The following is a 42,097-nucleotide window of genomic DNA, read 5'->3' on the forward strand; positions in this document are numbered from 1 at the left end:
GCCTGAACGCGCGCAACACCCTGGGCGGCACCGCGCCGGCCCAGGTGCTGGCGCAGATCGCGCGCCACCGCCGCCGCCTCGGCTGAAGCGTTGCGCTGCCGGCATCTGCTGGCAGCTGCGTGACGGAAAGTGGGGGGTGCTTTCCGCTACGCTTAGCGTGTCCCTTGGAGCACGCCTTGACGAAAAACATCCCGACCCGCCCTCTCGCCCGCCTCTCCGCCACCGCCGCCCTGCTGCTGGCCGTGGCCTTCCCCGCCGCCGCGCTGCAGATCGTGAGCACCTCGCCCAAGGGCGAGGTCTCGCGGGTGCGGCAGCTGGTGGTCAAGTTCGATGAGGCCGCGGTCGCGTTCGGCGACCCCAAGGCGCCCGCGCCAGTCTCGCTGTCGTGCAGCGACGCCCAGGCCACCCAGGGCAACGGCCGCTGGATCAACGAGCGCGAATGGGCCTTTGATTTCGAGAACGACCTGCCGCCCGGCGTGAGCTGCACGGTGCAGGCCAGGAGCGGCTTCAAGTCGCCCAAGGGCACCGAGCTGGCGGTGAGCCGCTCCAGCTTCAACACCGGCGGCCCCTTCGTGCAGCAGGTGCGCCCCGGCACCTCGTCGCGCATCGACGAAGAGCAGTATTTCGTGCTGCGCCTGAACGGCGCGGCCACCACGGCCAGCGTGCAGTCGCGTGTCTGGTGCGCGGTTGAAGGGCTGGGTGAGCGTGTGCCGGTGCGGCTGATCGAGGGCCGCGAGCGCACCGAACTGCTCAAGGCCAATGGCTGGGAGCAGCCGGCGGCCAAGGAGCCGCTGCGGTATGTCACCCTGGCCTGCAACCGCCGCTTCACGCCCGACAGCAAGGTCGCCATCGTGTTCGGCCAGGGCGTGGCCACGCCCTCGGGCGTGCCGAATGCGGTCGAACGGCGCCTGGAGTTCCAGGTGCGCGAGGCCTTCACCGTCGGCTTCAGCTGCGAGCGCGAGAACGCCCAGGCCGCCTGCCTGCCGATCCGCCCCATGACGCTGAACTTCAGCGCCCCCGTGACGCGCAAGCTGGCCGAGGGCATCCGCCTGAAAGCAGAGCGGCAGACCTACAAGCCGGTGTTCGACGAGGAGAACAGCGACGGCGACAGCCTGGTCTCGGACCTCACGTTCAAGCCGCCTTTTGCCGAACAGGCCTCGCTGAGCATCGAACTGCCGAAGAACTTCCAGGACGCGGCCGGCCGCACGCCGGTCAACGCCGACAGTTTCCCGCTGCCGGTGGCCACCGGTGCCATGCCGCCGCTGGCCAAGTTCGCGGCCTCGCCTTTCGGCATCGTCGAACGATTCGCCGAACCCGGCGGCACGCCGCTGCTGCCGGTGACGCTGCGCAACGTGGAAGCCGCGCTGCAGGTGAAGGGCCTCACGCCCGGCCAGGTGAGTGAACTGCAGCCGAAGACCGACGCCGAGATCATTGCCTGGTTCCGCAAGCTGCAGCGTTATGACCAGTTCAACGTCTCGCGCAAGCAGGCGCAGGCCGACGGGCTCGGCCCGCTGCCACGGGTGCTGGAAAACCGCGACAAGCACTGGGTCGAATCGCGCGCCGTGTCGCTGCTCAAGGGGCAGCCGGGCGTGAAGCAGATGGAGCTGCCCAAGCCGGCCAACAACGACCCGCGCCCGTTCGAGGTGGTCGGCATTCCGCTCACGCCGGGTTTCCACGTGGTCGAGATCGCCTCGCCCGCGCTCGGCGGCGCCCTGCTGGACCCGCGCTACGGCGACGCGCGCACGATGTACGTGCGCAGCTCGGCGCTGGTGACCAACCTGGGCGTGCATTTCAAGCTCGGGCGCGAGAACGCCCTGGCCTGGGTGACCACGCTGGACAAGGGCAAGCCGGCGGCGGGTGCGGCAGTGCGCGTGTCCGACTGTGCCGGCAAGGAGATCGCCACCGGCACCACCAACGCGCAAGGGGTGGTGGAGCTCAAGGGCGTGCCGCCCGAAGCGCCACGCTGCCACGATGACGGCGGTGACAGCTCGCAGGCCTACTTCGTCAGCGCGCGCCTGCAGGACGGCGCGGTGCAGGACATGGCCTTCACCTGGAGCGACTGGTACCGCGGCATTGAACCCTGGCGCTTCAACGTGCCGACCAGCCGCGACACGCGCCCGGACGAGCGCGCCCACACGGTGTTCGACCGCACCCTGCTGCGCGCCGGCGAAACGGTGTCGATGAAGCACCTGATCCGCACCGAAACGAGCAAAGGCTTCGGCCTGCCGGCCATCCTGCCCGACACCCTGGTGGTGACGCACACCGGCAGCGGCCAGCAGTTCACCCAGCCGGTGGCGTGGCGCAAAACCGCCACCGGCGGCCAGAGCGCGAGCAACACCTTCGCCGTGCCGGCCAGCGCCCGCCTGGGCAGCTACGAGGTCACGCTCAAGAACTCGGACCCGAACGAACGCGAATACAGCACCGGCGAGTTCCGGGTGGAAGAGTTCCGCCTGCCGGTGTTCGAGGGCCGCATCGCACCGCAGGACAACAAGGCTCTGGTGGCGGTGAAGAGCGTGCCGACGCAACTGCAGGTGAACTACGTCTCAGGCGGCGGCGCGGCCAACCTGCCGGTGCGCGTTTCGGCGCTGGTGCGCAACAAGAGCCTGAACTACCGCGATTTCGAGGCCTTCAGTTTCTACCCGCCGCGCGCGGCCAGCGGCGACAGCGCAGCCAGCAGCGACGAAGGCGAGGAAGAAGCCAGTGCCTCGATGGACCAGCGCGTCATCGCCGACAAGCTGCCGGTCACGCTGGACCGCAACGGCGCCGGCGCGCTCAACATCGAACAGGTACCGGCCGCAACCCAGCCGCAGGAGCTGCTGCTGGAGGCCACCTACTCCGACCCGAACGGCGAGGTGCAGACCTTGCGCAGCGTCTCCACCGTGTGGCCGGCGAGCGTGGTGGCCGGCATCAAGACCGAGGGCTGGGTCTCGGCCAGCCAGAAGATCAAGTTCCAGGCGCTGGCGCTCGATCTGGCGGGCAAGCCCGCGGCCGACGTCTCGCTCAGCGTGGACGCCATCGCCCACATCACCACCACCAGCCGCAAGCGCCTGGTGGGCGGTTTCTACACCTACGACAACAAGACCGAGACCAAGGAACTGGGCCGGGTCTGCAGCGGCAAGAGCGACGCACGCGGCCTGCTGCTGTGCGAGGCCAGCCTGGGTGAGCCGGGCGAGGTGGAGCTGGTGGTGACCGCGCGCGACGCCTCGGGCCGCAGCATCCAGGCCGCGAGTTCGGTCTACGTCACGCGCCAGGGAGAACTCTGGTTCGGCGGCGAGAACCACGACCGCATCGACCTGCTGCCCGAGAAGAAGAGCTACCAGCCCGGCGAGACCGCCAAGTTCCAGGTGCGCATGCCGTTCCGCTTCGCCACCGCGCTGCTGACGGTGGAACGCGAAGGCATCATCGAGACCCAGGTGGTGCAGCTCAACGGCCAGGACCCGACGGTGCAGCTGAAGATCCAGGAAGGCTGGGGCCCCAACGTCTACGTGAGCGTGCTGGCCTTGCGCGGCCGCCTGCGCGAGGTGCCGTGGTATTCCTTCTTCACCTGGGGCTACAAGGCGCCGCGCGAGTGGTGGACCTCGTTCTGGTACGAAGGCCGCGAATACGTGGCGCCCACCGCGCTGGTTGACCTGAGCAAACCGGCGTTCCGCCTCGGTCTGGCCGAGATCCGCGTCGGCACGCAGGCGCACCAGCTCGACGTGAGCGTGAAGCCCGACCAGGAAACCTACCCGGTGCGTGGCCAGGCCCGCGTCACCATCAGCGCCAAGCTGCCCAACGGCCAGCCGGCGGCCCATGCCGAGGTGGCATTGGCCGCGGTGGACCAGGCCCTGCTGGAGCTCATGCCCAACCGCAGCTGGAACCTGCTCGACGCCATGCTGCAGCAGCGCGCCTGGGGCGTGGAGACGTCCACCGCGCAGATGGAAATCATCGGCCGCCGGCACTACGGCCGCAAGGCGGTGCCCGCCGGCGGTGGTGGCGGCAAGAGCGGCACGCGCGAACTGCTCGACACCCTGCTGCTGTGGAACCCGAAAGTGACGCTGGACGCCAAGGGCCAGGCGGTGGTGACGGTGCCGCTCAACGACGCGCTGACCACCTTCCAGATCGTCGCCGTGGCCGACATGGGCACCGGCCTGTTCGGCACCGGCCAGGCCAGCGTGCGCGCCACGCAGGATCTGCAGATCATCAGCGGCCTGCCGCCGCTGGTGCGCGAGGACGATCAGTTCCGCGCCCAGCTCACGCTGCGCAACACCACGCAGAAAGCCATGAAAGTGGAAGTGGCACCACGCGCCACCCTGCTCGAACTGGCGCCGCAGACGGTGAACATTCCCGCCGGCGAAGCGCGTGAGGTGGCGTGGAACGTGACGGCGCCCGCGCAGCTCGCGCTGACGCGCGCCGAAGCCATCCTGTGGGAGATCGAGGCTAAGGACACGCTGGGCGGCGCGAAGGACGCGCTCAAGGCCAGCCAGCGCATCGTGCCGGCCGTGCCGCTCACGGTGCAGCAGGCCACGCTGGTGCAGGTGGACGGCGCCTTCAACCTCGAGGTGGGCGCACCCGCCGGTGCGCTGCCGGGACGCGGTGGCCTCAAGATCGCGCTGCAGCCCAAGCTGGCCGAAGGCCTGCCCGGCGTGCGCGACTGGTTCGCCAACTACCCCTTCGTCTGCCTGGAGCAGAAATCCAGCAAGGCCATGGGCCTGCGCGATGCGAAGCTGTGGCAGACGGTGCTGGCACAACTGCCCACCTACCTCGATGCCGACGGCCTGGCGAGTTACTTCCCGCCGCGCGAAGGCGATGGCAACCGCGGCAGCGACATCCTCACCGCCTACCTGCTGGCCGCCACACACGAGGCCTCCACGCTGGACCCGGCGTTTGCGCTGCCCGACGACGTGCGCGCACCGATGGAGCGGGGGTTGATCCAGTTCGTTGAAGGCCGCATCTCGCGCGAGTTCTGGAGCCCGCGCAAAGACCTGGATGTGCGCAAGCTCGCCGCCATCGAAGCGCTGTCGCGCTACGGCAAGGCGCGTGGCCGCATGGTCGGCAGCATCACGCTGGCGCCCAACCAGTGGCCCACCAGCGCGGTGATCGACTGGGTGAACATCCTGCAGCGCGTGAGCGACGTGCCGCAGCACGAACAGCGCCTGGCCGAAGCCATGCAGGTGCTGCGCGCGCGGCTGAGCTTCCAGGGCACCAAGGCCATGTTCAGCACCGAGCAGGACGACTACTGGTGGTGGCTGATGGTCAACGGCGACGTCAACACCGCGCGCCTGATCCTCACCGTGCTGGACGACCCGGCCTGGCAGGACGACATGGGCCGGCTGGCCAACGGCTTCATGGGCCGGCAGCAGAACGGCGCCTGGCACACCACCAACGCCAACCTCTGGGGCGGCCTGGCGCTGGAGAAGTTCTCCGCCAGGTTCGAGTCGGCACCGGTCGCGGGCACCACACGCGCCAGCCTGGGCAGCAGCAGCGCCGCGGTCGACTGGGCCAAGGTGGATCGCGTGAAGGCCAGCGACGCGGCCGGCGCGGCGCACCAGACCACCTGGTTCGGCGCCCCCGCCAGCCCCGGCAACCTGAAGAACAACACCGGCTTCCTGCCGTGGCCGGCCGAAGGCGGCAAGGCTGGCCTGAGCGTGTTGCACCAGGGCACGGGCAAGCCCTGGCTCACGCTGCAGTCGGTCGCCGCGATCCCGCTCAAGGCACCGTTCAGCGCGGGCTACAGCATCAAGAAGACCATCACGCCGGTGGAGCAGGCCGTGGCCGGCACGCACACGCGTGGCGACATCTGGCGCGTGGCGCTGGAGGTGAACGCCTCGGCCGACATGACCTGGGTGGTGGTGACCGACCCGATCCCGGGCGGCGCCACCATCCTCGGTGGTGGGCTCGGCCGCGATTCGCAGATCGCCACCGCGGGCCAGAGCGGTCCGAGCGGCAACGCCTGGCCGGCTTTCGAGGAGCGCAGCTTCGAGGCCTACCGCAGTTACTACGAGTACGTGCCCAAGGGCGTGTTCAAGATGGAATACACCGTGCGGCTGAACAACGTCGGCCAGTTCGCGCTGCCGCCCAGCCGGGTCGAGGCGCTGTACGCGCCCGAGATGTTCGGCGAAAGCCCCAACGCCCGCGTGACCGTGGAGGCCGCGCGGTGAAATCCATCCTCGCGCCGGCGCTGCTGGCGCTGGGCCTGGGCCTGTCGCAGCCGGCGTGGGCCCTGCCCGGTTTCGCCGAGGTGCGCGCCGACTGGCGCTCCTCCGAGGTGCGCGTGCTCGACCGGAATGGCGAACCGCTGCAACGCCTGCGGGTGGACCTGCAGGCGCGGCGCGGCGACTGGATTGCGCTGGCCGACGTGTCGCCCGCGCTGCGCACGGCCCTGCTGCTGAGCGAAGACAAACGTTTTTACGAACACAGCGGCGTCGACTGGCGCGCCGTCTCGGCCGCCGCCTGGGGCAACCTCTGGAACAGCCGCACGCGCGGCGCCTCCACCATCACCATGCAGCTCGCCGCCCTGCTCGACGAGCCCGACGGCGGCCTGCAGCGTGGCGCGGGCGGGCGCCGCATGACGCAGAAGCTCGGCCAGGCGGTGGCGGCGCAAAGCCTGGAGCGGCGCTGGCGCAAGGACCAGATCCTGGAGGCCTACCTCAACCTCGTGCCCTTCAAGGGCGAGCTGGTCGGCATCGACGCGCTGGCGCGCACCCTGTTCGGCAAGGCCCCGCACGGCCTGGACGAGTCCGAGGCGGCCATCGCCGCCGCCCTGGTGCGCGCACCCAATGCCTCGGCACGCCAGGTGTCGCAGCGCGCCTGCGGCGTGCTGAAGCTGATGCAGCCCGGCACGCGGGTGGACTGCTCCGAGCTGCACATCAGCACCACCATCGCGTTCGACAACCGCGCCTTCCCGGCCAGCGAAGGCATCGCGCCGCACCATGCGCGGCGCCTGCTGGCCAGCCAGACACCGGGGCCGACGCAGGCGCTGCGCTCCACCGTGTCGGCACCGCTGCAGCGTTTTGCCCAGCAGACCCTGCAGCGCCACCTGCGCGAACTGCGCGGGCGCAACGTGCAGGACGGCGCCCTGGTGGTGCTGGACAACGCCAGCGGCGAAGTGCTGGCCTGGGTCGGCTCCTCCGGCGTGTTGAGCGCCGCCTCAGAGGTGGACGGCGTGCTGGCCTTGCGCCAGCCCGGCTCCACGCTCAAGCCCTTCCTGTATGCCCAGGCCATCGCGCAGCGGCGCATGACCGCCGCGTCGCTGCTGGAAGACTCACCCGCCGCCATCCCCACCACCAGCGGCCTCTACATTCCGCAGAACTACGACCGCCGCTTCAAGGGCTGGGTGTCGGCGCGCACCGCGCTGGCGGCCTCGCTCAACGTGCCGGCGGTGCGCACGCTGGTGATGGTCTCGCCCGACGCCTTCCACCACCAGCTCGGCGCACTCGGCCTGCCACTGCCCGAGCCCGCGGGCTACTACGGCTACAGCCTGGCGCTGGGCAGCGCCGAGGTGCCGTTGCTCTCGCTCACCAACGCCTTCCGCACCCTGGCCAATGGCGGGCGCTACGGCCCGGTTGGCGCGCCCCCAGCGGCCACACCGGTCATCGACCCCCGCGCGGCCTTCATCGTCGGCGACATCCTGAGCGACAGCAACGCGCGCGCGCGCACCTTCGGCACAGACAGCCTGCTGGCCACGCGCTTCTGGACCGCCGTGAAGACCGGCACCAGCAAGGACATGCGCGACAACTGGGCGGTTGGCTGGTCCGAGCGCTACAGCGTCGGCGTGTGGGTGGGCAACGCCAGCGGCGCGCCGATGTGGGACGTGAGCGGCACCAGCGGCGCCGCGCCGGTGTGGGCTGAGGTGATGCAGCAGCTGCACGCCCACACCCCCAGCCGCGCGCCGCGCGCCCCGGAGGGCCTGGTGCAGGTGCAGGCGCGTTTCGACGACACGGACACCTCACGCCCGCTGGAGGCGGCGCGCAGCGAATGGTTCATCGCCGGCACCGAGCAGGCGCGCTTCAGCATGCACAACGACCGCGACGCCAAGGGCTCGCGCGGCGCCACCGCAGCGGCGTTGCGCATCCGCTCGCCGGCCAGCGGCACCATCGTCGCGCTCGACCCCGACATCCCCCCCAACCGGCAACGCCTCACCTTCACCGCCAGCGGCCCGGGCGGGCGCTGGCGCCTGGACGGCAAGCCGCTGGCGCAGGGCAGCCAGGTGCAGTGGCTGCCCTGGCCGGGCCGGCACGTGATGCAGCTCACCGACGCGCGCGGCAAGGTGCTGGACGAAGTGCGCTTCGAGGTGCGCGGCGCTGGCGTGGTGGAACGCAAACCGGCCAGAGACCCGCGCTGACATGGATCAACCCATCGACCTGAGCACCCTTCGCGTGGTGGTGGCCGCGGCCGACCTCGGCTCCATCAGCGCCGCCAGCGAACGCCTGCAACTCGCCGTGGCCGCCGCCAGCTCGCGCATCACCGCACTGGAGGAGTCGCTCGGCTTTCGCATCTTCGAGCGCTCCTCGCGCGGCGTGCAGCTCACGCCGGCCGGGCAGATGCTGGTGCAGCGCAGCCGCACGCTGCTGACCGACGCCGACCGCCTGGCCCAGCACCTGCGCGGCTACAGCGAAGGCCTGCAAGGCCATGTGCGCGTGCTGGCCAACACCTCGGCCCTGCTGGAGGTGTTGCCGCAGCGGCTGGAGCAGTTCATGCAGGCGCACCCGCTGATCCGCATCGACCTCGAAGAGCGTGGCAGCCCGGAGATTCCCCTCGCGCTGATCGAAGGCCGCGCCGACTTCGGTGTGGTCGACCTGCCGGTGCCACCGGCCGGCCTGTCCTTCGCGCCGTTCTTCAGCGACACCCTGGTGCTGCTCACGCCGCGCGCGCACCGGCTGGCGAGCCGGCGCCGGCTGCGCCTGGTGGACGCGCTGGACGAGCCCTTCATCACGCTCACCGACGGCACCGCCCTGTCCAACCGCCTGCTGGCCTCGGCCGCCGACGCCGGGCGCCAGCTGCACGTGCGCATGCGCATGCGCGGCTTCGACGCGGTCTGCCGCATGGTCGCCGCCGGCCTCGGTGTGGGCGTGCTGCCGGTGGAGGCCATCGCACCGCAGCTGGCGCACCTGCCGCTGGCGGCGGTGCCGCTGTCCGACCCCTGGGCGCGGCGCACCCACCACATCGCCACCCGCACCCACACGCCGCCCTCGCCGGCCGCGCGCACGCTGATCCGCGCACTCAGCCGCTGAACCGGCACCCACGCCGCGCGCAGCCTCGCGGTTCCGGCTTTCGCCATCCGCGAAAGCCGCCTTTGCCGCACGCCATTGCCGGGCGCGCCGGGCCGTTCCACACTGGCCGCCAGACCTCAACACACACAAGCGCCGCCGCCCCGGCCGCGCAGGAGACCTCATGAAAATCGTTCGCGTCAGCGCCACGCCGCTGAACCTGCCCGTCAGCGTGCCCATGTCCAGTGGCAAGACCAAGACCACCAGCCTGTCGGTGTGCATCGTCAGCATCGAAACCGACACCGGCCTGGTCGGAACCGGCATGACCGCCATCACCGAAGAAGAGGTGATCGGCAGCATCGTCAACGAGATCGCGGCCCACCACCTGGTTGGCCTGGACCCGATGCGCCACGAGCAGATCTGGGACAAGCTCTACTGGCTGCTCACGCCACGCGGCCAGTCGGGTTACGCCAGCCACGCCATTGCCGCCATCGACCTGGCGCTGTGGGACATCAAGGGCCAGGCGCTGGGTGAGCCCTGCTGGCGCCTGCTCGGCGGCGCGCGCGCCGAGGTGCCGGTGTACGCCACCTTCGGCTTCAACTTCTTCGACCGCGACGAACTGGCCGCCGCCGCCACCGACTGGGTCGGCCGCGGCTTCACCCGCCTGAAGATGACGGTGGGCCACCACGGCCTGCAGCGGCGCGACGAGCCACGGCCGCTGGACGTGGTGATTGCCGAAGATGTGCAGCGCATCCGCGCGGTGCGCGAGGCGGTCGGACCCGAGGTGCAGATCTACATCGACGCCAACTGCAGCCTGGATTATTTCCACGCGCAGGCCCTGGCAAAAAAAGTGGAACCCTATGGCATCAGCTTCTTCGAAGAGCCGGTGACCCACAACGACATTCCCAACCTGGTGCGCCTGCGCGCCCAGACCTCGATCCCGCTGGCGGCCGGGCAGAACGAAGGCCAGGCCTTCCGTTTCCGCGACATGCTGGTGGCTGGCGCGGTAGACGTGGTGCAGCCCAACGCCTGCATCACCGGCGGCTTCACGCAGTGCGGCCGCATCGCCGGCATGGCGGCGGCCTTCAACACCCGTTTTGCCAACGGCGGCGCCTGGCCGCACCACAACATGCACCTGCACGCCGGTCTGGCCAACGGCTCGCTGGTGGAATACCACTCGGTTGCGGTGCAGTGCTGCGAGCTGGTGTTCGACGACCTGCCCAAACCCGAAGCCGGTGTGCTGCGCCTGCCCGAGGCGCCGGGCCTGGGCTTCAAGCCCAACCCCGAGCGCCTGGCTGATCTGGCCAAGCGCCCCGGCTCGCGCGGGGCCGGCAAGGCCTGACGCCAGCCCCAACGACAACCCAGGAGACAAGACATGCCCCACAACAAAAACAGCAACGTCAACAACAACAACGTCAAAGTCAACAACGGCAACCTCCCCTCCACCGGCCGCCGCGCCGCCCTGCTGCTGGCCCTGGCCGGCGCCTTCGGCATGGGCACGGCCACCAGCAGTGCCTGGGCGCAACAGGCCTACCCCAACAAACCGGTGCGGCTGGTGGTGGGGTACTCGGCCGGCGGCGGTGTGGACGCCATGGCGCGCCTGCTGGCGCCACGCCTGTCGCAGCTGCTGGGCCAGCAGGTGGTGGTGGAGAACCGCACCGGCGCCACCGGCCTGATTGCCGGCGACGCGGTGGCACGCGCCGCGCCCGATGGCTACACGCTCATGCTGGGCGACAGCTCGCTGCTGATCGCGCAGCACCTGCAGCCGAAGATGACCTTCGACCCCATCAAGGGTTTTGCGCCGGTGGCCAGCGTGTTCACGCTGCCGCTGGTGATCGTCACCAGCAACGACTTTCCCGCCAAGACCCCGGCCGAGTTCGTCAAGCTGCTGCAGGCCAACCCGGGCAAGTACTCCTTTGCCACCTCGGGCGTGGGCACGGTGCACCACCTGGGCTTCGAGATGCTCAAGGCACGCGCCAACGCGCGCGTGGTGCACATCCCCTACCGCGGTGCCTCGCAGATCGTTCCCGACGTGATGAGCGACCAGGTGTCCATCGGCGTCGTCAGCGTGACCGCCGCCGAAGCCCAGGCGCGTGCCGGCAAGCTGCGCGCGCTGGCCCTGATGAATCCGGTGAAGCTGGCCGGCGCGGAAGACATCCCGCCGCTGTCCGATGCCCTGCCCGGTTTCTCCGCCGTGCCGCGCCTGTTCGTGCTGGCACCCGCGGGCACGCCCGCGCCCATCGTCGAACAACTGAGCGAAGCCTTGCGCAAGGTGATGGCCCAGCCCGACATCGCCCACGTGGCAGCGCAGCAAGGCGCGGTGCCCGCCTACATGCCGGCCGGGCCGCTGGCCGCCGACATCGTGCGCGAGTCCGGCGAGTGGGGCAAGGTGATCCGCGAGCAGAAGATCACTGCCACGCAATGAGCGCCACCAGGCCACATGGCGCGGTGTGGCCTCAGCGGCAGGGCTCTGGCTGCGGCACCTCGGTGCAGTGCTGGAAGGCCTCGGGCTTGAGGCCGCCGCCAACCACGCGGTACTGGTCAAAACAGGCGGCGCTGGCCAGGTAACGGTGCCAGCGCACCTCGCAGGCGCTGGTGCCGGGTGGCAGCGGCGTGCTGGCCGGCACCGCAACCGCGCGGTAAGCCTCCGGCACCTCGGTGGCGTACACCAGTTGCCCCTGCGCATCGACCCAACGGTAGAGCTCGGCGGCCCCGGCCGCGAACGGCAGCAGCCACCACCAGGCCGCCAGCAGGCAGACGCGGTGTGGGGAAGACAAGCGCGCTTTCATGCCGGGTGGGATGCCCCGGCGGCCCGCCAGTTCCACCGTTCGGCGGCAGCGCCGCTCAAGCCGGCACCCGGCCTGCCGATACAGGACGGGGGACCGCACCGCCACCGGCGGTGGTGCCCGGTACGGAGCCTGTTCACACATGTCTGCCCTGTTCCTTGTTGGCCTGGCGGCCCTGGCCGCCGCTGCCCTGGCGGCGGTGTTCTGGTGGCAGCGCCGTGCGGCCCGCAGCGCCGTTGCCACCGCACCGGCGGGCGACGCTGCGCAGGCACCCGGCATGGCCCCGGCCGAACCCGCCCCTGCGCAGCCTCCCGCCGCACCCCTGCCCGGCGCGCTGGCAAGTTTCCAATGGCGCACCCAGGACCAGCTGGACGCCGACAAACGCGAGGCGCTGCTGGGCGCCATCCACAAGCTGCCGAACCCGCCACAAACGCTGCAGCAACTGCTGGAGCCCGACCTGATGGCACGCGCCAGCGCGACCGAGCTGCACGCCCTGATCGCCGGTGAGCCCTGGATCGCGGTCAAGGTGCTGGCCTCGGTGAACAGCCCGCTGTACGGCCTGCAGACGCCGGTGCGGGACCTCGCCCAGGCGGTGAACTTCCTGGGGCTGCAGAGCGTGCGCCAGATCTGCCTGCAGCACCTGCTGGCCACCTCCTTCCCGGCCCGGCTGCCGCGCGTGCAGCGCACGCTGGACGCGCTCTGGCGCGCCTGCACCATCGCCAGCGAACTGGCCGCGCGGCTGGACAAGGCCTTGCACCGGTCTGCACAAGGCCCGCTGAGCACGCAGGTGGTGCTGAGCTTTGTCGGCCAGCTGGCCACCGCCTCGGTGATTCCGCAGCCCGGCCTGGCAGGCTGGCTGGAACGCGACCGCCTGGGCCGCGCGCGGCTGGAGCAGGAGCTGCTGGGCCTGAACGCCAGCGAGATCGGCCACCTGCTGATGCAGCGCTGGGCGCTGCCCGCGCCGCTGCTGGCCGAGGTGCGCGAGGCCGGCCGCGTGCTGGTGGCATCCCCGCCACCGGCGCAGGCCGGCGGAGGTGGAGGCGACGGCCTGCCGCGCCAGACGCTGACCTACCTGTGCGCGCGCCTGGGCGAACGGCTGGCGCTGGGCCAGCTGGCCTCGCTGGAGGGTTACCGCCCGGCCGACGACGACTCGGTGGACATGCACCACCTGCGCGCCAGCCTGTCGCCGCTGGCGCTGGCCCGGCTCGGCGAGCTGCTGCAAACCCCGGCCCTGCGCCACACCGTGCAGCAGCTGACCGGGCGCATGGCCGCCGCCTGACTCGCAGGGCGCTGCCGCGCCGTCAAGAAAATTCAAAGCCCGGCGACCGGGTTTCACGGCACGGGCCGGGGGTGGCGGCTACCATGCAGGGCAGGCAATACCGACCCGGATACACAACACATGACCGTCATCACCAACGTGGAAGACCTGCGCCTGCTGGCGCAGCAACGCGTGCCGCGCATGTTCTACGACTACGCCGACAGCGGCTCGTGGACCGAGAGCACCTACCGAGCCAACAACGAAGACTTCCAGAAGATCAAGCTGCGCCAGCGCGTGGCCGTCAACATGGAGAACCGCAGCACGCGCACCACCATGATCGGCCAGGACGTGGCCATGCCGGTGGCGATTGCACCCACCGGCCTGACCGGCATGCAGCACGCCGACGGCGAGATCCTGGCGGCACGCGCGGCGCGCAAGTTCGGCATTCCGTTCACGCTCTCGACCATGAGCATCTGCTCGATCGAAGACGTGGCACAACACGCCGGCGAAGGCTTCTGGTTCCAGCTCTACGTGATGAAGGACCGCGGTTTCATCGAACGCCTGATCGACCGCGCCAAGGCCGCCCGATGCGGCGCCCTGGTGCTGACGCTGGACCTGCAGATCATCGGCCAGCGCCACAAGGACCTGAAGAACGGCCTGAGCGCACCGCCCAAGATGACGCTGGCCAACCTGCTCGACATCGCCTGCAAGCCCCGCTGGGCGCTGGGCATGCTGGGCACGCAACGCCGCAACTTCGGCAACATCTTCGGCCACGTCGAGGGCATCGAGAACATGGGCAGCCTGAGCGAGTGGACCGCCAAGCAGTTCGACCCGGCGCTCAACTGGGGCGACGTGGAATGGATCAAGCAGCGCTGGGGCGGCAAGCTGATCCTCAAGGGCATCCAGGACGTGGAAGACGCCAAGCTCGCCGTGGCCTCGGGCGCCGACGCGCTGATCGTGAGCAACCACGGCGGCCGCCAGCTCGACGGCGCGCAAAGCAGCATCGAAGCCCTGCCCTCCATCGTCGATGCGGTGGGCGGCCAGATCGAGGTGCACATGGACGGCGGCATCCGCAGCGGCCAGGACGTGCTGAAAGCGCGGGCCCTGGGCGCACGCGGCGTCTACATCGGCCGCCCCTTCCTCTACGGCCTGGGCGCCATGGGCGAAGCCGGCGTGAGCAAGTGCCTGCAGATCATCCACAACGAACTCGACCTGACCATGGCCTTCTGCGGCCACACGCAGATCCAGAACGTGGACAAGAGCATCCTGCTGCCAGGCACGTACCCGAAGTAACACCCCCCGCGCGGCTGCGCCGCTCCCCCCTCTGCTGCGCGAGGGGGGCGCACTCTGGGCCCGGCGGAGCCGGCGCCTCGAGTGCCCTGGTTCAATGCACGTCGCGCCGGGGATGGCGCACAGCTCGCGACGGCATTGCGTCCCCTCTCTGCTGTGCGGGAAATCAAACCACTCGCGACTGCGCCGTGTCTTGCTCCCTCTCCCCCTGGGAGAGGGCTGGGGTGAGGGCCCGCGCGCAAACCCGTCGCCCATCGCCCATCGCAGCCCCGCACAACGCCACACCCAACGGACAATCCGCAGCGCCCGGGCGGTGTGCAGGTGATCCCGCTATGCTCACCGCCGTGACCCCTCCCCCGCCCCGCCTGCGCCGCATCGCCCACCTCGACATGGACGCGTTCTTCGCCTCCGTCGAGTTGCTGCGTTACCCGCAGCTCAAGGGCCTGCCGGTGGTGATCGGTGGCGGACGGCGGCGCGAGGACGACATGTTCGCGCGCCTGCGCCAGACCTTCCCCGAACGCGAGTGGGACGACACCACGCTGGACCGCATCCCGGTGGATTTTTTCCCGCGGCTGGAGCACTACGCCGGCCGCGGCGTGGCCACCACCGCCACCTACGCCGCGCGCCAGTTCGGCGTCGGCTCGGCCATGGGCCTGATGAAGGCCGCCAAGCTGTGCCCGCAGGCCATCCTGCTGCCGGTGGACTTTGACGAGGTGCGGCGCATCTCGCGCCTCTTCAAAAGCACCATCCGCGAGATCGCGCCGGTGATGGAAGACCGCGGCGTGGACGAGGTCTACATCGACTTCACCGACGTGCCGGGCGGCCAGCGCGAAGGCGGCCGTGTGCTGGCGCGGCTGATCCAGAAGAGCATCTTCCAGGCCACCGGCCTGACCTGCTCCATCGGCGTGGCGCCCAACAAGCTCATCGCCAAGATGGCGAGCGAGTTCAAGAAACCCAACGGTATCAGCATCGTGCACACCGACGACCTGGAGCGCCTGATCTGGCCGCTGCCCTGCCGCAAGATCAACGGCGTCGGCCCCAAGGCCGATGCCAAGCTGCAGGGCCACGGCATCCACACCATCGGCGAGCTGGCGCAGCGCGAGCAGCCCTGGCTGGTGCAGCACTTCGGCAAGAGCTACGGCGCCTGGCTGCACGAGGTGTCATGGGGCCGCGACGAGCGTGCCGTGCAGACCGAGAGCGAACCGGTCAGCATGAGCCGCGAGACCACCTTCGACCGCGACCTGCACGCGGTGCGCGACCGCGCCGAACTCGGCGCCATCTTCACCCGCCTGTGCGAGCAGGTGGCCGACGACCTGCAGCGCAAGGGTTATGTCGGCAAGACCATCGGCGTGAAGCTGCGCTACGACAACTTCCAGATCGTCACGCGCGACAGCACCATCGGCCACTTCACCAGCGACGCGGCCAGCATCCGCCGCATCGCCGGCCTGTGCCTCAAGCGGGTGGACCTCACGCGGCGCATCCGCCTGCTCGGCGTGCGCATGGGCTCGCTGGCCAAGCCCGGCGAGGTGCCACCCGAGCCCGAGCGCGTGCCCGAGGCGGCGCAGCTGTTCTGAACCACCCGGCGTCCATTGACGCGGGCAGGTACCCCACCTACATTGGCATGGACGGGATGTCGGTCGCATTCCCAGGGGGGTGTGTCATGAACCTCTGTCTCAGTCTCGACGAACTGGAACGCATCAAACGCTGGCACGTGGCCCACCGCAGGGACCACCCGCTGGAGTACCAACTGTGGGACGGTGTGCTCACCGTGTGGCTGATGGGCTGGATGGGTGGTGCGCTGGTCTTCTGCCTCGACGCCCTGTGGTTGCTGCCCATCTGCCTGCTGGGCATCTGGGCGCCCGGCCTGTACGTGCGCTGGCGCCGCAAGGTGCACCGCGCGCACCGCCTGCGCTGCGACTGGCTCGACCCCAACGGCTGAAGCACCGCACGACTCAGCGTCCGGGCCGTGACAGCCCGGGGCGCGCGCGCGGGCTACAGTGGCCGCGATTGCCTGCGATTGCTCATGCCCTCCACCACCACCGAGACCCGCCCTGCCATGACCGCACCGACCTGCTTCGCCCTCAGCACCACCGACCACGTGGCCCACCTGGTGCTGAACCGGCCCGCCGAGCTCAACACCATGCACCCCACCTTCTGGCGCGAGCTCGACGCGGTGCTGACACAGATCCACCTCGAAGGCAGCGCGCGCGCCCTGGTCATCAGCAGCACCGGCAAACACTTCAGCGCCGGCATGTCGCTGGAGACCTTCGCTGGCGCGATCAGCATGGACGACCAGAGCCCCGAAGGCCGCGCCGCCATCTTCGACCTGCTCACCGACATGCAGGCCACCTTCACGAAGATCGAGAACCTGCGCATCCCGGTGATCTGCGCCATCCAGGGCGGCTGCATCGGCGGCGCGGTCGACATGGTCACCGCCGCCTGCATCCGCTACGCCAGCGCCGACGCCTTCTTCTGCATCCAGGAGATCAACATCGGCATGGTGGCCGACGTGGGCACGCTGCAACGCCTGCCCAAGCTGATGCCGCTCGCGGTGGTCAAGGAACTCGCCTACACCGGCCGCCGCCTGCCGGCCGCGAAGGCGCTGGCCTACGGCCTGGTCAACGAGGTGTTCGACAGCGCCGAGGCCACGCTGGCCGCCGCGCTGCAATGCGCCAAGGAGATCGCCAGCAAACCACCCGTGGCGGTGTGGGGCAGCAAGCAGGCCATCCACTACGCACGCGACCACTCGGTGGAAGACAGCCTGCGCCAGATGGGCTGGCTGCAGGGTACGGTGTGGAGCAACGCCCACGTGCGCGAGTCCATCGCCGCCATGAAGGACAAGCGCCCCGGCCACTTCACGCCGCTGGCGCCGCTCAAGCCCTTCTCGTCGCTGGGCTGAACCCGGGTGCTTACAGCTCGGCGCTGAGCACCAGGCGCGCACGCGGACCGAAACTGGAGATGTTGCTCAGCGTGGCGTTGTGGTGCGCGATCACCTGCGGCGCGCTCAGCACCGCATTGCCGGCCGAGCTGTGGCCATCGGCCACCAGCGCCACCGGATAGCCCAGCGCCAGCGCGCGCCGCGTGGTGGTGTCGACGCAGAACTCGGAGTGCAGCCCGCACACCACCAGCTCCTTCACACCCCGCGCCTTGAGCAGGGCCTCGAGGTCGGTGTTCAGAAACGCGTCGGGTGTTTTCTTGCGCACCCGCAGGTCACCGGGCTGCACCTGCAGGCCGTCGGCCAGTTGCCACTCGCGCGTGCCGTGCTCCAGATAACCTCCGGTGGATTCGTGCTGGATGAACACGATCGGCCAGGCAGCCGCACGCCAGCGCTCGACCACGTGGTTGACGCGGGCAATCAACGCGTCGGTCTCGTGAGCCCGGCCCGCGCCCTCGCACAGGCCTTGTTGCAGATCGATCACGAGCAGGGCAGAGATCATGGGGTGCTCCATGGGTGCGGCGGAAATGCGGCCGCCCAGTGTGCCGCGTTTCCGGGTGCACGGGTTTCGATACGATGGTCGCCCACGCCCGCTGCGGCGAAGCCCGTCGCCATCCACACGCCATGAAAACCTTCCACAACCCGCAGCACGCCGGCCACGCCGGTCAACAGGAAATGTTCCGCGGCCGCATGGTGCCTTGCCACGAGGTGCCGGCGCGGCTGGGTTTCGTGCTCGACGAGCTGCGCCGCCGCCCGCTGGGCACCGTGGAGGCCGCGGCCTTGCCGGAGGCTGCGCTGGACGCCGCCATCCACCGCGTGCACGACGCGCGCTACCTGGCTTTTCTGGCCAGCGCCTGGGACGACTGGGTCGCCATGGACCCGGCCAACGCACAACGAGATGCCCTGCCCTCGGTCTGGCCGATCGGCAACCGCCACGCCTTTCGCACCGACGTGCTGCCGGCCAACTTCGCGGCGCGGCTGGGCCTGTTCTCCTTCGACTCGGGCTCACCGCTGACCGCCGGCACCTGGGCCGCCGCGCGCGGTGGCGCGGCCTGCGCGCTGGCGGCGGCGCAGGCGGTGGCCGCGGGTGAACGCAGTGCCTTCGCGCTCACGCGCCCGCCCGGCCACCACGCCGGCGCCGATTTCCTCGGCGGCTACTGCTTCCTCAACAGCGCCGCCATTGCCGCGCAGGCGCTGCGCGATGCCGGCCACGGCCAGGTGGCGGTGCTCGACGTCGACTACCACCACGGCAACGGCACCCAGGCGATCTTCTACGAGCGCGCCGACGTGTTCACGGTCTCGATCCACGGCGACCCCAGCACCGAGTACCCGTTTTTTCTCGGCCATGCGGACGAGCGCGGCGCCGGTGCCGGTGAAGGCCACAACCTCAACCTGCCGCTGCCGCGCGGCACCGGCGTGCTGGCCTGGCGCGCCGCGCTCGACCAGGGCCTGCAGGCGGTGCGCGACAGCGGTGCCACGGCGCTGGTGGTGCCGCTGGGCCTGGACACCTTCGAGGGCGACCCGATCTCGGGCTTCACGCTGAAGAGCGGCGACTACGCCGCCATCGGCGCCGCCCTGGCCAGTGCCGGCCTGCCCACGGTGTTCACCTTCGAGGGCGGTTACGCGGTGGACGCGGTGGGCGTCAATGCGGTCAACCTGCTGGAAGGGTTTCAGCGCGCGGCCTGAATCCGGCGCGCCCTGGGCGGCGTATCCAGAGGGACATGAAGCCCTCACACCCGCCCACCAGCACACCCGCCGACCCCAACTCCAGCCCAGCGGAGCAACGGCGCCGCAGCGCCGGCCCGTTCCCCGTGCTGGTCTGGAGCCGCCCGCCCGGCACACACCCAGCACCCGCGCGGCCCCACAATGCGCGCATGAGCGACCTCCAACCCGACGACACCCTCATCGCCCTGATCGACCGCGTGGCCCAACGCGACGAGACGGCCCTGAAAGCGCTCTACGAGCTGGTGTCGTCCAAGCTCTACGGGTTGTCGCTGCGCGTGGTCGGCAAACACGAATGGGCCGAAGACGTGCTGCAGGAGACCTTTCTGCAGATCTGGCGCACCGCGGGCGACTACCGCGCCAGCCTGAGCCCGCCCATGGCCTGGCTGGGTCTGATCGTGCGCAGCCGCTCGCTGGATTCGCTGCGCCGGCGCAGCGCCGAACGCGCCCACCTCAGCGACGAGATCGACGACGCCATGGCCGACACGATGGAAGGCGCGTCGCCCAACCCGATGGACGTGAGCCTGGCCAGCCAGCAGGCCTGGGCGCTGCACCAGTGCCTGGGCAAGCTGGAAAACCGCCAGCGCGAGGTGGTCAGCCTGGCCTACCTGCGCGACCTCAGCCACAGCGAGCTGGCCGAACAGCTCCGGCTGCCGCTGGGCACGGTCAAGACCTGGATCCGGCGCGGGCTGGAACAGTTGCGCACCTGCATGGCGCGTTTTGCGTGAGGCCAGGTATGAATCTGCTCAAAAACCCCGAATTGTTGGACCGCCTGGCCGCCGCCCACGCGCTCGGCACGCTGCGCGGTGGCGCGCGCCGCCGCTTCGAAGCCCTGGCACGCGAACAGGCACCGGTGCGTGCCGCCGCCCTGGTGTGGCAGGGCCGCGTCGCCAGCATGAACGAACTGCAGGCGCCGAGCGAGCCCTCTCCCGCGGTCTGGACGCGGATTGAAAACCTGGTGCGCGCCGACAGCGAGCAGCAGGCCATGGCCGCTGCGCGTGCATCGTCCGCAAACACCACGGCACCCGCCACCACCACCGGCGGCTGGCTGCGCAGCCTGGCGCTGTGGCGCGGCGCCACCGCGGCCGGCGCACTGGCCACGGTGCTGGCCCTGGTGGCCGCGGTTGGCCTGCGCGACCAGCTGGGGGCCCAGGTGAGCGAACTGCAGGCCCGGCTGGATGCCACACCCGCCATCGAATACGTGGCCGTGCTCAACGACGACCAGGCCGGTGCCTCCATGCTGGTGACCTTCGACCCCAAGAGCCAGAAGCTCACGCTGCAGCGCGTGGGCAGTTTCCAGGAAGCGAGCGACAAGTCGCTGCAGCTGTGGGCGCTGCCACCGGCGGGTGCGCCGCGCTCGCTCGGCGTGCTCGGCCAGGACCGCCTGCTGCAGCTCACCGCTGGCGAGGGCGATGTGCGCGAGGTGCCGGCGCTCGCGATCAGCCTGGAACCCAGGGGCGGTGTGCCGAGCGAACGCGGCCCGACCGGCCCGGTGCTGTTCAAGGGCGCGCTGATCCAGAAGATGCTCTGAGGCGTGCAGCGCCGCTGCACGCCACGCGGCCCGCAACGGCCGCGTTGCTGTTGCGCGTTACTGCCGCGCGGTGCGCACGTTGGCTGGCGGCGACTGCGGGTGGCTGCTGCGCCAGGGGTTGATGTCCAGCCCGCCGCGGCGCGTGTAGCGCGCGTACACCGTCAGCTTGGTGGGCTTGCAGCGCTGCCAGATGTCCATGTAGATGCGCTCGACGCACTGCTCGTGGAATTCGTTGTGGTTGCGAAAGCTCACGATGTACTGCAGCAGGCCGGCCTGTTCGATCTGCGGGCCGCTGTAGCTGATCTGCACGCTGCCCCAGTCGGGCTGGCCGGTCACCAGGCAGTTGCTCTTGAGCAGGTGGCTCACCAGGGTTTCGGTCACCGGTTGCTCGTCCACCGCCGCGCGCAGCAGCTCGGGTGCGGGCTGGTACTGCGTGCACTCCACGTCCAGCCGGTCGAGCAGCAGGCCGCTGAGTTCGTTCACCGGCTCGTGGTCGAACAGTTCGGGCAGCACCAACTTCACGCCGGCGCTGGCCTGCACCGGGCCGCCGTGCCAGATGGCGGTGCTGATGTCGGCGCGGATGGCGTCGCGCACCGCGTCGGCGCTTGCGAACCGCGTGTTGTTGAAGCTGTTGAGGTAGAGCTTGAAAGACTTGCTCTCCACGATGTGCGTGCTCTCGCAGGGCACGGTGATGTGGGCCAGCGCCACCATGGGTTTGCCGCGCAGGTTGAGCCAGCTCAGCTCGAAGGCGGTCCAGAGGTCGGCGCCCAGAAAGGGCACGCTGCCGGCAATGCCGATCTCGCGCCGTTTGGCCTCGCGCGGCAGCGGGAACAGCAGCGCCGCGTCGTACTGGTCGATGTAGGCCGAGACGCGGCCGAGCTGGGATTGTTCAGGGGTGTTGGCGCTCATGGGGTGGGCCTCAGATGGAAACGGGCGGTGGGTGTGGCGCGGTGTGCCGGCACGGCCTCAGACGAACTCGCGTTCGCGCAACCATTTGGTGGCAACCCATTTTTCGCCCTCGATCACCGGCGCGCCGCCGTGCAGCGTGCGGGTGGACGGGTGGGCGCGGTCGTAGCTGAAGAACACCGCGTTGCCACGCACCGGTGCCACCTCAAAACCCACGTCGGGGAAGGTGGTGCCGCCGCCGCGGGTGGGCTCGTTCAGGTACATCACCAGCGTGGCCACGCGCTGGCCGCCGCGGCGCAGGATGGTGGGCGTGCCGGGTTCGTTGGTGTCGAAGTAGTCGTAGTGCGGCTTGTACTCGGCGCCGGGCTTGTAGTTCAGCACCTGGACGCCTTCGCCGTTTTCCAGCGGCCAGTTGAGCAGGCGGGCGATGCGCGCCTCCACCGCCGCCACCTCAGGCGTCTGGCCGCGTGTGAAGAACATGCCGCTGCTGGTGCGGTCGGGGTTGAGCTCTTCGCCGCCGGTCTTGGTTTCCACCGTGAGCGAACGCGCCATGTGCGGCCGGGCGGCGGCGATCAGCGCGTCACACTCTTCGGCGCTGAGCAGGTTGCCCAGCACCACCACGCGCGGGTGGTTGAGCGAGACGATCACGTCCACCACGCGGTCGCCCGCGTCGATCTGGCGCGGCGACTGGCTCAGGTCGAGATCGGGCACCGGCACGCCCTCGGCGGGCGCGGCGGCGATGGTGGCGGCGGGCCGCTGGGCGGCCTGGCTGCGCAGGTGTTCGCGCAGCGTGCTCTCCAGCGCCTCCAGCGCCACTGCTTCCTGCCAGCCCGACGCCACCATGGACGTCAGCACGGCCTCGGGTTCAAAACCGGCGGACGCCTGCTCGATGATCCAACGGCGGAGTTCGGGGGTGACGGACTGGGTCATTTCAATTCAAGCCTTTTGCTCACGGCGGAACACCAGCCGGTCGGTCGAGGACGCGACGGGCACAAATCGGTAGCCCTCAAGATCGAAGCCCTTGAGCTGCTCGGGCGTGGTGAGCCCATGCGTGACAGCGTAACGCACCATCAGGCCACGGGCGCGCTTGGCCATGAAGCTGATGACCTTGTAGCCATCGGCCTTGCGCTCCTCGAACACACAGGTGACCACACGCGGCACCAGGGCCTTGCGGTCGACCACCTTGAAGTACTCCTCGCTGGCGAGGTTGACCACCACCGGGGTCAGCTCGGCCTGGGCGCGCTCGTTCAGGTACTCGGCGATCTGCCGGCCCCAGAACTGGTACAGGTTGCTGCCCTTGCCGGTCTGCAGGCGGGTGCCCATCTCCAGCCGGTAGGGCTGCATCCAGTCGAGCGGGCGCAGCACGCCGTACAGGCCGCTGAGGATGCACAGGTGCTGCTGCAGCCAGTCGAGCTGGGCGGCGTCCAGGGTCTTCGCGTCCAGGCCGCCGTACACATCACCGTCAAAGGCGAGCACGGCCTGCTTGGCATTCTTCGCGGTGAACTTCGGGCCCCAGGCCTCGTAACGCGCCACGTTCAGTCCCGAGAGCGCGTCCGAGAGTTTCATCAGCTGGCTGATCTGCAGCGGTGTCTTCTCGCGCAACACCTCGATGAGCTCGCTCGACTGCTTCACGAACAGCGGCTGGGTGTGGGTGGTGACGTGGGGCGGGGTCTCGTAATCGAGGGCCTTGGCGGGCGAGATCAGGAAGAGCATGGCAGGCGGTGAAGCGCGGCCCGGGGCCGCGGAGCAGACAAAGCAGGGAGCGGGTGCACACCCCGTGGGGGTATCGTGCAGTGAGCCCGATTATGACCAAGGCACCCGCACGCCCTCGTCACGCCCTGCCGGAGCACCCGAAGGCGAAAGCGCCGGCCGCGCCACCCCCGGCCAGGCCCGCAAAAACCGGTGGACGGTTCCACAAACTGGACTCCGCAGCAGGTGTATAAAGTTACGATAAGGGAAATGCATTGCATAATGGTGAACGCCAAGCAGCTTTGCCCGCGTCCGTCGACCCACAGGAGACCGCCATGCCCACCCCCGCCACCCTGCCCCCGCCAGCGCCCATCCAGCAGCTGCACCACTACGCCTACCGCGCGAAAGACGCCGAGGAAACGCGGCACTTCTACGAAGACATCCTGGGCCTGCCGCTGTACCACATCATCCAGAGCGACGTGGTGCCCAGCACGGGCGAGTACTGCCCGTACACGCACTTCTTCTTCCGCCTGCAGGACGGCTCTTTCATCGCCTTCTTCGACCTCGGCGACGACGAGGCCGCGCTGCCGAGCCCGAACACGCCGAAGTGGGTGAACCACATCAGCTTCCGCGTCGACACGGTGCAGGAGCTGGAGAACACCAAGGCGCGCCTGGAAGCGGCCGGCATCGAGGTGCTGGGCGTGACCGACCACCACATCTTCAAGAGCATCTACTTCTTCGACCCCAACGGCATCCGTCTGGAGCTCACGGCGCAGCTGGCCGACGAGTTCGAGATGCTCAAGGAAAGCAAGACCGCGCACGCTCGCCTGGCCGAATGGACGGCGCGCAAGGAACAGTGGCGCCGTGAGCGCGCCGAGGGCAAGAGCGCCGCCCCGCTCAAGCCGCAGCAGAACGACCGGCCGGAGTTCGTGGCACCCACCCAGGCCTGAGGCCATGCTGCTGGCGTTATTGAGACGGCGCTGGACCTGAACCGCACCGGCTTGAAGGTTGAAGGCGCACGAGCCGAGTGCGTGAAAACGAAAAAGACACCACACAACCAGGAGACAGGCATGTCAGCGACAGCCTACCGAGACACCGCCCACACCAACAACTACGAGCTCACCAGCGGCGCCGGTTACGTGCTGCCGGAGTACGCCTTCGTGCCGCCGCCCGAACTGCAGGGCGGTGATGGCCTGGTGCGCCACCCGATCGTGATCGTCGGCGGTGGCATCACCGGCCTCACGCTGGCCTGCTCGCTGGCGCGCCTGGGTGTGCGTGCGGTGCTGCTCGACGAAGACAACACGGTGGGCGTCAAGGGCGCTTCGTCGCGCGGCATCTGCTACACCCAGAAATCGCTGGAGATCTTCCAGCGCCTGGGCATCTTCGAGCGCATCGCCGCCAAGGGCACGCAGTGGAGCGTGGGCCGCACCTTCGCCGGTGACGACGAGGTCTACAACTTCGATCTGCGCCAGCAGAACAGCTTCCACCTCTCCAGCCAGCCGCCCTTCATCAACATCCAGCAGTTCTACATCGAGGCCTTCCTGGTGGACCGCATCCAGCAGCTCGGCCATGTCGAGCTGCGCTGGCAGAACCGGCTGACCGCCTTCGGGCAGACCGCGGACGTGGCCACCCTCACGGTGGAAACGCCGGCCGGCAGCTACCGCATCGAAGCCGACCACGTGATCGACGCCACCGGCTCCAACAGCCCGCTGCGCAAGTGGTTGAAGGTGCCGTTCGACTCGCGCCGCGGCGACGACCGCTGGTGCATCGCCGACGTGCGCTTCACCACCCGCCCGCCGGCCGAGCGCCACACCTGGATCGAAGCCCCGTTCAACGACAACCGCGCCGTCTGGCAGCACCTGATGGCCGACGACGTCTGGCGCATCGACTACCAGATGGCGCCCAACGCCGACCCCGAATACGTGAGCCGAGAAGACGTGGTGCGCGAGCGCCTGGCGCGCCAGTTCGGGCCCGACGTGGGGGTGGACATCGTCTGGGTCGGCCCCTACGCCTACCGCAGCGAATGCGTGCACGCGATGCGCCACGGCCGGGTGTTCCTGATGGGCGATTCGGCCAAGGTGGTCAGCCCCTTCGGCGCACGCGGCGGCAACACCGGCGTGGCCGACGCCGACAACCTGGCCTGGAAACTCGCCGCCGTGATACGCGGCCAGGCCCCGGCCGCCCTGCTGCAGAGCTACCAGGACGAACGGCTGGAGGCCGCGCAGCAGAACGTGTGCGTGACCAACCGCACCGCGCGTTTCCTGCGCCCGGCCGACGGCAGCGAGCGCCTGTTCCGCCAGGCCACCATCGGCCTGGCCAAGCAGTACCCGTTTGCGCGCAGCCTCATCAACACCGGCCGCATGGCGGTGGCCAACCCCTACAACCGCTCCACCGCCTGCAGCTACCGCGCCGGCAGCGCGGCCGGCCAGTCGGTGCAGAACGTGCCCTTCGCCTGGGCCGACGGCAGCAAGGGCGTGGTCAACGAGCTGCTGAACTGGGCCGAAGGCCAGTTGCTGCTGCTGCTGTTCGGCGAACTCTCGCCGGCCGAGCTGCAACGCCTGCGCCGCCTCGGCCAGCACGCGCCGCTGCGCCTGGTGCAAGTGCTGCCGGCGGGCCGCACGCCGGCACAGGCGCTGGAACACGTGCGCGACCCGCTCGACCAGTTGCGCAAGGCCTGCCAGTTGCAGGAAGGCCGCGCCTGGGCCCTGCTGCGGCCAGACGCCTACCTCGCCGCCAGCGGCGACCGCCTCAACGGCAGCCTGGTGGCCGCCATCGAAACCGCGCTCGGCCTGCACGGAGAAACCACGCCATGAAGACCACCCTGCACTTCCAGGACGCGGATGCGTTCTACGAGCAGCTGCTCGACGCCCACACCGGCCTCAGCCGCGAAGCCGCCGAGCTGTTCAACGCCCGCCTGATCCTGCTGCTGGCCAACCAGGTGGGCGACACGCGCGTGCTGGCCGACTGCATCGCCGCGGCGCGCGAGCTGCCCAACGGCGGCGCCTGAACCAACACGCCTGCCGGCTCAGCGCGGCAGGTCGGCCGGCCGCGGCAACCAGCCGAGGGCCCTGGCGTGCAGGCTCTGCACGTAGAGCCGGTCGGCGGTTTCGGTGAGGCCGGTCGTGTCGGGGTAGGCGCCTGCGGGGTCCTGCCAGTCGGCCACCACGCGGCCGTCTTCGGTGAAGGCGAACACGTGGCCGTATGCCTTGGGTATCGGCCAGGCCGCGCGTGGCAGCCGCAGCGTGATCTCGCGCAGCAGCGGCCGGGCCGCCATGCGGTCGATCACCGGGTTGCGCGGCTTCACCAGGCCGACCCAGAAACGCCCGGCCTCGCCGCGCATCAGGTTGTCGGGGTAACCGGGCAGGTTGTCGAGCAGCACGCGCGCACCACCGGCCGGCCCGTTGGACAGGTCCAGCTCACGCGCCCGGGCCGGAATGGCCCAGATGCGGTAACGCCCGGTCTCGGCCACCAGCAGCGTCTGCTCGTCGGCAGAAAGCGCGATGCCGTTGGCAAAGGACAACCCATGCGCCACCCGCTCGGTGCTGCCGCTGGCGCTGTCGTACACCAGCACGCGGCCGGTGGCGGACTGCTCCAGGATGTCGAGCACGCTGGCCTCGAAGGTGCCACCAAAGGCCTGGGCACCGAAACGCGTGGAGGCGTCGGTGAAGAACATCTGCTCGGGCGTCTCCGGCCGCCGGCTCACCACCACCGCGTCGGCGTAGCGCACCGGGTCGTCGCGCCACCGGGCGCTCAACACCGTGACCGCGCCCTGCGGATCCACCCGCAACAGGCCGCGCAGGGCATCGGCCGCCACCAGCCGGCCCGCGCGGTCGAAGTCAAAACCGAGCACGCGCCCGCCGGTGTCCACATGGGTCTGCAGCTGCGTGCCGTCGGGCGCCATGCGCAGTACCTTGCCGCTGGCCACGGTGGTGTACAGCAGGCCGTCGGGGCCGAGCAGCACCTGCTCCGGCCCTTCTTCGCCACCCAGGTCGATCTGCTGCAGCCCGGCCAGCCGGGTGTTGGCGGCGTGCGCGCCGCTGTAGCCGGGCGCCGGTGGCGCCGCACGGGCACCGGCCAGAGCAGCAGATAGGCCACCAGCAGCACGGCGGCGAGCAGCAGGAACAGCAGCGCTTTTTTCATGGGGTCTCCAGAGTGGGCCGAGGGTCTGTGCGGTCCAGTCTGGCACTGGCGGGGCCGCCAGCCTGTCGCCCGGGTGGCCCGTAAAATCAAGCACTTCCCGCTGCGCCGGGCCACTCCCGAAACTGCCCGGACTTACCCCCGATTCCCACCATGTCCCAAACGCCCGCCCAACCCGGCCTCGACAGCCTGTCCAAATCCTTCGAACCCGCTCCGCTCGAAGCCCGCTGGGGCCCCGAGTGGGAGCAGCGCGGCTACGGTGCCGCGGGCTTTCGCGGCACCGGGGTACCCGAGGCCGGTGCGCCCTCGTTCGCCATTCAGCTGCCGCCACCGAACGTGACCGGCACCCTGCACATGGGCCACGCGTTCAACCAGACCATCATGGACAGCCTCACGCGCTACCACCGCATGGCGGGCGCGAACACGGTCTGGGTGCCCGGCACCGACCACGCCGGCATCGCCACCCAGATCGTGGTGGAGCGCCAGCTGAAGACCCAGGGCATCAGCCGCCACGACATGGGACCGACGCCGGCCGAGGCGCGCAAGAACTTCGTCGCCAAGGTCTGGGAGTGGAAGGAACAGAGCGGCAACACCATCACCTCGCAGATGCGCCGCATGGGCGACAGCGTGGACTGGGGCCGCGAGTACTTCACCATGGACGACAAGCTCAGCATCGTCGTCACCGAAACCTTTGTGCGCCTCTACGAGCAGGGCCTGATCTACCGCGGCAAACGCCTGGTGAACTGGGACCCGGTGCTCAAGTCCGCCGTGTCCGACCTCGAAGTGGAGAGCGAAGAGGAAGACGGTTTCCTCTGGCACATCGCCTACCCGCTGGCCGACGGCAGCGGTTCGCTCACAGTGGCCACCACCCGCCCCGAAACCCTGCTGGGCGACGTGGCGGTGATGGTGCACCCGGAAGACGAGCGCTACACCGCACTGATCGGCAAGCTGGTGAAGCTGCCACTCTGCGACCGTGAAATTCCGGTGATCGCCGACGACTACGTGGACCGCGCCTTCGGCACCGGCGTGGTGAAGGTCACGCCCGCGCACGACACCAACGACTATGCGGTGGGCCAACGCCACGGCCTGCCCATCATCGGCGTGCTCACGCTGGACGCGGCCATCAACGAAAACGCGCCTGCCAAGTACCAAGGCATGGACCGCTTCGTCGCCCGCAAGGCGGTGGTGGCCGATCTGGAAGCCGCCGGCCTGCTGGTGGAGACCAAGAAGCACAAGCTCATGGTGCCGCGCTGCGAGCGCACCGGCCAGGTGATCGAACCCATGCTCACCGACCAGTGGTTCGTCGCCATGCAGTCCAAGGGCAACGAGAAGAACACCAGCGGCACCTCCATCGCCGACAAGGCCATCGCCGCCGTGCAGTCGGGCGAGGTGACCTTCGTGCCCGAGAACTGGGTCAACACCTACAACCAGTGGATGAACAACATCCAGGACTGGTGCATCTCGCGCCAGCTCTGGTGGGGCCACCAGATCCCGGCCTGGTACACCGAAGACGGCCAGGTGATCGTGGCGCGCAACGAAGCCGATGCACAGGCCCAGGCACCGGGCAAGACGCTCACGCGCGACCCCGACGTGCTCGACACCTGGTACTCCTCGGCCCTGGTGCCCTTCAGCACCATGGGCTGGCCGAACCAGGGTGACAGCGCCACCGACGACTACAACCTCTACCTGCCATCCACCGTGCTGGTGACGGGCTACGACATCATCTTCTTCTGGGTCGCCCGGATGATCATGATGACGTCCCACTTCACCGGCCGCGTGCCGTTCAAGCACGTCTACATGCACGGCCTGGTGCGCGACGCACAGGGCCAGAAGATGAGCAAGAGCGAAGGCAACGTGCTCGACCCGGTGGACCTGATCGACGGCATCGCGCTCGCGCCCTTGCTCGACAAACGCACCACCGGCCTGCGCAAGCCCGAGACCGCGCCCAAGGTGCGCAAGCAGACCGAGAAGGAATTCCCCGACGGCATTCCGGCCTACGGCGCCGACGCGCTGCGCTTCACCTTCGCCGCACTGGCCTCGCTGGGCCGCAACATCAACTTCGACAGCAAGCGCTGCGAGGGTTACCGCAACTTCTGCAACAAGCTCTGGAACGCCACGCGCTTCACGCTGATGAACTGCGAAGGCCACGACTGCGGGCTGATGGAACACACCAAGGCCGACTGCGAAGTGGGCAGCAAGGCCCACGGCTACATGAGCTTCAGCCAGGCCGACCGCTGGATCAGCTCGGCGCTGCAGAAGGTGGAAGCCGAGGTGGCCAAGGGCTTTGCCGAGTACCGGCTGGACAACGTGGCGAACGCGATCTACGACTTCGTCTGGAACGAGTTCTGCGACTGGTACCTGGAAATCGCCAAGGTGCAGATCAACACCGGCAACGAGGCGCAACAACGCGCCACGCGCCGCACGCTGATCCGCACGCTCGAGGCCATCCTGCGCCTGGCCCACCCGATCATTCCCTTCATCACCGAAGAGCTGTGGCAGAAGGTCGCGCCCGTGGCCGGCCTGCCGGGCGCCTCGGTCAGCGTGGCGAAGTACCCGCAGGCGCAGCCGGAAAAGATCGACGAGGCGGCCATCGCCCACGTGGCCGAGCTCAAGGCGCTGGTGGACGCCTGCCGCGCCCTGCGCAGCGAGATGAACGTGTCGCCCGCAACGCGCCTGCCACTCTACGTGCTGGGCAACACCGCTTTCATGCAGTCCGCCGGCCCGGTGCTGCAGGCCCTGGCCAAGCTGAGCGAGGTGCGCGTGTTCGACGACGAGGCCGCCTGGGCCGCGGCCGCGCAAGCCGCCCCGGTGGCGGTGGTGGGCCAGGCCCGCCTGTGCCTGTTCATGGAGATCGACGTCGCCGCCGAAAAGGCCCGCCTGGGCAAGGAAGCGGCGCGCCTGGAAGGCGAGATCACCAAGGCCAACGGCAAACTCTCGAACGAAGCCTTCGTCGCCAAGGCGCCACCGGCGGTGATCGAGCAGGAGAAAAAGCGCGTGGCCGATTTCGGCGCGACGCTGGACAAGGTGCGCGAGCAGTTGCAACGCCTGGGCGCCTGAGCAGCGGCACCGTCAACGAGAGGAAGCCCATCCAGAGACACTGCGGAACCGGCTTTGCCGGGCCGCTGGTGTCGCCCCCTGGAGGGTGACGCACCGCCGGTGCGGCGCGGGGGGTTAGCCCCGATGCATTGCGATCGAGCTCCACTGCGACGGTGACACCGCCTGTGGATCGCTGCTCGTCGTGTCCTGGTAGTCCACGTTGTCCAGCACCGAAAAATCGCTCAGGCGGTTTTCGTGGTGCGGCACGGCCTCGGGCGAGAGCGTCTCGTGGATGCGGTGTGCCAGGTACCAGCTGGCACGCAGCTTGGCTTCGCGCGTGTGTGAACCCAGGCGCGGTGTCAGGTGCAGGTTGGGAATGCCGTGCAGCGGCGTGCCTTCGGCCGCGAACTGCGGGTTGGCACCATCGAGCAGGCAGGCGTCGATGCGACCATCGCACAGCGCCAGCGCCAGCGCCTCGGCGTCGAACAGCGCACTGCGGCTCACGCCGACCCACAGCTGGCCCGGCTTGCAGTGGTTGAGCAGGCGTTCGTTGATCCAGCCGCGGAAACGCGAGGCATAGACCATCTGCAGCGAGATGGCGTCGGAATGCGCCATCAGGTCGTACTGCGACACCGGCTCGACCTTGAGCTTGTCCCAGATGTCGGACGCGTGGTGCACCGCCGGGTCGTAACCCAGCACGCGCACGCCCAGGCTGCGCAGCATCGGCGCCAGCGTGTGGGCCACCGGCGCCAGGCCGAGCAGGCCAACCGTGCTGCCCGAGAGCTCACGGCCCATGCGCACCTGCGAAATCTTGCGCCCCAGCAAAGCGCTGACCATGCCGCGGCGGTACAGCATCAGCAGACCGTAGAGCACGTACTCGGCGTTCGAGCGCACCGTGGCGCTGCGCGCCTGCAGCACGCGCACATTGCGCCGCGCGCAGGCGTCGAGGTCGGTGTTGTCGCTGGAGATCTGCATGCGCGCCACCAGCTCGAGCTTCGGCGCGAAGTCCAGGAATTCACTGGACACCACCACGTGCGGCGGCAGCACGATGGCGCGGGTCTTGTAGGTGCACTTGCGCAGCGCGACGAGATCGTCGGCCAGCTCGGGCATGAAGCTGACCTCGTGCCGCTCCTGCAGCCAGGCCAGGGCCTCGGGCACAAGGGGATCGAGCAGCAGGACTTCCATGGTGGGCAGGGCGGATGGAGGTGGTTGAACCGGTGCGCCTGCCTGGAATCAGCGGCGCTTGAGCAGGGTGACGTGGTCGCTGCCGACCGTCTGCTGTTCGACCAGCATGTTGCCCGTCTGTTTGGCAAACGCCTGGAAGTCGCGCACCGAACCCGCGTCGGTCGAGATGACCTTCAGCGTCTGGCCGCTCAGCATGTCGGCCAGGGCCTTTTTCGCTTTGAGAATGGGCAACGGGCAGTTCAGGCCGCGGGCATCGAGTTCTTTGTCGGCAGTCATGGGGGGGGGGTATTCCTGGGATGGGGGTGATTCTAAGCCGCGCACGGCGGGCGGCGCACGCCCGGGCCCTGCCCCGCTAACCGGCGCTGTCGGCTGAACCCGCGGCGGGTTTCTGCACCAGGTCTTCCAGGAAGACCGGCTCGTGCCCCTGTTGCCGCAGCCACTGCGCCAGCGCCAGGCCGGTGCCGGCGCGCCAGCAGCGCACCTGCGCGGGTGGCACGAGCTTGTAGTCAACCAGCTCGGGCGACAGCCGCACCTCGCCATGCGCACGCGCGTGGTAGGTGATGATGACCTGGTTCATGCGCTGGAAATCGTGCACAGCCACCAGCGACAGCGCGTCCACACTGAGAGACGTTTCTTCGCCGATCTCGCGCCGGATGCCCTCTTCCGGCGTTTCGCCGGCCTCCATGAAGCCGGTGATGAGGCCGTACATCTTCGTTGGCCAGGCGGCATTGCGCGCCAGCAGGATCTGGCCGTCGAGTTCGACGATGGCCGCCAGCACCGGCGTGGGGTTGTTCCAGTGGGTGAAGCCGCAGGACGGGCAGCGCAGGCGCTCGGTGAGGCCACCGTCTTCCTGCATGGCGATCATGGCCAGCGGCGTGGCGCAGGCGGGGCAGAACCGGAAAGCGGTGCTCATGGCAGCGTGCGTCCAGTGCGGCTCAGGCCGGAAACACGCCCGTGGACAGGTAACGGTCACCGCGGTCGCAGACCACGAAGACGATGGTGGCGTTCTCCACCTGGTTGGCAATCTGCTGCGCCACCCACAGGGCGCCGGCCGCCGAGATGCCGCCGAAGATGCCTTCTTCGCGCGCCATCTGGCGGCACATTTCTTCCGCGTCCGACTGGCTCACGTAGACCAACTCGTCGACCGCGCTCGGGTCGTAGATGCGGGGCAGGTACTCGGTCGGCCATTTGCGGATGCCGGGGATGCGCGAACCCTCGCTGGGCTGGGCGCCGACGATGCGGATCGCCGGGTTCTTTTCCTTCAGGAAACGCGACACGCCGGTGATGGTGCCGGTGGTGCCCATGGCGCTCACGAAGTGGGTGATGCGCCCGCCGGTCTGCTCCCAGATTTCGGGGCCGGTGGTCTCGTAGTGGATGCGCGGGTTGTCGGCGTTGGCAAACTGATCCAGCACCCGGCCCTTGCCGTCGGCCTGCATCTTCTCGGCCAGGTCGCGCGCCGACTCCATGCCACCGCTCTTGGGCGTGAGGATGAGCTCGGCACCGAAAGCCTTCATGGTCTGGGCGCGCTCGATCGACAGGTCCTCCGGCATGATCAGCACCATGCGGTAACCCTTGATGGCGGCAGCCATGGCCAGCGCAATGCCGGTGTTGCCCGAGGTGGCTTCGATCAGGGTGTCGCCGGGTTTGATGTCACCGCGTTCTTCGGCGCGCTTGATCATCGACACCGCCGGGCGGTCTTTCACCGAGCCGGCAGGGTTGTTGCCTTCGAGCTTGCCCAGGATCACGTTGCCACGCGCCTGGTTGCTGGCCGCGCCCAGCCGTTGCAGGGCGACCAGCGGGGTTTTGCCGATGGCGTCTTCGATCGTCGGGTAGTTCATCCCCAGCACTGTGCCATAATTTCCGATCCCCCATCCAGACGCCCGGGTGGTGAAATTGGTAGACGCGCCGGACTCAAAATCCGGTTCCGAAAGGAGTGTCGGTTCGATTCCGACCCCGGGCACCAGGCGATCACTCTGCAGTGATCTTCCTCGTCTCAGCAGGGTGCCTCCCTCGGCGTTTCCGCCAGGCAAGCGCACCCGAGGCAACCAACCCGTCCCCTCTTCCAGCCGGATGCATTTGCCATAGCGCCAACGGCATGTCGGGTCGCGGCGTCGTGCCGCGCGCCCCCTATGCGCCGCCCTGGTCTGCGGGCGTTTCCGCTTCGTTTCCGCCGTTGACCCAGTCTGTGTCCAGGCGCTGCATGTTCTCCAGGATCTTCAGCAGGTAGTGCAGCGTGTGGGTCACGTCGTTGACCGAGAAGTCGCCCAGGATGTCTTCGTAGTACGCCTGGATCTTGGGCTGGGCCAGCACGTGCCAGACGTGCCGCCCCGATTCGGTCATGGACACGAGGCGCGAGCGGCGATCGCGTCCGTCCGGGGCAATGGCCACGTGTCCGTCGCGCTCCATGCGGCTGATGAGGCCCGACAGGTTTTGCCTGCTCACCATCAGGTACTTGGCCAGGTCGCCCATGCTCATGCCGCCTTCGGCCTTCTCGCGCGACAGCGCGCCCAGCACCGCCCATTGCTGCGTCGTCAGCCCTTCTGCCTCCACGGCGCGTGACCCCGTTTTATGCAACATGTTTGCACATTGGTAGAGCCTGAAAAACAACCTGTTGGCCAGATCCAGCTTGGTTGAAAGGGGTGATTGACTGGAGTTAACCATGATATTCGCCAAAAATGTGGGCTTGCGCATGCCGCGCATGCGATCTAGAATTGCGTAAACATATTGACCTATGTGGGTCGTGAACACGGCGAATCATCGGACAACCCGACAACCCTGACAACCTCCAGAGGACAAGCAATGAAGCGATTCGAACACAAGACCATCGTCGTGACCGGTGGCGGCGGCGGCATCGGCGGGGCGACCTGCCTGCGGTTTGGCAAGGAGGGCGCGCGCGTCGCGGTGTTTGACCTCAACCTCGAAGCGGCCGAGAAGGTGGCGGCGCAGATCCGCGCCGACGGCGGAGTGGCGCAGGCGCTGAAGTGCGACATCACGGACCGCGCCAGCGTCGACGCTGCCGTGGCGGCCACCGAGGCCCAACTCGGCCCCATCGACGTGCTGGTCAACAACGCGGGCTGGGACGTGTTCAAGCCCTTCACCAAGACCGAGCCGGCGCAGTGGGACAAGCTGATCGCCGTCAACCTCACGGGTGCGCTGCACATGCACCACGCGGTGCTGCCGGGCATGGCGTCACGCAAGGCGGGCCGCATCGTCAACATCGCTTCCGACGCGGCGCGCGTGGGCTCCAGCGGCGAGGCGGTGTACGCCGCGTGCAAGGGTGGTCTGGTGTCGTTCTCCAAGACCGTCGCCCGTGAGCATGCGCGCCACGGCATCACCGTGAACGTGGTGTGTCCCGGCCCGACCGACACGGCGCTCTTCGCCGAATACAAGGAAGGCGCGGGCAACCCCGAGAAGCTGATGGAGGCGTTCACGCGCTCCATTCCCCTGGGCCGCATCGGCCAGCCCGGCGACCTGCCGGGCGCCATCCTGTTCTTCGCCAGCGAGGACGCTGCCTTCGTCACCGGGCAGGTCCTCAGCGTCTCGGGCGGCCTGACCATGAACGGCTGACCCTCCGCCTTTCCGCATCAAAAGAGAAAACCATGAACTTCGAAGACATCCTGTACGAGGTCCGCAACGGCGTGGCCTGGATCACCATCAACCGCCCGGACAAGATGAACGCGTTTCGCGGCACGACCTGCGACGAGATCATCAAGGCGCTGAACAAGGCGGGTTACGACCGCAACGTGGGCTGCATCGTGCTGGCCGGCGCCGGCGAGAAGGCGTTCTGCACCGGTGGTGACCAGTCGGCGCACGACGGCAACTACGACGGCCGCGGCACCATCGGCCTGCCGATGGAAGAGCTGCACACCGCCATCCGCGACGTGCCCAAGCCGGTGATCGCCCGCGTGCAGGGCTTCGCCATTGGCGGCGGCAACGTGCTGTGCACGATCTGCGACCTGACGATCTGCTCCGAGAAGGCGATCTTCGGCCAGGTCGGCCCCAAGATGGGTTCGGTCGATCCAGGCTACGGCACCGCTTTCCTCGCCCGCGTGGTCGGCGAGAAAAAGGCGCGCGAGATCTGGTACCTGAACAAGCGCTACTCCGGCCAGGAAGCCGTGGACATGGGCCTGGCCAACCTCTGCGTGCCGCCCGAGAAGCTGGACGAGACTGTGCAGGAATGGGCCGAGACCATCTGCGAGCGCAGTCCCACGGCCATCGCCATCGCCAAGCGCAGCTTCAACATGGACACGGCCCACCAGAGCGGCATTGCCGGCCTGGGCATGTACGCGCTCAAGCTCTATTACGACACCGACGAGTCGCGCGAAGGCGTCAATGCGCTGAAGGACAAGCGCAAGCCCGAGTTCCGCAAGTACGCCAAATAAAGAGCGCTGGAGACCGACGATGAATCCCAATCCCTACATTGGCGAAGACCTGCAGGCGCTGGCCGAAACCGTCCGCCGCTTTGCCCAGGACCGGGTGGCTCCGGGCTTTCTGGAGCGCGACCGCAGCCGCGTGCTCGACCGCGCCCTGCTGCGCGAGATGGGGGAGCTGGGCTTCATCGTGCCCGAGCTGCCGGAAGCGTTTGGCGGCCTCGGCATGGGGTGTCTGGCGGCCGGCGTGGTGCACGAAGAAATTGCGCGCGCCGACCTGAGCTTTTCCTACCTCAACCTGCTGGCCTCGCTCAACAGCCAGATCCTCTCGCGTTACGGCCAGCCCGAAGTGGTCACCCCGTGGCTGCGCAAGCTGGTGGCGGGCGAGGCGGTCTGCGCCATCGCACTCACCGAGCCGCGTGGTGGTTCCGACGCCGCGAACTTGCGCCTGCGTGTGGAGCGGGTGGGCGACGAGTACGTCATCAACGGCGAGAAAACCTCCATCTCGGCTGCCGACCAGGCCGACATCACCGTGGTGTTCGGCCGCACGGGCACGCCGGAATCGGGCGCGCACGGCGTCACGGCGCTGCTGGTGCCGATGGACCTGCCGGGCGTCACCACCAGCCGTTTCGATTGCCATGGCCAGCGCGCCATCGGGCGTGGCTCGATCTTCTTCGAGAACGTGCGCGTGCCACTGAACCACCGGCTGGGCGACGAGGACAAGGGTTTCGTGCAGGTCATGCACGGCTTCGATTTCTCGCGCTCGCTCATCGGCCTGCAGTGCCTGGCGGTGGCCCGTGTGGCGCTGGAAGAAACCTGGGAATACATCACCCAGCGCCAGGCCTTCGGCCAGCCGCTGTCGGCCTTCCAGGGTGTGACGCACCCGCTGGCGCAGTACGACACCGAGGTGGAGGGCGCGCGCCTGCTCTGCCTGCAGGGCCTGTGGCTCAAGGACAAGGGCCTGCCGCACTCCGCCGAGGCCGGCATGGCCAAGTGGTGGGGCCCGAAGCTGGCCTACGACGTGATCCACCAGTGCCTGCTGTGTTACGGCCACGGCGGCTACGACCGCGGCCTGATGGAACAACGCCTGCGCGATGTGCTGGGCTTCCAGATCGGGGACGGCACGGCCCAGATCATGAAAACCATCATCGCCCGCGCCCGTGCGGGCCGCAAGTTCGTGCCCGCCTGACACGGCCAGGGGCCTCTGCCCCTTTCTGACAAAAAAGAGGAGACAACACCATGGACTTCGACGCTGTTCTGCTGCCGCCGCGCCGCGCGCGCATGATCGACCAGGGCTTCTGGCACGACCGCACCATCAACGACGACCTCGACGCCTGCCTCGCGGCCTGCCCCGACAAGCTCGCGCTGACCGCGGTGCGGGTCGATTCGGGCGAGACGCGGCGCTTCACCTACCGCGAGTTGGCGCAAATGGCCGACCGCATCGCCGTCGGGCTGTCGCGGCTCGGCGTGGGGCGCAACGACGTGGTGGCCTGCCAATTGCCGAACTGGTGGCAGTTCACGCTGACGTATCTGGCCTGCTCGCGCATCGGTGCCGTCATCAACCCGCTGATGCACATCTTCCGCGAGCGCGAGCTGTCGTTCATGCTCAAGCACGGCGAGGCCAAGGTGCTGATCGCGCCGAAATCGTTCCGGGGTTTTGATTTCGAGGCCATGGTGACGGGCCTGCAACCCAGCCTGCCCGATCTGCGGCGCGTGGTCATCGTCGATGGCGAGGGGCGCAACAGCTTCGAGGCGCTGCTGAGCGGCCCCGAGTGGGAGCGCGCGGCCGATGCGCCAGACATCCTCACGCGCAACCGGCCCGGGCCGGACGACGTGACGCAGCTCATCTACACCTCGGGCACCACCGGCGAGCCCAAGGGGGTCATGCACTCGGCCAACACGGTGATGGCCAACATCATCCCGTACGCGCAGCGCCTGCAGCTCGATGCGGAGGACGTGGTCCTGATGGCGTCACCGATGGCACACCAGACCGGCTTCATGTACGGGCTGATGATGCCCATCATGCTCAAGGCCAGCGCGGTGCTGCAGGACATCTGGGCGCCGCAGAAGGCCATTGAGCTGGTCCGCGCCGAGAAGGTGTCTTTCACCATGGCCTCCACGCCCTTCCTCACCGACCTGGCGAAGACGGTCGCGGAAAGCGGGCTGAGCGTGCCCACGCTGCGCAGCTTCCTGTGCGCCGGCGCGCCGATTCCGGGCCCGCTGGTGGAGCAGGCGCGCGCCGCGCTCGGCGCCAAGATCGTGTCCGCCTGGGGCATGACGGAGAACGGTGCCGTCACCCTGACGCAACTCGATGACGACGACGAGCGCTCGTTCAGCTCCGACGGCTGCCCGCTGCCGGGCGTGGAAGTCAAGGTGGTGGACGTGGAGGGCAACAGCCTGCCCGCCGGTGAACCGGGCAAGCTGCTGCTGCGCGCCTGCTCCAACTTCGGTGGTTACCTGCGCCGCCCCCACCTCAACGGCACCGACGCCGACGACTGGTTCGACACCGGAGACCTCGCCCGCATCGACGAGCGCGGATACATCCGCATCACCGGCCGCAGCAAGGACGTGATCATCCGCGGCGGCGAGAACATCCCCGTGGTGGAAATCGAGTCGCTGCTCTACCGCCACCCGGCCATTGCCATGGCGGCCATCGTCGCCTACCCCGACGACCGCCTGGGCGAGCGGGCCTGTGCGGTGGTGGTGCCCAAGCCCGGCCAGCAAGTTGACCTCGCCGACATCCAGGCGTTCATGAAGGCGCAGAAAGTGGCCATCCAGTACATCCCGGAGCGCCTGATCGTGCGCGACGCGATGCCGTCCACGCCGTCCGGAAAGATCCAGAAATTCAAGCTGCGCGAGATGCTGCAGGACGACCCGTCCTGAAACGGCACACAGCACGTTTTCATCCACCACCACAACGGAGACAAACCATGAAGATCCACACACTGGCCCGCCGCTTGCGTCAGGCCACCCTCACGCTGTGCGCCCTCGGCGCGGCCGGGGCGCTGCAGGCGCAAACCCCGGCAACCTGGCCCACCAAGACCGTGCGCATCGTGGTCGGCTTTGCGCCGGGCGGCAGCACGGACGTGATGGCCCGCATCCTCGCGCAAGCCATCGGCGAATCCATCGGGCAGCCGGTGATCATCGAGAACAAGCCGGGCGCCAGCGGCAACATCGCGGCCACCGACGTGATTCGCGCCGCGCCGGATGGCTACACCTTCCTGATCGCGCCCACCTCGGTCGAGACCGCCAACCCGTCGCTGTTCAAGTCCAACATCCTGCCCTCGCGCGACCTCACGCCCGTCGGCGGTGTGGGCAAGACGCAGATGTACCTGGTGGCCAAACCACAGATGGAGGCCAAGGACGCGCGCGACCTCGTGGCGCTGGCCAAGGCGCAGCCGGGCAAGCTGTCCTTCGCCTCGGCCGGCGCGGGCACGCCGCCGCACCTGGCGTGTGAGCTGTTCAAGCTGGCGACCAACACCTTCATCACCCACATTCCCTACCGCGGTGCCGCGCCGGCATTGCAGGACGTGATGGGCGGCCAGGCCGACTTCGTCTGCGATCCCGGCATCTCCTTCCCCCACATCCGCTCGGGCAAGGTGAAGCTGCTGGGTGTGGTGAGCGCCAAGCGCTCGCCGTTCTTCCCCGACGTGCCCACCGTGGGCGAACAAGGCTTCCAGGGCGCCGACCTCGACATCTGGTTCGGCATGTGGGCGCCCAACGGCACACCGCCGGACGTCATCACCCGCATGGACCGCGAACTGGCCAAGGCACTGGCGCTGCCCGGCACCAAGACCCGCTACGCCGACCTGGGCGCCGAGCCGGTGCCACTGCCCACCGCGGAGTTCAAGACCTTGCTGAGCAACGAGGGCAAGCTGCTGTCCACGCTCATCAAGGAACAGAAGATCGCCGTCGACTGAACCCGAGACCTGAGCCCGAGATGAACCTGCAAGACCAACCCGTTCTGGTGGAGACGCGCGGCCGCGTCGGCCTGATCACGCTGAACCGGCCACGGCAGCTCAACGCCCTCAACGACGCCCTGATGGACGCGCTGGGCGAGGCGCTGCTGGCCTTCGATGCCGACCCCGGCATCGGCGCCATCGTCATCACCGGCAGCGCCAAGGCGTTCGCGGCCGGGGCCGACATCGACGCCATGGCGGATTGGTCTTTCATGGATGTCTACCAGGGCGCCTTCATCACCCGCAACTGGGAAACCATCCGCCGCGTGCGCAAGCCCGTGCTGGCCGCGGTGGCGGGTTTTGCCATGGGGGGCGGCTGCGAACTGGCGCTGGCCTGCGACATCATCGTCGCAGCCGAGTCGGCGAAGTTCGCGCTGCCCGAAATCAAGCTCGCCATGCTGCCCGGTGCCGGCGGCACGCAGCGCTTGCCCCGCGCCATCGGCAAGGCCAAGGCGATGGACATGTGCCTCTCGGCCCGCACGCTCGACGCGGCCGAGGCCGACCGCTACGGCCTGGTCTCGCGTGTGGTGCCCGACGCCGAACTGCTGGAGCGCACCCTGGCCCTGGCCGGGCAGATCGCGAGCTTCTCGCTGCCCGCGCTCATGGCCATCAAGGCGGCGGTCAACCGCGCCTGGGAAAGCCCGCTCACCGAAGGCATCCTGTTCGAGCGCCACGCGCTGTACGAACGTTTTGCCAGCGCCGATGCCCACGAAGGCATGCACGCCTTCCTGGACAAACGCACGCCCGAATTCCAACACCGCTGAATGGCCCAACGAACCCATGTCCCTCGACGCCGAATCCTTTGACATCCTGCTGCCCACCCTCCAGCGCTTCGTGAACGAGCGCCTGGTGCCGGCCGAGAACCACCTCGAAGAACACGACGAGGTGCCGGCCGACCTCATCGAAGCCATGAAGGAGATGGGCCTGTTCGGCCTCACCGTGCCCGAGGAATACGGCGGCATCGGCCTGTCGGTGAGCCAGGAGGTGCTGGTCAACTACGAGCTGGGACGCACCGCGCCGGCCTTCCGCTCGGTGTTCGGCACCAACATCGGCATCGGCTCGCAGGGCATCCTGATGGACGGCACGCCCGAGCAGAAAGCCACGTACCTGCCCAAGGTGGCCAGTGGTGAACTGATCATGTCCTTCGCGCTGACCGAGCCCGACGCCGGCACCGACGCGGCCTCGCTCAAAACCCGCGCCGAGCTCGATGGCGACCACTACGTGCTCAACGGCACCAAGCGCTTCATCACCAACGCGCCGCGCGCCGGCGCCTTCACGCTCATGGCCCGCACCGGCGGGCCGGGCGCGGGCGGTGTCTCGTCCTTCATCGTGCCGGCCGGCAGCCCGGGCCTCAAGCTCGGCAAGAACGACAAGAAGATGGGCCAGCGCGGCACCAAGACCTGCGACGTGATCCTGGAGAACGTGCGCGTGCCGGCGGCCAACATCATCGGTGGCGTGCCGGGCCAGGGTTTCAAGACCGCGATGAAGGTGCTGGACCGCGGCCGCCTCAACATCTCGGCCGTCTCCTGCGGCCTGGCCTCGCGCATCCTCGACGAATCGCGCCGCTACGCGCGCGACCGCAAGCAGTTCGGCAAAGCCATCGGCGAGTTCCAGCTGATCCAGGCCATGCTGGCCGACAGCCAGGCCGAATTGCTGGCGGGCTGGTCGCTGGTGAAGGACGTGGCGCAGCGCTTCGACGGCAAACCCGCCCACGCGTCCGACCCGGACATCTCGATGCGCGTCTCGTGCGCCAAGCTCTTCGCCACCGAGATGGTGGGCCGCGTGGCCGACCGCGGCGTGCAGATCCACGGCGGCGCCGGCTACATCAACGAATACCCGGTGGAGCGCTTCTACCGCGACGCACGCCTGCTGCGCCTGTACGAAGGCACGACGCAGGTGCAGCAACTCATCATCGGCCGCGAACTGCTCCGCCAGGACTGAAGCGCCGCCCGCCAAACCCCTTCAAGGAACCACCCATGGCCACGCCCAAAACCCGCTTCAACTGGGAAGACCCCTTCCACCTCAGCCAGCAACTGACCGACGACGAACGCCAGGTGCAGGACGCCGCCCGCGCCTACTGCCAGGAGCAGTTGCTGCCGCGCGTG

36 protein-coding genes and 1 tRNA gene (1 of these 37 only partly in view) are annotated in these 42,097 nt (G+C 68.9%); 26 read left to right on the plus strand and 11 right to left on the minus strand.

Annotation, left to right across the window (positions count from 1 at the left end):
- The 6 genes from argH to HPA01S_RS06890 all read left to right on the plus strand — a co-directional run.
- A protein-coding gene (gene argH / locus HPA01S_RS06865) for an argininosuccinate lyase (RefSeq protein WP_084360509.1) crosses the window boundary here: on the plus strand, nucleotides 1–86 show its 3' portion. It extends 1,366 nt beyond the left edge of the window; the window shows 86 of its 1,452 coding nt (coding positions 1,367–1,452); the start codon falls outside the window, past its left edge; the stop codon is at nucleotides 84–86.
- A 90-nt stretch (nucleotides 87–176) separates the two neighbouring features.
- Nucleotides 177–6,140 (plus strand): alpha-2-macroglobulin family protein, encoded by a 5,964-nt coding sequence (locus tag HPA01S_RS06870; RefSeq protein ID WP_066268160.1) that lies wholly within the window; start codon nucleotides 177–179, stop codon nucleotides 6,138–6,140.
- Entirely contained in the window at nucleotides 6,137–8,323 is a 2,187-nt protein-coding gene (pbpC, locus tag HPA01S_RS06875; protein WP_174525283.1) for a penicillin-binding protein 1C, read from the plus strand. The genes HPA01S_RS06870 and pbpC overlap by 4 nt, the downstream gene beginning before the upstream one ends.
- 1 nt (nucleotide 8,324) lies before the next feature.
- On the plus strand, nucleotides 8,325–9,212 hold the full coding sequence (locus tag HPA01S_RS06880; RefSeq protein WP_066268162.1) for a LysR family transcriptional regulator: 888 nt from the start codon (nucleotides 8,325–8,327) through the stop codon (nucleotides 9,210–9,212).
- A gap of 160 nt (nucleotides 9,213–9,372) precedes the next feature.
- The gene (locus tag HPA01S_RS06885) at nucleotides 9,373–10,530 is read left to right on the plus strand and encodes a mandelate racemase/muconate lactonizing enzyme family protein (RefSeq protein WP_066268165.1); all 1,158 of its coding nucleotides are present in this window, start codon (nucleotides 9,373–9,375) and stop codon (nucleotides 10,528–10,530) included.
- A 33-nt stretch (nucleotides 10,531–10,563) separates the two neighbouring features.
- The gene (locus HPA01S_RS06890; RefSeq protein ID WP_084360510.1) at nucleotides 10,564–11,613 is read left to right on the plus strand and encodes a Bug family tripartite tricarboxylate transporter substrate binding protein; all 1,050 of its coding nucleotides are present in this window, start codon (nucleotides 10,564–10,566) and stop codon (nucleotides 11,611–11,613) included.
- A 31-nt stretch (nucleotides 11,614–11,644) separates the two neighbouring features.
- Here the strand turns inward: HPA01S_RS06890 and HPA01S_RS23330 are convergent, their stop codons facing one another.
- The gene (locus tag HPA01S_RS23330; protein ID WP_169801510.1) at nucleotides 11,645–11,965 is read right to left on the minus strand and encodes a DUF4124 domain-containing protein; all 321 of its coding nucleotides are present in this window, start codon (nucleotides 11,963–11,965) and stop codon (nucleotides 11,645–11,647) included.
- Between the two features lie 151 nt (nucleotides 11,966–12,116).
- Here HPA01S_RS23330 and HPA01S_RS06900 point away from each other — a divergent pair, with 151 nt between their 5' ends.
- The 5 genes from HPA01S_RS06900 (at nucleotide 12,117) to HPA01S_RS06920 (ending at nucleotide 17,421) form a co-directional block, all read left to right on the plus strand.
- Nucleotides 12,117–13,253: an HDOD domain-containing protein gene (locus HPA01S_RS06900; protein WP_066268169.1), complete on the plus strand. Its 1,137-nt coding sequence runs from the start codon at nucleotides 12,117–12,119 to the stop codon at nucleotides 13,251–13,253.
- 120 nt (nucleotides 13,254–13,373) lie between these two features.
- Nucleotides 13,374–14,525 carry an alpha-hydroxy acid oxidase gene (locus HPA01S_RS06905; RefSeq protein WP_066268170.1) on the plus strand — a complete coding sequence of 384 codons (1,152 nt, stop codon included), beginning with the start codon at nucleotides 13,374–13,376 and terminating at the stop codon, nucleotides 14,523–14,525.
- A 329-nt stretch (nucleotides 14,526–14,854) separates the two neighbouring features.
- A complete protein-coding gene (locus HPA01S_RS06910) occupies nucleotides 14,855–16,096 on the plus strand; it encodes a Y-family DNA polymerase (RefSeq protein WP_066268171.1) in 1,242 nt (413 codons plus the stop codon).
- Between the two features lie 86 nt (nucleotides 16,097–16,182).
- Nucleotides 16,183–16,461 (plus strand): hypothetical protein, encoded by a 279-nt coding sequence (locus HPA01S_RS06915; protein ID WP_245638587.1) that lies wholly within the window; start codon nucleotides 16,183–16,185, stop codon nucleotides 16,459–16,461.
- Nucleotides 16,462–16,578: 117 nt separating this feature from the next.
- Entirely contained in the window at nucleotides 16,579–17,421 is an 843-nt protein-coding gene (locus HPA01S_RS06920; RefSeq protein ID WP_066268254.1) for an enoyl-CoA hydratase-related protein, read from the plus strand.
- Between the two features lie 10 nt (nucleotides 17,422–17,431).
- On the opposite strand, the gene HPA01S_RS06925 is transcribed toward HPA01S_RS06920, so the two are convergent.
- Nucleotides 17,432–17,959 carry a cysteine hydrolase family protein gene (locus tag HPA01S_RS06925; RefSeq protein WP_066268174.1) on the minus strand — a complete coding sequence of 176 codons (528 nt, stop codon included), beginning with the start codon at nucleotides 17,957–17,959 and terminating at the stop codon, nucleotides 17,432–17,434.
- A gap of 122 nt (nucleotides 17,960–18,081) precedes the next feature.
- Between HPA01S_RS06925 and HPA01S_RS06930 the strand changes: the two genes are divergently transcribed.
- The 3 genes from HPA01S_RS06930 (at nucleotide 18,082) to HPA01S_RS06940 (ending at nucleotide 20,710) form a co-directional block, all read left to right on the plus strand.
- Nucleotides 18,082–19,143, plus strand: a complete 1,062-nt coding sequence (locus HPA01S_RS06930; protein WP_066268177.1) for a histone deacetylase family protein — start codon at nucleotides 18,082–18,084, stop codon at nucleotides 19,141–19,143.
- Between the two features lie 188 nt (nucleotides 19,144–19,331).
- Nucleotides 19,332–19,907, plus strand: coding sequence for an RNA polymerase sigma factor (locus HPA01S_RS06935; RefSeq protein ID WP_066268255.1), 576 nt, complete (start codon nucleotides 19,332–19,334; stop codon nucleotides 19,905–19,907).
- An 8-nt stretch (nucleotides 19,908–19,915) separates the two neighbouring features.
- Nucleotides 19,916–20,710, plus strand: a complete 795-nt coding sequence (locus tag HPA01S_RS06940) for an anti-sigma factor (RefSeq protein WP_066268179.1) — start codon at nucleotides 19,916–19,918, stop codon at nucleotides 20,708–20,710.
- Between the two features lie 57 nt (nucleotides 20,711–20,767).
- On the opposite strand, the gene queF is transcribed toward HPA01S_RS06940, so the two are convergent.
- Genes queF through yaaA form a run of 3 tightly spaced genes read right to left on the minus strand, consistent with a single transcriptional unit; the run spans nucleotide 20,768 to nucleotide 23,329 of the window.
- Entirely contained in the window at nucleotides 20,768–21,619 is an 852-nt protein-coding gene (gene queF / locus HPA01S_RS06945) for an NADPH-dependent 7-cyano-7-deazaguanine reductase QueF (protein WP_066268181.1), read from the minus strand.
- Between the two features lie 57 nt (nucleotides 21,620–21,676).
- Nucleotides 21,677–22,546 carry a 2OG-Fe(II) oxygenase gene (locus tag HPA01S_RS06950; protein WP_066268183.1) on the minus strand — a complete coding sequence of 290 codons (870 nt, stop codon included), beginning with the start codon at nucleotides 22,544–22,546 and terminating at the stop codon, nucleotides 21,677–21,679.
- A 6-nt stretch (nucleotides 22,547–22,552) separates the two neighbouring features.
- On the minus strand, nucleotides 22,553–23,329 hold the full coding sequence (gene yaaA, locus HPA01S_RS06955; protein WP_066268185.1) for a peroxide stress protein YaaA: 777 nt from the start codon (nucleotides 23,327–23,329) through the stop codon (nucleotides 22,553–22,555).
- Between the two features lie 311 nt (nucleotides 23,330–23,640).
- Between yaaA and HPA01S_RS06960 the strand changes: the two genes are divergently transcribed.
- The 3 genes from HPA01S_RS06960 (at nucleotide 23,641) to HPA01S_RS06970 (ending at nucleotide 26,312) form a co-directional block, all read left to right on the plus strand.
- Nucleotides 23,641–24,255 carry a VOC family protein gene (locus tag HPA01S_RS06960; protein WP_066268190.1) on the plus strand — a complete coding sequence of 205 codons (615 nt, stop codon included), beginning with the start codon at nucleotides 23,641–23,643 and terminating at the stop codon, nucleotides 24,253–24,255.
- Between the two features lie 120 nt (nucleotides 24,256–24,375).
- The gene (locus tag HPA01S_RS06965; protein ID WP_066268192.1) at nucleotides 24,376–26,118 is read left to right on the plus strand and encodes an FAD-dependent oxidoreductase; all 1,743 of its coding nucleotides are present in this window, start codon (nucleotides 24,376–24,378) and stop codon (nucleotides 26,116–26,118) included.
- Entirely contained in the window at nucleotides 26,115–26,312 is a 198-nt protein-coding gene (locus tag HPA01S_RS06970; RefSeq protein WP_066268194.1) for a DUF2783 domain-containing protein, read from the plus strand. Before HPA01S_RS06965 ends, HPA01S_RS06970 begins: the two co-directional genes overlap by 4 nt.
- Before the next feature lie 18 nt (nucleotides 26,313–26,330).
- On the opposite strand, the gene HPA01S_RS06975 is transcribed toward HPA01S_RS06970, so the two are convergent.
- Nucleotides 26,331–27,491 (minus strand): SMP-30/gluconolactonase/LRE family protein, encoded by a 1,161-nt coding sequence (locus tag HPA01S_RS06975; RefSeq protein ID WP_306307112.1) that lies wholly within the window; start codon nucleotides 27,489–27,491, stop codon nucleotides 26,331–26,333.
- Between the two features lie 104 nt (nucleotides 27,492–27,595).
- Between HPA01S_RS06975 and HPA01S_RS06980 the strand changes: the two genes are divergently transcribed.
- Nucleotides 27,596–30,499, plus strand: coding sequence for a valine--tRNA ligase (locus HPA01S_RS06980; protein ID WP_066268196.1), 2,904 nt, complete (start codon nucleotides 27,596–27,598; stop codon nucleotides 30,497–30,499).
- Between the two features lie 114 nt (nucleotides 30,500–30,613).
- Here the strand turns inward: HPA01S_RS06980 and HPA01S_RS06985 are convergent, their stop codons facing one another.
- The 4 genes from HPA01S_RS06985 to cysM all read right to left on the minus strand — a co-directional run bounded on the left by HPA01S_RS06985 (nucleotide 30,614) and on the right by cysM (nucleotide 33,501).
- Nucleotides 30,614–31,663 (minus strand): NAD(P)-dependent oxidoreductase, encoded by a 1,050-nt coding sequence (locus HPA01S_RS06985; protein WP_066268197.1) that lies wholly within the window; start codon nucleotides 31,661–31,663, stop codon nucleotides 30,614–30,616.
- 48 nt (nucleotides 31,664–31,711) lie between these two features.
- Nucleotides 31,712–31,939 carry a sulfurtransferase TusA family protein gene (locus tag HPA01S_RS06990; protein WP_066268198.1) on the minus strand — a complete coding sequence of 76 codons (228 nt, stop codon included), beginning with the start codon at nucleotides 31,937–31,939 and terminating at the stop codon, nucleotides 31,712–31,714.
- Between the two features lie 76 nt (nucleotides 31,940–32,015).
- Nucleotides 32,016–32,576: an NUDIX domain-containing protein gene (locus tag HPA01S_RS06995; protein ID WP_066268202.1), complete on the minus strand. Its 561-nt coding sequence runs from the start codon at nucleotides 32,574–32,576 to the stop codon at nucleotides 32,016–32,018.
- A gap of 22 nt (nucleotides 32,577–32,598) precedes the next feature.
- Complete coding sequence (cysM, locus tag HPA01S_RS07000) at nucleotides 32,599–33,501, minus strand: cysteine synthase CysM (RefSeq protein ID WP_066268204.1); 903 nt, start codon at nucleotides 33,499–33,501, stop codon at nucleotides 32,599–32,601.
- A 40-nt stretch (nucleotides 33,502–33,541) separates the two neighbouring features.
- Here cysM and HPA01S_RS07005 point away from each other — a divergent pair.
- Nucleotides 33,542–33,626: transfer RNA gene (locus tag HPA01S_RS07005), tRNA-Leu, on the plus strand.
- Between the two features lie 164 nt (nucleotides 33,627–33,790).
- Here HPA01S_RS07005 and HPA01S_RS07010 read toward each other — a convergent pair.
- The gene (locus HPA01S_RS07010) at nucleotides 33,791–34,324 is read right to left on the minus strand and encodes a MarR family winged helix-turn-helix transcriptional regulator (RefSeq protein ID WP_066268206.1); all 534 of its coding nucleotides are present in this window, start codon (nucleotides 34,322–34,324) and stop codon (nucleotides 33,791–33,793) included.
- A 138-nt stretch (nucleotides 34,325–34,462) separates the two neighbouring features.
- Between HPA01S_RS07010 and badH the strand changes: the two genes are divergently transcribed.
- The 7 genes from badH to HPA01S_RS07045 are packed head-to-tail and all read left to right on the plus strand — an operon-like array spanning nucleotide 34,463 to nucleotide 41,933.
- Complete coding sequence (badH, locus tag HPA01S_RS07015) at nucleotides 34,463–35,230, plus strand: 2-hydroxycyclohexanecarboxyl-CoA dehydrogenase (protein ID WP_066268208.1); 768 nt, start codon at nucleotides 34,463–34,465, stop codon at nucleotides 35,228–35,230.
- A gap of 32 nt (nucleotides 35,231–35,262) precedes the next feature.
- Nucleotides 35,263–36,045, plus strand: a complete 783-nt coding sequence (gene badI / locus HPA01S_RS07020; RefSeq protein ID WP_066268210.1) for a 2-ketocyclohexanecarboxyl-CoA hydrolase — start codon at nucleotides 35,263–35,265, stop codon at nucleotides 36,043–36,045.
- A gap of 19 nt (nucleotides 36,046–36,064) precedes the next feature.
- Nucleotides 36,065–37,222 carry a cyclohexanecarboxyl-CoA dehydrogenase gene (aliB, locus tag HPA01S_RS07025; RefSeq protein ID WP_066268211.1) on the plus strand — a complete coding sequence of 386 codons (1,158 nt, stop codon included), beginning with the start codon at nucleotides 36,065–36,067 and terminating at the stop codon, nucleotides 37,220–37,222.
- Nucleotides 37,223–37,272: 50 nt separating this feature from the next.
- The gene (gene aliA, locus HPA01S_RS07030) at nucleotides 37,273–38,916 is read left to right on the plus strand and encodes a cyclohexanecarboxylate-CoA ligase (protein ID WP_066268213.1); all 1,644 of its coding nucleotides are present in this window, start codon (nucleotides 37,273–37,275) and stop codon (nucleotides 38,914–38,916) included.
- Nucleotides 38,917–38,963: 47 nt separating this feature from the next.
- Entirely contained in the window at nucleotides 38,964–39,953 is a 990-nt protein-coding gene (locus HPA01S_RS07035) for a Bug family tripartite tricarboxylate transporter substrate binding protein (protein ID WP_066268217.1), read from the plus strand.
- A 20-nt stretch (nucleotides 39,954–39,973) separates the two neighbouring features.
- Nucleotides 39,974–40,756, plus strand: a complete 783-nt coding sequence (locus HPA01S_RS07040) for an enoyl-CoA hydratase (RefSeq protein WP_066268220.1) — start codon at nucleotides 39,974–39,976, stop codon at nucleotides 40,754–40,756.
- A gap of 16 nt (nucleotides 40,757–40,772) precedes the next feature.
- On the plus strand, nucleotides 40,773–41,933 hold the full coding sequence (locus tag HPA01S_RS07045) for an acyl-CoA dehydrogenase family protein (protein ID WP_066268221.1): 1,161 nt from the start codon (nucleotides 40,773–40,775) through the stop codon (nucleotides 41,931–41,933).
- The last annotated feature ends 164 nt before the right edge of the window (nucleotides 41,934–42,097 follow it).

The organism is Hydrogenophaga palleronii NBRC 102513 (genome assembly GCF_001571225.1).
Taxonomy (GTDB): Bacteria; Pseudomonadota; Gammaproteobacteria; order Burkholderiales; family Burkholderiaceae_C; genus Hydrogenophaga; species Hydrogenophaga palleronii.

What these genes read in the sequence shown, in the direction of transcription:
- HPA01S_RS06880 (WP_066268162.1), top strand. Translation starts at nt 8,325, where the DNA reads ATGGATCAACCCATCGACCTGAGCACCCTTCGCGTGGTGGTGGCCGCG.
- HPA01S_RS06885 (WP_066268165.1), top strand. Translation starts at nt 9,373, where the DNA reads ATGAAAATCGTTCGCGTCAGCGCCACGCCGCTGAACCTGCCCGTCAGC.
- HPA01S_RS06890 (WP_084360510.1), top strand. Translation starts at nt 10,564, where the DNA reads ATGCCCCACAACAAAAACAGCAACGTCAACAACAACAACGTCAAAGTC.
- HPA01S_RS06900 (WP_066268169.1), top strand. Translation starts at nt 12,117, where the DNA reads ATGTCTGCCCTGTTCCTTGTTGGCCTGGCGGCCCTGGCCGCCGCTGCC.
- HPA01S_RS06905 (WP_066268170.1), top strand. Translation starts at nt 13,374, where the DNA reads ATGACCGTCATCACCAACGTGGAAGACCTGCGCCTGCTGGCGCAGCAA.
- HPA01S_RS06910 (WP_066268171.1), top strand. Translation starts at nt 14,855, where the DNA reads ATGCTCACCGCCGTGACCCCTCCCCCGCCCCGCCTGCGCCGCATCGCC.
- HPA01S_RS06915 (WP_245638587.1), top strand. Translation starts at nt 16,183, where the DNA reads ATGAACCTCTGTCTCAGTCTCGACGAACTGGAACGCATCAAACGCTGG.
- HPA01S_RS06920 (WP_066268254.1), top strand. Translation starts at nt 16,579, where the DNA reads ATGACCGCACCGACCTGCTTCGCCCTCAGCACCACCGACCACGTGGCC.
- HPA01S_RS06925 (WP_066268174.1), bottom strand. Translation starts at nt 17,959, where the DNA reads ATGATCTCTGCCCTGCTCGTGATCGATCTGCAACAAGGCCTGTGCGAG.
- HPA01S_RS06930 (WP_066268177.1), top strand. Translation starts at nt 18,082, where the DNA reads ATGAAAACCTTCCACAACCCGCAGCACGCCGGCCACGCCGGTCAACAG.
- HPA01S_RS06935 (WP_066268255.1), top strand. Translation starts at nt 19,332, where the DNA reads ATGAGCGACCTCCAACCCGACGACACCCTCATCGCCCTGATCGACCGC.
- HPA01S_RS06940 (WP_066268179.1), top strand. Translation starts at nt 19,916, where the DNA reads ATGAATCTGCTCAAAAACCCCGAATTGTTGGACCGCCTGGCCGCCGCC.
- queF (WP_066268181.1), bottom strand. Translation starts at nt 21,619, where the DNA reads ATGAGCGCCAACACCCCTGAACAATCCCAGCTCGGCCGCGTCTCGGCC.
- HPA01S_RS06950 (WP_066268183.1), bottom strand. Translation starts at nt 22,546, where the DNA reads ATGACCCAGTCCGTCACCCCCGAACTCCGCCGTTGGATCATCGAGCAG.
- yaaA (WP_066268185.1), bottom strand. Translation starts at nt 23,329, where the DNA reads ATGCTCTTCCTGATCTCGCCCGCCAAGGCCCTCGATTACGAGACCCCG.
- HPA01S_RS06960 (WP_066268190.1), top strand. Translation starts at nt 23,641, where the DNA reads ATGCCCACCCCCGCCACCCTGCCCCCGCCAGCGCCCATCCAGCAGCTG.
- HPA01S_RS06965 (WP_066268192.1), top strand. Translation starts at nt 24,376, where the DNA reads ATGTCAGCGACAGCCTACCGAGACACCGCCCACACCAACAACTACGAG.
- HPA01S_RS06970 (WP_066268194.1), top strand. Translation starts at nt 26,115, where the DNA reads ATGAAGACCACCCTGCACTTCCAGGACGCGGATGCGTTCTACGAGCAG.
- HPA01S_RS06980 (WP_066268196.1), top strand. Translation starts at nt 27,596, where the DNA reads ATGTCCCAAACGCCCGCCCAACCCGGCCTCGACAGCCTGTCCAAATCC.
- HPA01S_RS06985 (WP_066268197.1), bottom strand. Translation starts at nt 31,663, where the DNA reads ATGGAAGTCCTGCTGCTCGATCCCCTTGTGCCCGAGGCCCTGGCCTGG.
- HPA01S_RS06990 (WP_066268198.1), bottom strand. Translation starts at nt 31,939, where the DNA reads ATGACTGCCGACAAAGAACTCGATGCCCGCGGCCTGAACTGCCCGTTG.
- HPA01S_RS06995 (WP_066268202.1), bottom strand. Translation starts at nt 32,576, where the DNA reads ATGAGCACCGCTTTCCGGTTCTGCCCCGCCTGCGCCACGCCGCTGGCC.
- cysM (WP_066268204.1), bottom strand. Translation starts at nt 33,501, where the DNA reads ATGAACTACCCGACGATCGAAGACGCCATCGGCAAAACCCCGCTGGTC.
- HPA01S_RS07010 (WP_066268206.1), bottom strand. Translation starts at nt 34,324, where the DNA reads ATGGTTAACTCCAGTCAATCACCCCTTTCAACCAAGCTGGATCTGGCC.
- badH (WP_066268208.1), top strand. Translation starts at nt 34,463, where the DNA reads ATGAAGCGATTCGAACACAAGACCATCGTCGTGACCGGTGGCGGCGGC.
- badI (WP_066268210.1), top strand. Translation starts at nt 35,263, where the DNA reads ATGAACTTCGAAGACATCCTGTACGAGGTCCGCAACGGCGTGGCCTGG.
- aliB (WP_066268211.1), top strand. Translation starts at nt 36,065, where the DNA reads ATGAATCCCAATCCCTACATTGGCGAAGACCTGCAGGCGCTGGCCGAA.
- aliA (WP_066268213.1), top strand. Translation starts at nt 37,273, where the DNA reads ATGGACTTCGACGCTGTTCTGCTGCCGCCGCGCCGCGCGCGCATGATC.
- HPA01S_RS07035 (WP_066268217.1), top strand. Translation starts at nt 38,964, where the DNA reads ATGAAGATCCACACACTGGCCCGCCGCTTGCGTCAGGCCACCCTCACG.
- HPA01S_RS07040 (WP_066268220.1), top strand. Translation starts at nt 39,974, where the DNA reads ATGAACCTGCAAGACCAACCCGTTCTGGTGGAGACGCGCGGCCGCGTC.
- HPA01S_RS07045 (WP_066268221.1), top strand. Translation starts at nt 40,773, where the DNA reads ATGTCCCTCGACGCCGAATCCTTTGACATCCTGCTGCCCACCCTCCAG.